The following is a 57,671-nucleotide window of genomic DNA, read 5'->3' as shown; positions in this document are numbered from 1 at the left end:
CATGCTTACCAACAGCGTTATAAAGCGTTTGCTCTAACGCTCTTTTTTTGTGAGTTTTTTAGTGCTTGTAAAATTTTTATTCCCATAATGGATTTTAAAATCGTTTTTATTCCTATTCTAAAAGCCAAGTTAAAAAGAATCTCTAATGCCTATTAACCCTCTCTATCTTTTCCCCAATCTTTTCACCGCTAGCAGTATTTTTTTAGGCATGATGAGTATTTTTTACGCTTCCAGTTACCAATTTGTCATGGCATGCTGGTTAGTGGTAGCGAGTCTTATTTTAGACGGACTTGATGGGCGTGTCGCAAGGCTTACCAACACCACCAGCAAGTTTGGTATTGAATTTGACTCCTTAGCTGATGTAATCGCTTTTGGAGTCGCCCCAAGCCTTATTACTTACTTTTATGTGGGGTATAATTTTGGGCGCATAGGTATGGCAGTGAGCGCGTTGTTTGTGATTTTTGGAGCGATACGATTGGCGCGATTCAATATCAGCACCAACACAAGCGACCCCTATTCTTTCATCGGTATCCCCATTCCTGCGGCGGCGGTATTGGTGGTGCTTTGCGTGTTATTAGATAATAAATACCATTTCTTAGAAGGCAATACCGAAAAGTTATTTTTAGGCTTTATTGTTTTACTAGGGGTGCTTATGGTGAGCAATATCCGCTACCCTAATTTTAAAAAAGTCAAGTGGAATCTCAAGCTTTTCATCTTAGTGTTGATTTTTTTATCGTTAGTGTTTGTGCGCCCTTTAGAGGCTTTGAGCGTGTTTATGGGGCTGTATTTGATTTATGGCATCATTCGGTGGCTATTTTTAATGGTAAAAATTATTTTTAATAAAAATAAAAGCGCATGAAAGAATCTTTTTACATAGAGGGAATGACTTGCACGGCGTGTTCTAGTGGGATTGAACGCTCTTTGGGGCGTAAGAGTTTTGTGAAAAAAATAGAAGTGAGCCTTTTAAATAAGAGTGCTAACATTGAATTTAACGAAAACGAAACCAATTTAGACGAAATTTTTAAACTCATTGAAAAACTGGGCTATAGCCCTAAAAAAACTCTAGCGGAAGAAAAAAAAGAATTTTTTAGCCCTAATGTTAAATTAGCGTTGGCGGTTATTTTTACGCTTTTTGTGGTGTATCTTTCTATGGGGGCGATGCTTAGTCCTAGCCTTTTACCTGAAAGCTTGCTTACGATTAACAACCATAGTAATTTTTTAAACGCTTGCTTACAGCTTATAGGCACGCTCATTGTCATGCATTGGGGGAGGGATTTTTACATTCAAGGGTTTAAAGCCTTATGGCACAGACAACCCAACATGAGCAGCCTTATCGCCATAGGCACAAGCGCTGCCTTAATTTCAAGCCTGTGGCAATTGTATTTGGTCTATGCCAATCATTATACCGATCAGTGGTCTTATGGGCATTATTACTTTGAAAGCGTGTGCGTGATTTTAATGTTTGTGATGGTGGGCAAACGCATTGAAAATGTTTCTAAAGACAAAGCCTTAGACGCTATGCAAGCCTTGATGAAAAACGCCCCAAAAACCGCCCTTAAAATGCACAATAACCAACAGATTGAAGTTTTAGTGGATAGCATTGTGGTTGGGGATATTCTAAAAGTCCTCCCTGGAAGCACGATTGCGGTGGATGGTGAAATCATAGAGGGCGAAGGGGAATTAGATGAGAGCATGTTAAGCGGTGAAGCGTTGCCGGTTTATAAAAAAGTCGGCGATAAAGTCTTTTCAGGGACATTCAATAGCCACACGAGTTTTTTAATGAAAGCCACGCAAAATAACAAAAACAGCACCTTGTCTCAAATTATAGAAATGATCCATAACGCTCAAAGCTCAAAGGCAGAGATTTCTCGCTTAGCGGATAAGGTTTCAAGCGTGTTTGTGCCAAGCGTGATCGCTATCGCTGTTTTAGCGTTTGTGGTGTGGCTCATCATCGCGCCTAAGCCTGATTTTTGGTGGAATTTTGGCACCGCTTTAGAAGTGTTTGTATCGGTTTTAGTGATTTCTTGCCCTTGCGCTTTAGGATTGGCTACGCCTATGAGCATTTTAGTAGCGAATCAAAAAGCGAGTTCTTTAGGCTTATTTTTTAAAGACGCTAAAAGTTTAGAAAAAGCAAGGCTAGTCAATACGATCGTTTTTGATAAAACCGGCACGCTCACTAACGGCAAGCCTGTCGTTAAAAGCGTTCATTCTAAGATAGAATTATTAGAGTTATTGAGTTTAGTGGGCAGTATTGAAAAGAGCAGCGAACATGTCATTGCTAAAGGGATTGTAGAATACGCAAAAGAGAATAACGCCCCCTTAAAAGAAATGAGCGAGGTTAAAGTGAAAACGGGCTTTGGCATCAGCGCTAAAGTAGATTATCAAGGCGCTAAAGAAATCATCAAAGTGGGTAACAGCGAATTTTTTAACCCTATTAACACGCTAGAAATTAAAGAAAACGGGATTTTAGTGTTTGTGGGTAGAGCGATCAATGAAAAAGAAGACGAGCTTTTAGGGGCGTTTGTTTTAGAGGATTTGCCCAAAAAAGGCGTGAAAGAACATATCGCCCAAATCAAAAATTTAGGCATTAACACTTTTCTTTTGAGTGGGGACAATAGGGAAAATGTCCAAAAATGCGCGCTTGAATTAGGGATTGATGGTTATATCAGTAACGCTAAACCACAAGACAAGCTCAACAAGATTAAAGAGCTTAAGGAAAAAGGGCGGATCGTTATGATGGTGGGCGATGGCTTGAATGACGCCCCTAGCCTTGCTATGAGCGATGTGGCGGTGGTGATGGCTAAGGGGAGCGATGTGAGCGTGCAAGCAGCGGATATTGTAAGCTTTAATAACGACATTAAATCGGTTTATAGCGCGATTAAATTAAGCCAAGCGACCATTAAAAATATCAAAGAAAATTTGTTTTGGGCTTTTTGTTATAATAGTGTGTTTATCCCTTTAGCTTGTGGGGTTCTTTATAAGGCTAATATCATGTTAAGCCCGGCGATTGCGGGTTTAGCGATGAGCTTAAGCTCTGTGAGTGTGGTCTTAAACTCCCAAAGGCTAAGGAATTTTAAAATTAAGGATCATTGAATGAAAGTTACTTTTCAGGTGCCAAGCATTACTTGCAACCATTGCGTGGATAAGATTGAAAAATTTGTGGGCGAAATTGAAGGCGTGAGCTTTATTGATGCGAGCGTGGAAAAAAAGAGCGTGGTTGTAGAATTTGACGCTCCAGCGACACAGGATTTGATTAAGGAAGCCTTATTGGATGCGGGGCAAGAAGTGGTGTGATATAGAGTTAGCGGATTAATGTTAAAAGTGGTTTAGTATAAAAATAATCCAAATACCGCAACATGCAAAAGGGTTGTTGTCTTTTAACGCTTGGGTTTGTTTGAGTGTTTTTGCAACCGCTAGAAAAGGGGAGGAGTTTTAGGTAATAACACTCGTAATCTAAAATCAAAAAGAAGCTATCAAATACCAAAGGATAAGCATGGGCATCAAAGAAAAAGAAATTGAGCTTGAAACCTTGAAGCGTGAAATCGCGCAAGCGGAAGCGAGTTTGGAACAGGATTTCATTAAGCACATGGTGGATAAGACTAACGAGAAAGTGGAAGATTTGTTTTTTAGTAACAAGCCGGAGTTTTATCGGTTTGTTTTCACGGAGCAAAACAACTATCTAAGAGAAAAGCTAACGGACAAAGTGGGCAGAGCGATGGATTTAAGCGATGAAATCCAAAGAGACAAAACAGAAAACGAATCTTTAGAAAATGGCGCGAAATTCAAAAAGAGGTTTGTGTTTGAATTGCAAAATGATTTAATATTTTTGAGAACAAAAAGGAATACCTATAGTGCTAAAACCGAGCATGAAAATTTTCAAGAAAGATTGTTAGCGGCTAAAGACACTTTTAGATTGATCAAAGCAAATGATTTTAAAACTAAAATTTACCCCTATCAAATCATCCTACGCTTAAAAACAAAACACACCATTGTTTTTAGATGGTTGAAAAAAGAAATCATCAAACGCTTTGTTAAAAAAGATCTTTTCACCGAGACCCTATCCATAAAAATAACGGATAAAAAAGGGCGAAAATACGCCTTAATCGCAAACTATAACCATGCAAGCGATATTATTGAGCTAATGCTTGATGATAAAACCTACACCACCACCCTCTACTATCAAAAACCGCTTTTTGACCTGATTAAAAATTCTAATTTTAATTTGACAATCAAAGACAACACACTAGAAATAAATCAAGCTAAAAACGCCTATTCGTTTAAAGCGAAAAATACCAAAACCCTTGAATATTAAAAGGCAATGGATTTACCATTCCTACACAAATTTCACTAAGATCATTCCGCTAAACGCGTTGTTTTTATAAAATTCTATGCGATAGATCCTTTCTTGCTTGTCTAATGAAAAGCGTTTTTGAAAATCTTTAAATTTAATCGTATAGCCCGCTTCGTTAGGCTTACTTTCATTAGAAACGCTAAAGCCAATCACATTCGCGCGGATATTGTCCATAGCATGGATATAAAAACTCTCTTTCACTTCAACCACGCTCCCTATTTTAACCATTTGATCCTTATTGTCAATTTGCATTTTCACTTCTTCTAAAGAATGATCAAACTCTATGTAAAAGGGCGATAGTCGTGTCATGAGCTTGTTGCCGTATTTTAAAAACACTTCTTGCTTATTTTTGACTAGCCCCACAATGTAAGCGTTACTCTCTATGGGGATTTGTGGGATTTTAGTGTTGTGGGGTAAGGGGAAATGGTTGAGTTTAGGGCGTAAGTTAAAAAGAGGCATTTTAGGCAGAGAGCCGATTTTTGCCCATAAGTTTTTATCATTGATTAGGGCATGCACGCTGTTAGGGTTAAGCTCAAAATCGCGCTTAAAAGGGATATTAAGCTGGTTGAGTAAGCCCTCAATGGCTTGCAAATGGTAAAACACCCTTGATGCTAAAGGGAGTTCTTTGCTGGCTTCATTGGCAAAAGCGCTCTTTTTTTGATTGATCGCATAAAAAGTCAGGGCTTTTTGCATTTCTGTATCGCCTTGCACGGTGCGCGTGTTTTTTAAATGATACTCTTCAATGGGGTGCAATAAATGGGCGTTGATGCTCTCAATCGTATTGTTTGCAAAAGCAAGCAAGTTAGGGAATTTCGCCCCCTTAACCTCATCTTGATCAATAATAAAGCAATTCCCCCAGCGCTTAGGATTAAGCATTGCATCAATATAAATAGGGCGATAATACCCACCGCCATCATGCAAGTGCAAGACGGCATCTATAGTGGGTTTTGCGATCAAGGATTTGATTTCTTGGATGGTGGGATATTCAGGGTCATTCTTGTCTAAAGCGGCAAATTTGCGGTTCATATCCCCATACAAGCCCCTATGATTTCTTAACATGGAAGGCTTATTCAATACGGGAACCACTTCCACCAAGCCTTTTAAAACGCTATAGTGCATTAAAAACAAATTAGCTGCATTAAACCCTCCAGGCTCATCGCCTTGAATCCCTGCTAAAAGCAACAAATGGGGGGCTTTGTCCCTATCCTCTACATTTGTAGGGGCTTTTTCTATCGTTTCTATCGCATGCAAAAACACCCAAGAATACAAGCCCCACACCAAAAGCCATATTTTTTTCATCCAATCTCTCTACTATTTAAAACTAAAAGATCGCTAATTATACCTAAAAACCTTTTTAAGGGTGTTTTTTGAAGTTTCCATAAAAAAGGAACGAAAAATGCTTGTGATCGTTTAATTCTATTTAAAAGGTTTTTTATGGATATTTTAAAAACTCTTCAAAAGCATTTGGGCGATGTTGAAACAAGCGATTTCAAAACCAATGCGATAGAAAAATCCCAACAAATCGCTAAATTCAGTAGGGACATGAAAAATATAAACGAGAGCGTTGGGGCGTTGCAAATCTTGCAAATCGCTTGCAAAAAACTCCTGAATAAGAGCATGGGTTTGGAAGATAAAGACACTTTGCAAGCTTCTATCATTAAACAGGAATTGCGAGAAATTGTAGAAAATTGCCAGTTTTTAGCCTCCCCTTTGTTTGACACTCAGCTCAACATTGCCATTAACGATGAGGTTTTTTCCATGATTGTGGCTAATCCTTTGGATTTATTGGAAAATGCGGGCGGGTTTCAAGCTTATTTGGAAGAAAAATTAAACGAAATTAAGGAATTATTAGGTTATTTGAGCGAAAGCCTTTCAAACCCTAAAGCTTTCATGCCAAAACAAAGTTTTTCAAATAAAAGCCTTAAAGATTTGTTGAGCGATAATTTGAGGGCTTAAAATCTAGCCCTCTAATTTAGAAAATTTGATTTTCCATAAAAAGAATGAGCCTAAAAACGCTATCACAAATAAGCCCACCAAGTAATAGCCCAAGTCTGTAAATTCCAGGCTTTGTAGGGCGCTTAAAAGGCGGTTTTCAAATTTTAAATGGAGTTTCTCGCTAACGACTTGAAAAAGCTCAATTAACCCGATAAAAAGCGCGATAAACACGCTTAAAGCGGTGATGGAGATGTTGTAGTAGATTTTCCTTAAAGGGGTTTTGAACGCCCAATCATACGCCTTGAGCATGAACGCCCCATCTAAAGTGTCAAACAAACTCATGCCAGCGGCAAAAAGAATGGGTAAAGAGAGCATGCCCACCACACTCACTTTAATCGCGCTGCTAGAGAGGGCCAAAAGCGCGATTTCACTAGCGGTATCAAAGCCTAGCCCAAAAAGAAAGCCCACAGGATAAATATGCCACGACTTGGAAACGAAATTAAATAAGGGTTTAAAAAAGCGATTGAGTAAGCCCCTACTCGTTAAGAGCCGTTCAATCTCTTCGTTTTGTTGCTGGCTCAAGCTTTCATTAGAATGCGATTTTTTGAAGATTTTTAATAGATCTATTAAAATAATCGCATTCAATAGCCCTATAATGAGCAAAAAAAGCCCTGAAACTAAAGTCCCCACTACCCCCCCTATTTCTTCTAGCATCGGCGTATGCTCTTTAGCCCAAGCGATCGCAAACGCGCTGATGATGGTCATTAAAATCACCACGCTTGAATGCCCCATAGAAAAGTAAAACCCCACGCCATAGGCGTTTTTGCCTTGTTGGGTGAGCTTTCTAATGGTGTTGTCTATGCAAGCGATGTGATCCGCATCAAACGCATGCTTTGCCCCGAGCATGTAAGCCATAGACGCCGCCGCATAAAACGAAGCGTTATTGGCCATAAAGAGCAACGCCAAACCTAACGCATGCAAGAACACAATCGCTAAAAAATAAGGAAACCACAATTTCACCGCGCACCTTTTGTAAAAATAGTATTTTTTAAATAATTGTAATATATTTTGTTAAATTAGAAAATCTTAAGTTTTGTTTTTTGTTTATTTTCTGCTAATTGCCCTAGAAAATTTTTAAGGGGAATGAGAGAATTCGAGTTAAAATCAATCGCTTCTTTTAGTTTTTCATATTCTTCTTTGTGTTTTTCCTTTATTTTACCTTTATCATCAATAAGGCATTTTTCTTGCTTCTTGCTATTTGTATCCCAATTGTATTGGAAAAATTTTTCTAGTTCAAACACTTCTAAATAGGCATACAGCATATTTTTTCTTATGTTTTTAATCGGTTCATGATGTTCTTTATTTTTAATGCATTCTAAGTATGATTCAAAACATTTAAGAAATTCATCATGTTTAGCAATTTTTAATAACGGGGTTTCTAAATCACCATCATCTTGATTGTTAGGGAATAAAAAGATTTGTTCTTCTGAAATAGTTTGTTCAGTTTGTTTAGTTTGTTTCGTTTTTGATACGACTTTTAAAATCTCTTTTTTATTACTCTTATAGTTATCCGCATCAAAAATGATAAGTGTTTTATCGTATTTTTCAATTTCAAGCAATCGTTTAGATAGGTTATCTTTTCCTTTTATATTATTGCACCTTAAAATTTTTGATTGGAAAATCTTCTAGAAAATACAGATAAACTTCTAAAAACACCTTATCGCTTGGACCTTCTACAAAAATCAGTATTTCTTTATCTGCCATTGAATGATCCTAATCTTAGTATGATGCTTTAGCCAAAAAGATTCTCTTCATTTTCAAAATAATATTCTAAATTTTCTCCATAATAAGGCTCTGCAACGATTGAACCATTGTATTGTTCTAAGCAAAACAACTTAGTTTGATGCGCAAAATCCTTTTCTCTGATAACTTGATCTAAAATTTCTATAAATTCTTGGTTGTGGGTAGTCATAAACACTTGCAAATTACCATCTTTGTTGTCGTTGATAAAATCAATAACACACCTTAATAATAATTTCATGCGAGAAAAGTGTAAGCCATTCTCCACTTCATCAATATAAATCATTTTTGCGTTATCAGCCATTAAAGCGCTTACAATATACAAATATTTAATCAAACCATCACCAAATACAGATAATGGGATTTTTTCTTTTATACCTTTCACTTTTAATTTGAGTTGGTTGTTGGCACTAAATCTGATGGCTTGAATACTTTTATCAAATTGATTAAGCCTTTCATTTAATTCTTTTTCTAATTGGTTTTCATCAAGAATCTTACGCATTGCTTGAATGATATTAGGATCCATAATATGGATAGCATTAGGGTTCATAATATCTCGCTTTCGTGCAACATCGCTAGGCGTTATGATAGCAGTGCTTTCAAAGGGTAGAAGTTCTTGCAATTGACTGGGTTCAAAATTCTTAAATTGCCTGTTGTAGCCTGACTGATTAGGAATTGGTGGGAAATTATAAGCTTTAGTAATATTTAAATGATCGTTATAGATTTCTTCATTATTTTTTTTAAGAGTGAAATTAAGCTGAGAGAGCATTTGAGTTTGTTCTGCTGTAGGTATTATTTGCGACTCTATTACCTTTTGGTTTTCACTGGCTATGAATTTTATTTGCAAGTCCAAGGTCTGATTGTTGTCTAAAGTTGTAACAATTTGTATTTCTTTCTCGGTGTCTAAACCATAAAACATCAAGTTTTTTGATTCTGTTGTTAAAGGCTCTTTGCGTATATTGTCATAAATTTCCGTTATATTAGCGCATGGGTGCATGGATTTTCCTACTAAACAATACAACGCTTCTAACAAATTAGATTTACCCACATTGTTCCCACCAGTAATAATGTTGAGTTTGGTAAAACCATCAATTTGAGTGTCCTTAAAAGTCTTAAAATTTTTAATGCGAACAGACTGAATCATTGAACCCCTTTATCCAAACAAAAATTGATGCTAAATTTTCACATTATAGCGCATGCGATTACGAAAAAATTTAATAGGAAATAAATAAGAAATCATAAAAATAAAAGCATTATATAAATTATCTTGCTTGGATTAGTTTTTCCCACCCAAAAATTTGACCCATTCGTCTCTATCAATCAAAAGCACTTCATTAGCTTGAGCCAGTTTTTGAGCGGCTTGCGTGAAGTAGCTATTGGTGATCACGCAGGCTTTTTCGCAAGCGTAATAAGCTTTAGAAGAGACCACCTCTTGAATGGCTTTGGGCGAAACTTTGTGCGAGTAGCGTTTGGCTTGAACTGCCCATTTGACGCCGTCTTTTTCTGCAATCAAATCCGCTCCATAATCGCCGCTTTTTTGAGTGATTGTAACTGCAAAACCTTTGGAAGTGAAAAAGATTTTGGAATATTCTTCAAATTCAAAGCCGTTCATGGCGTCTATTTTTTGCAAAATGCGTTTGAGTTGGCGCTCTTTATACGAAGAAATAACGCCTTGAAATAACACTAACATGGAAAAAACGCCAAGAAGCGCTAACAATTTTAAAAGCAAATCGTTAGCCGAAGTTACTAATTTCAATTCTAGAGATTTTTCCAACAAAACATGCCAAGTTAAATAAATCCCTACCGAAAACAAAACAACAAAAATAAAGAATAAAACCTTTTTCATGCCCTAAAGCCACTCGGTATTTTCTATAGCGTTCAAACGCTTTTCTAAACCTTCCATAAGAGAATAGTAAGCCTTATTAAGGGCCTTGATTAAAGCGTTATGATAGGATTTGTCTTCTTGGGGAAAAAGAGAGGGGTTATCGCCCAAACGATTAGCGTAATAAACAGGCACGCTGAGAGCAGTGGGGATTAAAAGGGTGTCAAACGGGCAAGCGGTTTGCGGGACGCATTCTAAAATCAAGCTCGCTTGAAGGTTTAAAAAACGCATGACAGATTTAGGGTCAGTGTTAGGCTCAATAGTCTTTTTAAGCCTTTCTTTAATGGCTTTTAAATCTTTAGGACTCTCTTCAAAAGAAAAAAAAACATTACCCGAAACATTGAAAGTGAGAGCGCTTTTATCTTTTAAAAAATAAGCGATTTGTTGGGTGAGCGCTTTTTTAAATTCTTTTTGGTAAAAGGGCGGCACAAAATGGGCGTTAAAAAAGATTTTAGGGGGGTTTAAAGTGGAAGCGGTTTTTAAAGTGCTGTTTTTGGGGTAATCTTTATATTTTAAGTGGAGCGTTGTTTTGTTGAAAAACTGACACCCTAGTAAAATAAAAACAACACCAACGCTTAAAACCCTTAACATTCTATCAAACGCCCATGCTCTAATTTCACATGCTTAGTGGCTAATTTAAGCGTGCTTGGGTTGTGCGAGATGAGAATGATCAAGCGGTTTTGTTTCAATTCCAAAATGCTTTGCTTAACACTCTCTTCTGTGTGATTGTCTAAAGCGGAAGTGGCTTCATCAAAGATTAAAACTTGAGCGTCTTTATACAAAGCTCTTGCAATGGCGATCCTTTGGCGTTGGCCACCGCTAAGGTTAGCGCCAAATTCATCTAAAACGCTCTCTATCCCATGAGGCATTTTTTCCACAAAATCTAAGGCTTGGGCTTTTTTTAGGCATTCTTTGATTTTTATTTCATCAATTTCTAAGCCATACGCCACATTTTCAGCCACGCTCCCGTTAAAAATAAACACCCTTTGAGTGACAACGCTAATCTTTTCCCTCAAGGATTTTTGAGTGATGCTCTCTATTTTTTGATCATTGATGAAAATTTCGCCCTTGCTTGGCTCATAAAGGCGTAAAATTAAATTCACTAACGAACTTTTACCGCTCCCGCTTTCGCCTTTTAAAGCGATGATTTCATTTTGCTGGAATTTTAAACTAATATCGCTTAAAACATAACGCTCTTGATCTTCTAGCGCATAAGCCAGCCATACTTTTTTAAACTCTATGGTGTGTATGGCGTTATTTAGCGTCAATTCCCCATCAACAATAACCGGCTCTCTTTCTAAAATCTCATGGATCCTGTCGCTAGCGACTAAGGCTTCTTGAAAATTAGAAACGATCCTAGTTAGGCGTTTGATCGGCGTATAGAGCATAAAAAGGGCCGTGATGAAAGAAAAAAACGCCCCCACGCTAATATGCCCCCTAATCACTTCATTCCCCCCTAAATAAATCACTAGCGCTATAGCGATAGAGCCTAAAAACTCCATTAAAGGCGAAGAAATTTCAGCCACGGCGATGTTTTTGATACCGATTTTAAAAAACGCTTCATTTTCTTTCACAAAAGCCTTATGCTCTAACTTTTCGCCATTAGAGATTTTAATCGCTTCCACATTGTTAAAGACTTCACTCAAACGAGCGGTGATTTTGGCGTTACTCTCTTGATGGGATTTAGCGAGTTTTTTAACCTTACGAATGATTTTACTAATAGGAATGGCCGCTAGCGGCATGATCACTAGCCCCACTAACGCTAATTTAGGGCTTTGATAGATCACCACCCCCACTAACCCGACAATCGTTAGCCCCTCTCTTAGGCTCTCTGAAAGATAGTTGGACAAACTCGCTCTGATCAAACCTATATCATTGGTGATCCTTGCGATCAATTCGCCCTTTTTAGTCTTGTTAAAAAAATCCATTTCCATTTTTAGAAGGCTTTCTAACATGGCGTTGCGTATTTTTTTGACAATATCAAGCCCGATAAAGTTGGTGAAATAAGTGCCAACATAGATGCCCCCACTCTTACCCAAATACGCCAAAATCACTAAAAAAGGTAGGATTTTGAGCATGTGAGTGTCTTTATTGATAAAAATTTCATCTAAAGTGGGCTTGACCAAATAAGTCCCCCAAGCCGTGCTTAAAGCCACCACTAAAGAAGAAAATAAAACCACTATAAAACTTTTATAATGTTCTTTAAGGTATTTAGAATAACGCCTGAAAAAGAGTTTCAAATGCTTAACCTTTGGATTTGATTGAACTCTTATTATAGTGTTTTTATTAAGGGATTTTTAACGCTTTAATAAACAGCTTAAAGCGATTGATTAGAATTTGGCGCTAAGGGTTGTCATCAAATGGCTTCTGTCTGAATAAAGCGCTTTAGAGCCGGGCGTGGGCCTGTAACTCCCTACCGTAAAGCCTGAATGCGTCATCACGCCCAAATATTCTAATTTCACGCTCGCTGTCAAACTCTTACTGATCTTATAACCCACATTAACAGCCGCGCTCGCTTCATTGGCTAAAGCACCGCTAGTCCAACGCCATAAAGTCCCCCACAGCCATTTTTTATGCACGCCTCCACCAAAAACCCAGCCAGAGACGGCATCAGCGGTTACCACATGGCTTAAGGCTTGCCCTATATCATAAACGCTATTGGTCCAAAAATCAATGCCTAAAGGGTTTCCTGTCGTGCCTATGTAAGCGTTTGCGTTTTTCCACACTTTATAAAACGCTCCCCCAAAATTAAATTCATTGTAATCAAATCGTTGCCTAATGAGCAGGCTTTGCCCAGCGGTGCCCGCTTTCACAGCGTAACGATAAGTATCCCTTTTAAGGGGGGCATGGACAGGGAGCAAAATATAAGCCTTCGTTTCGGATCTAAAGCCCACGCCATCAAAATTAGGGTTACTATCATAGCCTACAGCCACCCCAGGGCTATAATAAGTCCCGGGGGAAAATTGGAAAAAAGGGCTAACGCTAACCCCTTTCCTTTCATAAGTGTAATCCACTAAATGGATACCATAATTTAGAGTGCGCCCGTTTTTAATCACGGTTCTTGGAGAATAGAAATCATAAATCCACTCCCCATAAGCGAACGCCCTACCCCATGAGCTAAACCACCATAATTTGTGGCTCCCCTCATTTTTATCCTTAACTTTAGCGCTGATTTCAAAGCCTTGCGTGTAACCGCTCATATAAGGAGCATTGGATTGATAACGCCCTCCTTTAGCCACAAAAATATCCTTATAGCGGTATTCTAAAAAAGCGTTATTCATCAAGTAATTACGGCGGATTTTATTAGCCCTAGCGTTCCCGCATGCTATAGAATCAATCACCTTGCCATCAGATCCAAGTGCGCACTCATGGATACTCGTGCCATCAAGCAAGGCTCTTTTACCCCCTAAATAGCCATCCCAATAACCAATGTAGTTATAAATAACCGATCCGCCTTGATTGAATTTCGTGCTGTCATAAGCAATCCCACCGATTGTGCCGCCGACTTTTCCCTCTAAAACATGCCCTTGATCTTTAAGGCTTTTGGATAAAAAATCCGCATAAATATTGCCCTGACCCACAGCGGTTACAAAAGTCTCTGTAGGATAAATCCCCCTAGCTATGTCAATCTTTTTCTTATTAAAGCCAACCTTAGAAAAGGACTCCGCCAAAACTTCAATTTTATAATCAAACGCTTGCACAGAAGCGTTCAAACTCAAAACGTATAACCCACAAAAAACTTTATTCTTTAAAGGCGCGCTATTTTTCATTTTTTCCCTTTTAATAGCCAATACATCTTAAAGACTATACAATTCTTAACTGATCTAAAAAACAAAGAAGCATAATCAAGCTATTTATTTACTTTTAATTAACTCAACTATTTTAGATTATAACGAAATTTTTTTAGTTTCATCATAAAATGAGATAGGGTAAATCAAAATTTAATCAAAGTGGGGTTTTTGCACCGTTTTACAATCAAACCCACTTTTTTAATATGAAAGTTCTTATATTGATTTTAAACAATGCTAAAAGCCTTTTTTAAGTTTTTTAAACTTAATTTATTAATAAAAACTCCAACACCGCCATGCGCATCGCCACGCCATTTTTGACTTGCTCTAAAACTTTAGATCGCTTGTCTTCTAACACTGCGCTTTCTATATCAATATCCCTATGCACCGGGCCTGGGTGTAAAATAATGACCTCTTTATTTTTAGTGTGATCATCTAGGCGTTTTTGGGTGATGCAATAAGCGTTGCCGTAATCTTTCAAGCTCGCAAAAATGGGTGCGTTGTGCCGTTCGGTTTGGGTCCTCAAGCTCATTAAAATGTCAGCAAATCCTATCGCTTCTTCAATGTTATGCGTCGTTTTTAAAGGAGTGATAGGGAGCATGGAGCTTGGAGCGCACAGCATGATCTCAAGCCCTAGCCTTTGGAGTAATTTAATGTTGCTATTAGCCACTCTTGAATTTTTCACATCGCCTATGAAAGCGATTTTCTTCCCTTTTAGATTTTCCAAACTGCCAAAATGCCGATAAAGGGTGAGCAAGTCTAATAAGGCTTGGGTAGGGTGAGCGCTTGTGCCGCTTCCTGCGTTAATCAAGGGGCATTGTGAAAATTCAGCCAATTTAAAAGGCGCGCTTGAAAAAGCATGCCGTGTGATGATAGCGTCAGGCTGCATGGCATGGATATTTTTAAAAGTGTCTATTAAAGTTTCACCCTTTGAAGTGGAGCTTGTTTGCATGTTTAATTTCACTATTTTTGCCCCTAACCTCAAGCTTGCGATTTCAAAACTAGACACCGTTCTGGTGGAATTTTCAAAAAATAAAGCCACGATGATTTTATCTTGCATTTTTTCTTTTGTCTCTAAAGACACGGCGTTAAAATCGTTCGCATAAACGCTCGCTTTGTTCAATAAAAGCTTGATTTCATCCAAGCTTAAATCGCTGGTTTGGAGCAAGTGTCGGCATTTTTTTGGCATAAAACCCCCTTTTAGTTATAATATCGATTTTATTTTAGCTAAAAATGGCATGGGTTTTAGCAAGGAATGAGCTTGAAAAATCTCTCAATACTTCTGGTGTTTTTATTCTTTTGTTTGGGGTGTGTGAGCAATTTCAATGAAGACACCTACACGCTAGACTTAGTTTTAGAAAAAAAGATCCAAGCCAGCAGGAAAGGCGAAATCACCAAAGATAATGTGCCTATCATCACGGCTATCGCTACGCATTTAAACGATGTGGATAGCGGCACTTACTATGATCATGAGTATTTTTTAGTGGAGATTTTCACGCAAAATAACGACTGGATAGATGATGGCTATATTTCTTATGAACTTTTTGGCACAAAACCTATAGGCTCAGAGCCTTTATGGGTGCGAGAAATCACAAGAGATGAATTTGATGGCATTTTAGAAACCACGAACCGGTGGAGCCGAGCTTTTCTACTCGCTTTTAACAAATTGGATTATTTAGCGGTACAAGAAGCCAAACTAGAGCTTGATGCCTATAGTTTAGGCAAAATTGTTTTTAATTTCGCTTATCAAGTCCCCTTGCCTCAATTTTAATGCGCCTAGATTACGCCCTATTCAACCAGCATTTAGCAAATAGCAGAGAAAAAGCTAAAGCGTTGGTTTTAAAAAATCAGGTTTTAGTCAATAAAGTAGTCATCTCTAAACCCTCTTTTATCGTTAAAGAGGGTGATCAAATTGAACTCATCGCTCCCAATCTATTCGTTAGCAGGGCTGGGGAAAAATTAGGGGCTTTTTTAGAAGATCATTTTATAGATTTTAAAGAAAAGGTTGTTTTAGACGTGGGAGCGAGTAAGGGAGGCTTTAGTCAAGTGGCTCTTTTAAAAGGGGCTAAAAAGGTGCTTTGCGTGGATGTGGGGAAAATGCAATTAGATGAAAGTTTGAAAAACGACCAGCGCATAGAATGTTACGAAGAATGCGATATTAGAGGGTTTAAAACGCCAGAAAAAATTGATTTAGTGCTTTGTGATGTGAGCTTTATTTCTTTATATTGTATTTTAGAAGCGATTTTGCCTTTAAGCGGTGAATTTTTAGCGCTTTTCAAACCGCAATTTGAAGTGGGCAAAGCAGTAAAACGCAATAAAAAGGGGGTGGTAATGGATAAAGAAGCCATTTTGAACGCTTTAGAAAACTTTAAAAACCATTTAAAAACAAAGGATTTTCAAATCTTAACGATCCAAGAAAGCTTAGTGAAAGGGAAAAACGGGAATGTTGAATTTTTTATCCATTTCAAGCGAGCCTGAGATTAAAAGCCTAGCTATCGGTAAATTTGATGGCTTGCATTTAGGGCATCAAGCCCTTTTTAAGGAATTAAAAGATCCCAAAGCCCTTTTAATCATAGAAAAAAAGCATTACACTAAAGGCTATTTAACCCCCCTAAAATACCGCGCCAAACTCGTTAAGATGCCTTTATTTTTTGTGTATTTAGAAGAAATTTCACAATTAAACGCCCTAGATTTTTTAGAGCTTTTAAAAAAGAAATTCCCCAACTTAGAACGCCTGGTCGTAGGCTATGATTTCAGGTTTGGGCATGGGAGGCAAAATGACGCTTTATTTTTAAAAGAGCGTTTTGAAAAAACCATTATTGTGCCTGAAGTGAAAGTCCAAAACATTAGCGTGCATTCTAAGATGATCAAACTAGCCCTAAGTCATGGCGACTTGCTTTTAGCTAACAAGCTTTTAGGCAGGCCTTATGAAGTGTGCGGGGAAGTCATTAGTGATCAAGGTTTAGGGCATAAAGAATTAGCGCCCACTTTAAATATCAAAACCAAAGATTTTATCCTCCCTAGTTTTGGGGTGTATGCGAGTTTAGTGAAAATAAAAGATCAGATTTATCAAAAAAGCGTGAGTTTTATAGGCAATCGCTTAAGCACCGATCACAATTTCGCCATAGAATGCCATGTTCTTGATACTATCATAGAAAACCCGCCCAAAGAAATCGCTTTGCGTTGGGTTCAAAAAATACGAGACAACATGCGTTTTAATTCTTTAAAAGAGCTTAAAAATCAGATCCAACAAGACATCTTAATGGCCAAAGAGATTTTGAGATAATTTGTGTTAAAATGGCTCTTAAAAACCTTAAAAATGGAAAAATTTGATGCGATTGAGTAACGCTGACTTAGAACGATTAAAAAGCATGGCGAACACGCTTCGTTTTTTATGCGCGGACATGATAGATAAGGCTAATAGCGGGCATCCGGGCGTGTGCTTGGGATTAGCTGATGTGATGGTGGTTTTAAGCTTGCACCTTAATATAAACCCCACTAACCCTAAATGGCTCAATAGGGACAGGTTGGTTTTTAGTGGGGGGCATGCGAGCGCGTTAGCGTATAGTTTGTTGCATTTGTGGGGCTTTGATTTGAGTTTAGACGATCTAAAGCGTTTCAGGCAATTACACTCTAAAACCCCAGGACACCCCGAATTGCACCACACCGAAGGCATTGAAATCACCACAGGCCCTTTGGGGCAAGGTTTTGCTAACGCTGTGGGCTTTAGCATGGCGAGTCAATACGCTCAAACCCTTTTAGATAAAGAAGTGATTTCTCATAAAGTCTATTGCTTGTGTGGGGATGGGGATTTGCAAGAAGGCATTAGCTATGAGAGCGCTTCTTTGGCCGGGCACCTTCGCCTTGATAACCTCATTGTGATTTATGATAGTAATCAGATAAGCATTGAAGGCGCTATTAATATTAGTTTTAGCGAACAGGTTAAAACGCGTTTTTTAGCGCAAAATTGGGAAGTGCTAGAATGCGATGGGCATGACTATCAAGCGATTCACAATGCTTTAGAAGAAGCCAAAAAATCCACCAAACCCACGCTTTTAATCGCTCATACGATTATTGGTAAGGGGGCTATTGGTTTAGAGGGGAGTGAAAAAACGCATGGCTCGCCTTTAAATAAAGAAGTGTTAAAACAATCCAAAGAAAACGCTCAAATCAACCCTGATGAAAGCTTTATCATTGGCCCAAAAAACAAAATGCATTTTGAAGAAGTGAAAGTTAGGGGCGTTAGCTTAGAAGCCTTATGGGAAAAGTCCTTAAGCCCTAAAACAAAAGAAAAGATCCATGCGTTAAAGAATTTTGATTTTAACGCCATCCATTACCCCACCTTTAAAAAAGGCGAATCTCTAGCCACGAGAGTGAGTAACGGCATGATTTTAAACGCTATCGCCAAAGAATGCGAGGGCTTTTTAGGGGGAAGTGCGGATTTAGCCCCCTCTAATAACACGCATTTAAAACATTCTGGCGATTTCCCTTTAGGGCAAAACTTGCATTTTGGGATCAGAGAGCATGCCATGGGGGCTATCACTAACGCTTTAGCGGCGTATGGCTTGTTTTTGCCTTTTTGTGCGACCTTTTTTGTGTTTAGCGATTATTTAATGCCCAGCATTCGTTTGAGCGCTTTAATGAAATTAAAAGCCCTTTTTATCTTCACGCATGACAGCATTGGCGTGGGCGAAGACGGAGCGACGCACCAGCCCATAGAACAATTGAGCCATTTACGCGCTTTGCCACACTTCTATGCTTTCAGGCCTAGCGATGCTTTTGAAAATACGGCTTGCATGCAAGTAGCGTTAAGTTTGAACGCTCCTAGCGCTCTTATTTTATCGCGCCAGAATTTGCCCGTGCTTGATGAGGTTTCTAAAGAGCAGGTTTTAAAAGGGGCGTATGTTAAACACCACTCTAAAGATCCCATTATCACGCTTGTTGCGAGTGGGAGCGAAGTCTCTTTAGCTTTAGAGAGCGCTAAGATTTTAGAGCGAGAAAATATCCCCACTCAAGTGGTGAGCGCGCCATGTTTTGACTTGTTGGTAGAGCAAGATGAAAGCTATTTTAAAGAACTCTTTAAGGGCAAAGTCTTAATCGTTGAAGCGAGCCGCGCGATAGAGTGGTATCGTTTTGCGGATAAAATCATTGGCATGGATTCTTTTGGGAGTTCGGCAAAGGGCGATAAACTCTTTGAAAAATTTGGCTTTAGCGTTGAAAATGTTACCGCTCAAGCGAAAAGGTTACTCAGTGCATGAATTTAGAAAAACTTTTTTTAGAAAAATCCCCCTTGTTTGTTTTTAGCTCCACTAGGCGTTTAAAACATTTCTATTTAGAGCAAGGCGAAGGGTTTTTGCCTAGCGCGATGAGCATGGAGAGTTTTTTTGAACAGGCTTTTTACATCCCTAATCAAAAGAAAATCCCTAACAACGCGCGCCAAATCTTAATGATAGACACCATTAAAGCCATCGCTAAGGAAAAAAAATCCGTGCTTGAAGGGCTTTTGCTTTTTGAAAACAGCTTTTTAGGGTATTTGGAAAGCACTTCTTTTTTGTTTGATTTGTTTGATGAGTTAAGCTCCGCTTGTATCAAACTCAATGAACTTTCTTTTAAAGACATTTACTTGGATTATGAAAAGCATTTAGAAGTCTTAGAAATGATTTATGATCGCTATGTTAAAAAGCTAGAAGAATTAGGCTTTTATGACAAAATCATGCAAAAAAAACCCGCAATTTTAAAAGAATTTTTTGAGCATTTTTCCTCCATTGAATGGCATTTAGACGGCTTTATGAGCGTTTTTGAAAGGCAATGCTTATTAGAAGTGGCTGAGTTAGTGCCTATCACTTTACACTTATCTTGCGACAAATACAACCAAAAATTCTTGGAATTTTTGAATCTCAAGTTAGAGACAGATTGCGATTATTCCATTGATTTTAAAACCCAAAAGATCCTTTCTCAAACTTTCAATGATCAAAAAATAGAGCCAAAGCTCTACGCCAACTCCAGTTATTTAAAACAAAGCGCTTTAGTTTTACAAACCACAGAAGAATATTTGCAAAAAGATAACGACCCTAATAAAATGGCGATCATCACGCCTAATGCGGATTTTTTACCTTTTTTAAAACTTTTAGACCAAAACAACAATTTGAATTTTGCGATGGGTTTAGGGGCTAAAAACAGCCCTTATTATACAGAGCTTGTCAAAATCTTAGAAGATTTAGAAACAAGCGGTTTTGATTTGAGTGCATCGCCTTTATTGGATTTGGAAAATCTCACACTCCCGCTTTTAGAACAACAAAGCTCTAAAGAAAAAGCACCGTTAAAAGAAGCGCATTCTCAAATCATGCATCAGTATCATCTTTTAAAAGACACGCTTAAAAACTACAGCCTTAGAGATTTATTGCATTTGTATTTGCAAGAATTTGAAGCCAATTTCCGCTTAGACGATTCTAGTGGGGGCAAAATACGAGTCATGGACACTTTAGAGACAAGGGGCATGCAATTTGATAAAATCGTTATTGTGGATTTTAATGAAACCTGTGTGCCAAGCCTTAAAGATTGCGATTTGTTTTTAAATTCTGCCTTAAGAAAATCGCTCAACCTCCCCACTTTATTGGATAAGAAAAATTTGCAAAAACACTATTACTACCAGCTCTTTAAAAACTCTAAAGAAATAACACTTTCTTATATAGAGAGCGAAACTTCAAAAGCCTCTAACATGCTTTTAGAGTTGGATTTGCATATAGAGCCTATTAAAGACGCTTACACGCTTTTTGAAACAAGCCCTATTAAAGAGTATCAAGAAGAAGAAATCAAAGCCGCTATCCCTAAAGATTTTAGCTTTAGTGCTAGCTCATTAAACGCTTTTTTAACTTGCAAACGCCGTTTTTATTACCACTACATGAAGCGCTTCAAAGAAACCCCTAAAGATGAAAGTAATAGCACTGTGGGCAGTTTGATCCATGAACTTTTAAAAGAAGCTTATGAAAAAGATAAAACCCCCCATTCATTAGAAGAAAGGCTCATTTGGCTGTTAGAAACAAGAGAAAACGTTACCCCTAAAGAGCGTTTAGACACTCTTGTAGCGCTCAAAAAAATCCAAGCTTTTTATCTTAAAGAAAAAGAACGCTTTAACGCAAAAATCAAAATCCTTGATCTTGAAAAAAGCTTTGAAACGATTATTCAAGGCGTTATTTTTAAAGGGCGCATAGACAGGATTGACAAAACGGCTGACAATGAGATCGTTCTATTAGATTACAAATTCAAAAACGATTTGAAATTAGACAACATGAGTAAAACACAAAGAGGAGGCTTAAGCCCCATAGAAATCGCTCAAATCAGCACCGATTATCAAATGGCCATCTATGCGTTTGCCCTTAAAAATCTGGGTTACAAAGAGCCTATAAAAGCCTTTTTTTATGATTTAAGAAAGGGCGAGTTACTAGAAGAAGACGAGCTTACTTTGCAGGCTAAAATGGATCATTTGGAATTTTCTCTTATCCCCAAGCTCAAACAAGAAATTGTTTTTGAAAAAACTTTAGAGGCTAAAGATTGTGAATATTGCTCTTTTAAAGACATGTGCAACCGATGAAATCTAAAAAACTTTATTTAGCTTTAATCATAGGGGTTTTATTAGCGTTTTTAACCCTATCTTCATGGCTAGGCAATAGCGGTTTAGTGGGGCGTTTTGGGGTGTGGTTTGCCGCAATCAATAAAAAATATTTTGGGTATCTTTCATTGATTAATTTACCCTATTTAGCGTGGGTTTTATTCCTTTTATACAAGACTAAAAACCCTTTTACAGAAATCGTTTTAGAAAAAACTTTAGGGCATCTATTAGGCATTTTATCTTTGCTCTTTTTGCAATCTAGCCTATTGAATCAAGGGGAAATCGGCAACAGCGCGCGTTTGTTTTTACGCCCTTTTATAGGGGACTTTGGGCTTTATGCACTGATAATGCTTATGGTAGTTATTTCTTATTTGATTTTATTCAAACTGCCCCCTAAAAGCGTTTTTTATCCTTATATAAACAAAACGCAAAACCTTTTAAAAGAGATTTATCAACAATGCTTACAAGCCTTTAGCCCTAATTTTAGCCCAAAAAAAGAGGGTTTTGAAAACACCCCATCAGATTCTCAAAAAAAAGAAACCAACAACGACAAAAAAAAAGAAAACCTCAAAGAAAACCTTATTGATGAAAACCACAAAACCCCTAACGAAGAATCGTTTTTAGCGATCCCTACCCCCTATAACACGACTTTAAACGATCTAGAGCCGCAAGAAGGCTTAGTCCAAATTTCCTCCCACCCCCCTACCCATTACACCATTTACCCTAAAAAAAACCGATTTGATGACTTATCCAACCCCACTAACCCCACTTTAAAAGAAACTAAACAAGAAACTAAAGAAAGAGAACCCACGCCCACAAAAGAAACTCTTACGCCCACCACGCCCAAACCTGCCACACTCAAACCTATCATGTCAGCACCCGTCATGCCCGCATCTGCACCCAACACAGAAAATGACAACAAAACAGAAAACCAAAAAACCCCCAACCACCCTAAAAAAGAAGAAAGCCCACAAGAAAACGTGCAAGAAGAAATGATAAAAGAAAATATAGAAGAAAAAGAAAATCTCAAAGAAGAAGAAAAAGAAACACAAAACGCTCCAAGCTTTAGCCCACTAACCCCCACAAGCACTAAAAAACCCGTTATGGTTAAAGAATTGAGCGAAAATAAAGAGATATTAGACGGGTTAGATTATGGCGAAGTGCAAAAACCCAAAGATTATGAGCTTCCCACCACGCAATTATTGAATGCGGTTTGTTTGAAAGACACTTCTTTAGACGAAAACGAGATTGACCAAAAAATCCAGGATTTATTGAGCAAACTGCGCACCTTTAAAATTGATGGCGATATTATCCGCACTTATTCAGGCCCTATTGTAACCACTTTTGAATTCCGCCCAGCCCCTAGCGTTAAGGTGAGCCGTATTTTAGGCTTGAGCGATGATTTAGCGATGACTTTATGCGCTGAATCCATTCGCATTCAAGCCCCTATTAAAGGTAAAGATGTCGTTGGCATTGAAATCCCTAACAGCCAAAGCCAAATTATTTATTTAAGAGAAATTTTAGAGAGCGAATTGTTTCAAAAATCCAGCTCGCCCTTAACCCTAGCTTTAGGCAAAGACATTGTGGGTAACCCTTTCATCACGGATTTAAAAAAGCTCCCCCACTTGCTCATCGCCGGCACGACAGGAAGCGGTAAGAGCGTGGGCGTGAATGCGATGATTTTATCCTTACTTTATAAAAACCCCCCTGATCAACTCAAATTAGTGATGATCGATCCTAAAATGGTGGAATTTAGCATTTATGCGGACATCCCCCATTTACTCACGCCCATTATCACCGACCCTAAAAAAGCTATCGGGGCTTTACAAAGCGTGGCTAAAGAAATGGAACGCCGATACTCTTTAATGAGCGAATACAAGGTTAAAACCATTGATTCTTACAATGAACAAGCTAAAAACAATGGCTTTGAAGCGTTTCCTTATTTGATTGTGGTGATTGATGAATTAGCGGATTTGATGATGACAGGAGGCAAAGAAGCGGAGTTTCCTATCGCTAGAATCGCTCAAATGGGGCGAGCGAGCGGCTTGCACCTCATTGTAGCGACCCAACGCCCGAGCGTGGATGTCGTAACCGGCTTGATTAAAACCAATTTGCCTTCAAGGGTGAGTTTTAGGGTAGGCACTAAGATTGATTCTAAAGTGATTTTAGACACCGATGGGGCGCAAAGCTTGCTAGGAAGGGGCGATATGCTCTTTACCCCCCCAGGAACAAACGGGTTAGTGCGCTTGCATGCCCCCTTTGCCACTGAAGATGAAATCAAAAAAATCGTGGATTTTATTAAAGCCCAAAAAGAGGTGGAATATGATAAAGATTTCTTGCTAGAAGAATCGCGCATGCCTTTAGACACCCCTAACTATCAAGGCGATGACATTCTAGAAAGGGCTAAAGCGGTGATTTTAGAAAAAAAGATCACTTCTACGAGTTTTTTACAACGCCAATTAAAAATCGGCTACAACCAAGCCGCCACCATTACTGACGAATTAGAAGCTCAAGGCTTTCTATCCCCAAGAAACGCTAAAGGCAACAGAGAGATTTTGCAAAATTTTTAGGTTTTGTTTCCATTGAATGTTGGTAATAAAAATATTGTTTTTAATTTTTAGAATTTTTTGAACTTTATTTAATAGTTTTATTTTAAAATTCATTTTCTTAAGGGGATAGGGGCTATTTTGAAATCATTCTCCCCTAAAAACCCCAACTAAATCCCCCAAAAGACCGCTTTAAAAAGTTACCGCCCGCTTTTCGCAAGCCCTTTATTATTGGATTGTAAAAAATGCCTTTGCACATTTTTTAGATTTTATCACCAACGCTTCATTAAAAACAAAAACTTTTCTCAATAACACAAACACCATAATCCTTTCATTTATTAATCAAATATTATCTGTGTATTCCCTAACTCCTAGTAAAATCACCTAAAAATTTCATGTTCAAGGATAACCATGGACCCCCAGATCCAACCAACCACTAAAAAACCCTTAAAATCCCTTTTAGCCGCTAGTTCAGGTAATTTAGTGGAATGGTATGATTTTTACGCTTATGCGTTCCTTGCCCCTTATTTCGCTAAGGAATTTACCCACACTAACGACCCCACTCTAGCGCTCATCTCAGCTTTTTTGGTTTTCATGCTAGGGTTTTTCATGCGTCCTTTGGGGAGTTTGTTTTTTGGTAAATTGGGGGATAAAAAGGGGCGTAAAACTTCCATGGTGTATTCCATTATCCTTATGGCGCTAGGCTCTTTCATGCTCGCATTGCTCCCCACTAAAGAAATCGTAGGGGAATGGGCGTTTTTGTTTTTATTGTTAGCCAGGCTTTTACAGGGCTTTAGCGTGGGAGGCGAATATGGCGTGGTCGCCACTTACCTCTCTGAATTAGGCAAGAATGGCAAAAAAGGTTTTTATGGCTCTTTCCAATATGTAACTTTAGTTGGAGGGCAACTCTTAGCTATTTTTTCGCTCTTTATCGTTGAAAACATTTACACGCATGAGCAAATCAGCGCGTTTGCTTGGCGTTATTTATTCGCTTTAGGGGGTATATTAGCCCTACTCTCGCTCTTTTTGAGAAATATCATGGAAGAAACCATGGATAATGAAGCGACTCCCCAAAAAGAGACTAATGTAAAAGAAACCCGTATCAAAGAAACCCAAAGAGGCAGTTTAAAGGAATTACTCAACCATAAAAAAGCCTTAATGATAGTCTTTGGGCTAACTATGGGAGGGAGTTTGTGTTTTTATACTTTTACGGTGTATTTAAAAATCTTTTTAACCAACAGCTCATCATTCAGCTCTAAAGAAAGCAGTTTTATCATGCTTTTAGCGCTCTCTTATTTTATCTTGTTTCAACCCTTGTGCGGGATGTTGGCTGATAAAATCAAGCGCACCCAAATGCTGATGGTTTTTGCTATCGCAGGGCTTATTGTAACGCCCGTTGTCTTTTATGGCATCAAGCATGCTAGTGGCGTGTATGAAGCCCTATTTTATGAAATGCTTGCATTGAGCGCGATGAGTTTTTACACTTGCATTGCTGGGGTCGTTAAAGCGGAATTATTCCCTGAACATGTGCGAGCGCTTGGCGTGGGTTTAGCCTATGCGATTGCAAATGCGCTTTTTGGAGGGAGTGCGAGTTATGTAGCGTTGCAATTCAAACAACATGGTTTTGAATGGGGGTTTGTGGGCTATGTCATGTTTAGTATTGTTATCTTTATGGTTATGGTTATCATATTCCCTAAAAAAACCTACTTGGAATAAATCCTGGTTTTTATTTAATTTTTGCTATAATTTTTCCTTTTAAAAGGATTCTTGCATGCAAAATGGGTATTATGCAGCCACGGGAGCTATGGCGACACAATTTAACCGCTTGGATTTAACCTCTAATAATTTAGCTAATTTAAACACCAACGGCTTTAAAAGAGACGATGCGATTACAGGCGATTTTTTAAGGCTTTACCAACAATACCGAGAGCAACTGCCCTTAGAAGATCAAACCAAAGCGAGCGCGAAGTATTTAAACCGCAACCTCAATCGTGTGCCTATTCTATCAGAAATCTATACGGATAGGAGTCTTGGCGCGTTTGAAGAAACGCATAACCCCCTAGATTTTGCCCTAACAAGCCCTAACCTCTATTTTGCGATACAAACTGATGAGGGCGTCGCCTATACCAGAGATGGGCATTTTAGCGTGGATAAAGACGGCTTTTTGGTAACTCTTAATGGCTTTAGGGTGCTTTCTCGTTCGGGCTTGAACGAAAAAGGAGGGATCATGCTCATGCCTAACGCTGAAATTGAAGTGGATCAAAATGGTGGAATCACTTTTAGGGATAATGAAGCCCAAATTCAAGCGGGCGCGTTGGCTTTAGTGAGTTTTAGCGAACCTAAAAATCTTAAAAAAATAGGGCAAAACCTTTATACTTATCAGGGCGAAGGCGTCCATCAAGTCTCTGACTCTGGCGCGTTAAGACAATCCATGCTAGAAAAAAGCAATATCAATGCGGTGCGTGAGATGAGCGCTTTGATTGAAATCAACCGCTTTTTGGACATGTATTCTAAAGTGCTAAAAACCCATCAAGATGACATGAACGCTGAAGCGATCAACAAACTCGCCACAAAAGCTTAAAAGCGAATGGTTTAGGATTGTTTTTGGCTTGCGAGTCTTCAAAAATTTCTTTTGCCTCTTTAACTTGTGAAAAATTTCCATGCATGCGTGTGTTTGCATGTTTATTTTTTCTTTTTTATTGTTCAGTTCGTTGTGGCTTTTGTGTTTTAAACTCGTTTGTGATAGGATCTAATCCCATTAAGGTTTGAGACGCTATTGCCGTCTCTGTAATGGTTAGGGAGTGTCCCAATGGTCTCTAACTCCCTTAATGTTTTTATCGCCCCGTTAAAATCAAGCTTTTTTATTATCCACTTGATTATCAACGCTCATTTTAGAATAGAGCCATTCCAAAAGCTTGTAAAAATTTTCTTTCTTTTTCCACTAAGTTAGAGTTTAAGGGCAAGTCATTTTTTAAAGCGCTTGTATAGGCGGTGTGTGAACGAGAGCTTTTGTTTTTAAAGTCCAATTTGATTTTGTCTTTTTAACATAACCAACACTATATGATTAAAGAGATCTTTTTTCTTGTTTGTGAATGTAATTTTATACTTTTACTCCAACGCCAAGTCAATCAAAATTTGCCAATTCTCTTTATAGTGTTGGAGTTGCGACAAGCTCTTTGTGTTGTCCCATTCTTGTGTGTCTTCAATAGGGATAATATAGCATTCGCTCGTGCGAGTGTCTATCCCTAAAATCAAATCGCAATCTTTTTTGGTGTATTTGTAAGTGCGTTTAGGGGCATTCCTATCAATTTGAACCCCACTCCTATAGCCCCCTGTAAAATTCAAAGTTATTTTATTTGCCCTATTAAGTGGTATTCTAAAATGCTTTTTTGCTTTCTCTCGCATGCCTTAAACTCTAAATGTTTTAAGGGGTTAGCAATGGATAAAAGATAGGGTTTTTCACTTAAATTCAGCACAACTACAAGCACATAATCATGGCTATAAGTTTGCGCTTGATCGTATTCTTTTTGGGTCAATCTCAATGCCCCTTGCTTTTCTCTAATCCCCTTAACTTCCACTAAAAACGCCTGCTTGTTGGTTTGAATGTAGAAGTCATACCCATCACCAAAAAGACGCATGTCTTTTAAACTCCCACAAGAAAACACTTCTATATTTTTATAGTGGTTTAAAAAATACAATTCGGCTTCTAAGCCTGTTTCTTGCATGCTTTTATAACGAGTTTTAAGGTAAGCGTTAGGGGTAACGCCTAAATCTTTGATTCCGTATTGTTCTTGCAAAAACCATTTCACAATATGGCTAAAACCCTTAACGCTTTCATTTCCAAACAAACTATCAATCCATAATTTTCTATGGATATAGGCATCGCCTTTTTGCCACCAGCCTTTGCGTTTATTAAGAAAAAAATAATCAAATAAATCCATGCGATTTTTGATAACGCCAGTCGTTTTAGCCAAGCCGATTTGGACGCAATATTCAAAAAAAGCATTTTTAGTAGAAAAACCAAATTCTTTAATAAAGTCATTATCAAATTTTGCCAAAGCATAGCCTATGAGATTTAAAATTTCATAGTTCTTGTGTTTTGCCATAGAAGTTAAATCGCCTAATCAATCTTTAATATCGCTAAAAACGCTTCTTGGGGAAGTTCCACCTTACCGATAGCCTTCATGCGTTTCTTACCCTCTTTTTGCTTTTCTAAGAGTTTTCTTTTTCGTGTAATATCGCCCCCATAGCACTTAGCCGTTACATTCTTACCGACAGATTTAATCGTCTCCCTGGCGATGATTTTATTCCCCACGCTCGCTTGGATAGCGACTTCAAAAAGCTGTCTTGGGATAAGCTCTTTCATCGCTTCCACTAAAGCGCGCCCTTTTTCATACGCCTTATTCTTATCTATAATGATAGAAAGCGCATCCACCACATCGCCTGCCACCCTCACGTCTAATTTCACCAAGTTAGCCTCTCTGTTTTCTATAGGCTCATAATCAAAGCTCGCATACCCTTTCGTGCAAGATTTGAGCTTGTCATAAAAATCCATCACAATTTCATTACTCGGCAAGGAATAAGTGAGCATGACACGAGACTGGTTTAAATATTCCATTTTTTCTTGAATGCCTCTTTTATTGTTCAATAACTGCATTAAATTACCCAAAAATTCACTCGGCGTGATGATCGTCGCCCTCACAAAAGGCTCTTTGATGCAAGCGATATGGTTTTCAGGGGGCAATTCGCTAGGGTTTTGGACGTATTTGATGCTATTATCGGTTAAATGCACTTCATACACCACCGTGGGAGCGGTAGCGATTAAGTTAAGGCCAAATTCCCTTTCCAGCCTTTCTTTGATCACTTCCATGTGCAATAGCCCTAAAAAGCCCACCCTAAAGCCAAAACCAAGCGCCACGGAGCTTTCAGGCTCAAAATTTAAAGCGCAATCGTTAAGCTGGAGTTTTAATAGCGCTTCTCTTAAATCTTCAAACCGGTCCGTTTCTATAGGGTAAAGCCCCGCAAAAACAAAGGGTTTGGCCGGCATAAAGCCCTCAATGGGTTTAGGGGTAGGGTTTTTAGCGTCTGTGAGCGTATCGCCCACCGCAATATCAGTAACGCTCTTTAGCCCCAAACTCACAATGCCAATCTCGCCGCATTCTAAACTCTTGGTGGGGATTTTTTTCAAAGGGTTAGGGTAGTATAGCCCTAAAACGCCATGTTTTTTACCCGTCCCCATCACTAAAATTTCCTGCTCTGTGTTGATGCTCCCATCCATGATACGCACCAACGCTAACGCCCCTAAATAATTGTCAAACCATGAATCATAAATGAGTGCTTTTAAAGGAGCGTTAGGATCACCGCCAGGGGCAGGAATGGTCGTAATGATCTTTTCTAACAAATCTTTAATGCCAAGCTTAGCTTTAGCACTCACTTCATTAGCGCTAGAGCAATCAATCCCTATCGTGTCTTCTATATCCTGTTTGACTTCTAAAACATTCGCATTAGGCAAATCAATTTTATTGATCACCGGTAAAATTTCTAAATTGTTATCTAAAGCGATGTAAGTGTTGGCGATGGTTTGCGCTTCCACGCCTTGAGTGGCATCCACCACTAATAACGCCCCTTCACACGAACACAAAGAGCGAGACACTTCATAGCTAAAATCCACATGCCCTGGGGTGTCAATGAGGTTTAAAACATAATCCTCCCCCTTAAAAGTGTAATTTAAGCGCACGCTTTGAGCCTTAATCGTAATGCCCCTTTCTTTTTCAATATCCATAGTGTCCATCACTTGGCTAGTCATTTCTCTGTTGCTGATAGCGTTGCATTCAGCGATCAAACAATCCGCTAAGGTGCTTTTACCATGGTCAATGTGAGCGATAATGGAAAAATTGCGGATATTCTTCATTGGCACTTTTGATTTCATCTCTCTTGTCCTAAATCTTTTAAAATAGCGTCAGTCAAACTCTCTGTGTCTAAGCCTAAGGATTTTTCCACTAAAGCGGTGTTCCCATGCATGATAAATTCATCAGTGATTTCAAAGCTTTTAACAGGCTTCAAAATATTTTGTTCGCTCAAAAACTCTAAAATCGCGCTAGCCACCCCCCCAAGCTTGTAATTATCGCTAAAAACATAGAGCTTTTGATAAGGGGCAATAATCGCGCTTAAATTGTGATCTAAGGGCTTTAAAAACCTGAGATCCAAAAGCGCGCACTCTATATTTTTTTCTTTTAAAGCCAGTTGGACCAAATGCGCCCGCCCCACGCCATTACCATAGCCTATGAGTAAAATTTCGCCCTCTTTTTTCAACAATTCGCTTCGCCCTAAAACAAAACCGCTAGGCTCAAAAACCCCCTCTTTTAACGCAAACGACCCCCTAGGGTAGCGGAACGCGCAAGGGCTTGAATCATGCTCATTGGCAAAATACACGGCGTTTTTTAAAGTCTCATTGTCTCGTGGGGCAAAAATGACCATGTTAGGGATAGAGCGCAAATACGACACGTCTAAAAGCCCTTGGTGCGTCTCGCCATCTTCGCCCACAATCCCAGCCCTATCAATAGCTAATTTAATCGGTAAGCTAGAAATGCAAGCGTCATGCACAATAGAATCATAAGCCCTCTGCAAAAAAGTAGAATAAATACTCACAAAAGGCTTAAACCCCTCTTTAGCCATAGCGCTGCTAGAAGTTAGGGCGTGTTGTTCGGCGATAGCGACATCAAAAAAGCGCAAAGGGTAAGCGTCAATAAGTTTGTCTAACCCTGTGCCGCTAGGCATCGCCGCAGTTATGCCTACGATTTTTTCATCTTTTTTGGCTAATTCTAAAAGGGTGTTAGAATACGCTTCAGTGGGCGATAAAGTCGCGCTTTTGGATTTTTTAGACAAGCCGGTATCCAAATCAAAAGGCCCTACCCCATGCCATTTTTCATAGCGCCCTTCAGCGATCTTATAACCCTTGCCCTTTAAGGTTTGCGCATGGATTAGCACCGGTTCTTTAAGCTCTTTGGCTAATTTCAAGGTTTCAATAATCGCGCCTAAATCATGCCCATTAATAGGCCCTATATAATTAATGCCCAATTCTTCAAAAAACACGCCCGGGGTGATGAGTTTAAAAGATTCTTCAAAACGGCTCGCTAAGTAATTCACGCTTTCAGGTAAGGTGCTTAAGATCTTTTTAACTTTAGAGCGGAAAGACTGATAAAACGGGCCTTTCATCAGCTGGCTAAGGGCTTTGGATAAAGCGCCAATAGGCGTGCTGATACTCATTTCATTATCGTTCAAAATCATGATCATGGGGTATTTCCTATCGCCCAGTTCGTTTAAGGCTTCATAAAAAATCCCTGCGCTAATACTGCCATCGCCTAATAAAGCTATAGGCATGCCTAGCGTTTGTTTCAAACGAAAGGCTTTAGCCACCCCCACGCCTATAGACACAGAGGTGGAGCTATGTCCGGCGATGAAATAATCGTATGCGCTCTCGCTGGGTTTAGTAAAGCCGCTCAAACCTTGAAACTGCCTCAAAGTGCTAAAGCTTTCAAAGCGCCCGGTTAAGAGTTTGTGGGCGTAAGCTTGGTGCGAAGTGTCAAAAATAAAAGGGTTTTTTTGGCAATCAAATAAGGCATGCATGCCCACAATCAGCTCCACAGCCCCTAAAGAAGAGCTTAAATGCCCCCCATTAGCACTCACCACTTCTAAAATACGATTCCGCAGCGTTTGACACACCAACTCCAAGCCTGCAATATCATTAGGGTTTAAATCAAAAGTTTTATTTTGCAAAATCACACCTTAAAATTATCCAACACGCTTTCTTTGAGCGTTTTAAAGCGCTCCATTAAATTCCCATCAAGGCTCCCGTTAGAGCTAGTGATCATAACGCCTCCTTTAGAAATAGCCTCATTGCTCTCCAATTTGATTTTGGAAGCGTTTTGCAAACGCTCGTTTAAATAAGGGTAATCCAAGGGATTGACTTTTAAATGAATATCCGTTGCGTCTAAAACATTTTTTAAAAGCTCTTCAGCTAAAGCGAGGGCCACTTTCTGGCTGTTGTCTTCCACTTCCTTAAGGATCACTTCTTTAGCTATATCTATCGCAATCGCGCTCAATTCCTTTTCTAAAGCCATTAAATGATTTTCTGAGCTTTTCATTTTTTCATCTAAAGCGGTGATCGCATGCAAAAGCTGGTTTTTTTCTTCATTCACGCTGTGAGTGAGTTCGTTACGCATTTTTTCTTCGCCCTCTTTAAAGCCGATTTTATAGCCATCGTTTTTAGCGTTTTCAATCAAAACTTTGCTCTCTTCTTGGGCTTTTTCAAATTGCATTTGCAATTTCACTAAATGGCTTGAAAGCTCGTCGGTTTTTTTCAACAAGCAATCAATCAAATCGTTTTCTATCGCTTTTTTTTCCAAAGGCTCTTCTAGGTTAGGCGTTTCTAAAGACGCGCCATTAGGATTAGTTTTAGGGGGTAAATTTGCCATGCTCTTAAATTCATATTTTTGAATGTCATGCTTATTCAAATGGTCTTTTTGGATCAAGTTTTTACGGCTATTCAATGACATCTTCCTCTTCACCGGTTTGGATCACGCCTTTTTCTTGCAAGCTCTGCACGATTTCAATGATCTTTCTTTGGGCCACATCCACGTCTTTGATTTTGACCGCCCCTAAATACTGCATTTCTTCTACAAATTGCTCTGCAGCCCTACTGCTCATGTTGTTTAAGAATTTATCGGTTAAATCTTGGGTAGAAGTTTTTAAGGCTAAAGACAAATCTTTTTTATCCGCCACTTTTAAAATCTCTCTGATAGCGAAATTGTCTAGTTTGGCTATATCTTCAAAAGTGAACATCATTTCTTTAATCGCGCCGGCGAGTTTGTTATCCACGCTTTCAATGCGAGCGAGCGTGGTTTTAGCGCTCTTTTGGCCCAAGCGGTTAAAGATTTCAGCCACCGCTCTCAAACCGCCCACTTCAATTTTATAGCTGGTGAGCGATTCTAGTTTGTTTTCTAACACCGTGGAAACCCTTTTAACCACTTGGGGCGATATTTCGCCTAAATTCGCCATTCTAATGGAGATTTCCGCTTTCATTTCATCAGGGAAATAGCTCAAAGTTTCAGCCGCATTAGGGGCTTCCATGTGGGCCAAAATCAAGGCGATGGTTTGAGGGTGTTCGTTAATGATGAAATCAGCGAGTTGTTGGGGCTTGATTTTGCCTAAATAAGCGAAGTTTTTTTGCGTTTGCAAGCTTTTAGTGAGCTTGTCCATCACTTTTCTGGCTTCTTCACTCCCCAAAGTCCTGGTTAAAAGCTCTCTAGCGTATTCCAAACCGCCGGTATTGATGTATTGGTTAGATTGAAAGATCGCAAAAAATTCCTCTAAAACCGCCGCGCCGATTTGCTTGTCCGTGCCGTTTAATTGCACGATTTGCTTAGAAATCTCTGTAATGGAGTCAATGTCTAAATGCCTTAAAATCTCGCCCGTGGTGTCTTCGCCCACTTGAATGAGTAAAATGGCGATTTTTTCACTCATGGAGAGTTCATCTAATTGAGCCTTTTGTTTGGGGGTGAGCTTGGTTGCCATTTTTAACCTTTTTTAACCTTTCGCACTGTCTGAAGAGATTTCATCTTTGATTAAGAGTTTAAAAAGCGTGGCGATTTCATCAGGGCGCTCTTTAAGGGTTCCTCTAATCTTTTCTAAAATAATTTCATATCTTACTTCTTCTTCGCTAAAGCTTGCATTAAGCCCTAATTGATCTTCTACTTTTTTCCTCAAATCGCCGAGTTTGTTCAACTCATCTTCTTCTTCATCCATTTCTTCAAACATGGATTTCACTTCCTTATCTTCATCAGGCACCACTTCCAGCATGCGTTCGCTGAAAGGCACGATCACTTTTTTATAGAAAATAAATAGCACTATAAACACCAAAATATACTTGATTAAAGGCGTGAATGAGCCTAAGATTTTTTGAGTTTTATGCATGATTTTTTCGCTCAAAGTGGCGTTGTCAATCATAGGCGCCATAGGGTTAAACTCAAAATTACTCACCGCCACATCATCGCCTCTATTTTGATTATAACCAATGGCTTGTTTGACTAAAGCGTTGATTTTTTTAAGCGATTCATCGCTCAAAGGCTCGTATTCTAAAGTATTTGCCCCGTCTTTGAGCGCGATTTTATACTTGCCATCCACCACAACCGCCGCATTCAAACGCACTAAAGTACCAAACTCGCCCTTGATCTCGCTAATGGTTTTACCCACTTCATAATTGGTCGTGTTTTGAGACTTTTCGTATTTTTCTGGCTCTTTATTGTCCTTCAATCCTTGCACAGGCCCGATATTGCTCACAACTCCCGGCACACCGCCAACTTGTTTTTTAGGAGCGCCTTCTTTTTTTTCTTCTAAATTTTGCTCGCTCCTTACGACATTATTGGGATCAAAAGTCTCTTTGGTGCTTTTCTTTTGGCTGAAATCAAACTCCGCATTGACCCTTGCGACCACCTTGTTTTTACCCCCCACAATAGGGGCTAAAATATTGACGATCTTATTTTCTAAAATGTTTTCAAAATTTTGTTTGTAGCGCAATTGCTCTAGGGCTAATTCTTTGGAGTTTTCTAATATATCGCCCTCGCCTATTGATTCGCCGTTTTCATTCACGATTTTCACGTTTTCTATCGTGAGTTTAGGCACAGCTGCAGCGATTAAATTTTTAATCCCTAAAATTTGAGTGGGTGAAAGCTTCATGTCAGGCTTAAGCTTGAGCATCACCGAAGCGCTAGGAGGGACTTCTTTAGCCACAAACACGCTGTCTTTAGGGATTGCAATATGCACATTGGCTTTAAGAATGGGGTTTAAACTTTCAATCGTGCGCGACAATTCGCCCTCAATGGCGCGAATGAGTTTGATGTTTTGATCAAAATCAGTCGCCCCAAAGTCTTTAGTGTCAAAGATTTCAAAGCCCACTTTACTCGTTTTAGGGATCCCTTGAGAAGCCAGAGTGATCCTTTCTTCATACACTTTATCTTTAGGGATGAGAATGGTGTCGTCTTTTAAGACTTTATAAGGGATTTGGTTTTGCTGGAGGTGCTGTAAGATTAGAGCGTTATCGCTAGAATCCAATCTTTCAAATAAAACCCCATAACCCCCTTGCGCGTAGTCTTTTTCTTTAAAAGGATAGAGCAACAAAAACACAAGCAAAGCAGTGATCAAAACCCCCGCTGCGATCAGGGCGATTTTTTGCTTTTTATTGAGCTTGATGAAAAAATCAACAATCCGTTGCAATAATACCTTTAAATCCAATATTAAAACCTTGATAAAATTTTCATTCTTTTAAGCCGTTCGCTTAGATCTTTTGGAACACGCTCAAGTAAATCCCTATGGAAAAACAAGCCCCTAACGCCCCTAAACAAACCCCTCCTAAAATACTGCTAAAAGACACCCCTAAAACAATGAGTGCTAAGCCTATTAAAAGAATCAAACCAAGCAAACTATAAGAGAGGATGTTTTGAAATATTTGATGCGCGATGAAATGGGGTATCAATAAGATAAGCAACCCGTAAAATAGCGTCAAAGAGAGCGCAATAGCGCTAGGGAAATTAGCGCTGTGCGAAAGCCATTGAAAAGAATGCAAAAAAAGGTGCTTTAAAGATTTTAAAAGGGCTTCAAATAAGATCACGCTTAGCACAAACCACACCCCAAGCGCTAAATTTCTGCGATACAGGCTTAAAAACACCCCCACCAACAAGCTCAAAGGTAACACGAATTGAGAAGAACCTAAAAAAACAACGCGTTGGAGCGTTTGATCTAAAATAGGGTTAGAAGAATTTGAACGCATCAAGCTAAAAATGGCGTTATCCATTGAATTAGCGTAATCAAAAAGAACCAAGCCAAAAATAAGGATAAAAAACGCGCTAAAAACGCCCCCTAAAAGAAACAGGGTTTTAACTTGCAGTAAGAAAAATGGTTTGGGTTGTGTGGAAACATTTTTGAAAGAATTTTCAGCCATTATTTAAAACCCTTTTTTTAGTAGTTCATTCAAAATTGATATTATACGCCAACGAATTTTAAAATTGCTCTTAAAAGTTTTAAGACAATGAAGTTTAAACACATAAAAGCTTTTCATTTTAATCAAACCTAGCTAATAAGAAACTGAAATTGTTTTTTTTTTTTTTTTGAAATCGCTTTAATTTTTGCCCTTTTTTAAAGCTTTTTAACCCTTTTTAGACTACAATTTTAAGAAGTAAAAATCAAAGGAACGCAATAACTTATGGATAGAGCCAAATTTATATTCGTTACAGGGGGCGTGTTAAGCTCTCTAGGGAAAGGGATTTCATCTTCTTCAATCGCTACGCTTTTACAGCATTGCAATTATCAGGTTTCCATTTTGAAGATTGATCCTTATATTAATATTGATCCAGGCACCATGAGCCCTTTAGAGCATGGGGAAGTGTTTGTAACTAGCGATGGTGCTGAAACGGATTTAGACATAGGGCATTATGAACGCTTTTTGAACAGGAATTTAACGAGGTTGAATAATTTCACTACCGGGCAGATTTTTTCAAGCGTGATAGAAAACGAAAGGAAAGGGGAATATTTAGGCAAGACCATTCAAATCGTCCCCCATGTAACCGATGAAATCAAAAGGCGCATTAAAAGCGCGGCTAAGGGGTTGGATTTTTTAATCGTGGAAGTGGGCGGAACCGTGGGCGATATGGAGGGCATGTTTTATTTGGAAGCGATCCGCCAGCTTAAACTGGAATTAGGGAATGAAAAAGTCATCAATGTGCATGTAACCTTGATCCCCTATATCCAAACCACTAACGAACTAAAAACCAAACCCACGCAACACTCTGTCCAGGAATTACGGCGTCTTGGTGTAACCCCTCAAATCATTTTGGCGCGATCGCCTAAGCCTTTGGATAAAGAATTGAAAAAGAAAATCGCTTTGAGTTGCGATGTGGAGCAAGACAGCGTGATTGTCGCCACAGACACTAAAAGCATTTACGCATGCCCCATTCTTTTCTTGCAAGAAGGCATTTTAACCCCCATTGCCAGACGCTTTAATTTGAATAAATTACACCCCAAAATGGCGGCTTGGAACACTTTAGTAGAAAAGATTATCACTCCTAAACACAAAGTCAAAATTGGTTTTGTGGGCAAGTATTTAAGCTTAAAAGAATCTTATAAATCCTTGATTGAAGCCCTAATCCATGCGGGCGCGCATTTGGATGTGCAAGTCAATATTGAATGGTTGGATAGCGAGAATTTTAATGAAAAGACGGATTTAGAGGGCGTTGATGCGATTTTAGTGCCGGGGGGCTTTGGAGAAAGGGGGATTGAGGGCAAAATTTGCGCCATTCAAAGGGCTAGGTTAGAAAAACTCCCCTTTTTAGGGATTTGTTTGGGCATGCAATTAGCGATCGTTGAATTTTGCAGGAATGTTTTAGGCTTAAAAGGGGCTAACTCTACGGAGTTTAACCAACGCTGCGAATACCCTGTGGTGTATTTGATTGAAGATTTTATGGATCAAAACCACCAAAAACAGGTGCGCACCTATAATTCGCCATTGGGTGGCACCATGCGATTAGGCGAATACGAATGCGAAATCATGCCTAACAGTTTGCTAGAAAAAGCCTATAAAAAGCCTAATATTAAAGAAAGGCACCGCCATCGTTATGAAATCAACCCCAAATACCGCCAAGAGTGGGAAAATAAAGGCTTGAAAGTGGTGGGTTTTGGGGCGAACCATTTGATTGAAGCGATTGAATTAGAAGATCACCCGTTCTTTGTGGGGGTGCAATTCCACCCAGAATTCACTTCCAGGTTGCAAAGCCCTAACCCTATCATTTTGGATTTCATTAAGAGTGCTCTTCATAAATCCTAATCTAAAGAATGAAACAAAAGCTTAAAGCTCAAATCAAAGAGCGAGTGGCTTCTATCGCCTATAATGAAAAAGGGTTTCCTAGCCCCTTTTTGTTTAAAGACTTGAAAAAAGCCGCGCTCAAAATCATAGAAGCCATGCGTGCAAACACAGAAATTTTAGTGGTGGGCGATTATGACGCTGACGGCGTGATTAGCTCTGCTATCATGGCAAAATTTTTTGAAAGTTTAAACTACAAGCATGTCCGCATTGCAATCCCTAATCGCTTCATGGATGGCTATGGGATTTCTAAAAAATTTTTAGAAAAACACCACACCCCTTTGATCATCACGGTGGATAACGGGATCAACGCCTTTGAGGCCGCTCAATTTTGCAAGGAAAAAAATTACACCCTAATCATTACCGATCACCATTGCTTACACCATGATAAAATTCCAGACGCTTATGCGGTGATCAACCCCAAGCGACCGGATTGTGATTTTATCCAAAAGGAAGTGTGCGGGGCGTTGGTGGCGTTTTATTTGTGCTATGGAATCCACCAACTTTTAGGAAAAGAAAAAAGCCATTCTAGTGAATTGTTGTGTTTAGCGGGCGTGGCGACTATTGCTGACATGATGCCTTTGACTTTTTTTAACCGCTTTTTGGTTTCTAAAGCCTTGTATTTTTTGCAAAAAGAATCCTTAGGGGCGATGGGGTTTTTACGCCAAAGAGAAGTTTTTAGAAAACGCTCTTTAAAAGCGAGCGATATTTCTTTTAATATCGCCCCTTTAATCAACTCCGCAGGGCGCATGCAAGACGCTAAAATAGCCCTGGATTTTTTAAGCGCGAATAATTTTCAAGATGGCTATTCTTTGTATGAACGCTTGAAAGCATGCAATACGAAACGCAAAATGATCCAACAGCAGGTTTTTGAAGAAGCCTTTAAGCATGCGATGGTTGGAGAAAAAATCATCATCGCTTTTAAGGATAATTGGCATGAAGGCGTGCTTGGGATTGTGGCTTCAAAATTAGTGGAAGCCACCCAAAAGCCAAGCCTGGTTTTTACTTTTAAAGAAGGGGTGTATAAAGGGAGCGGACGCAGTTCTCCAAATATTGACTTGATTGACGCTTTGAATGGGGTTTCTTCTTTATTACTCGGCTATGGAGGGCATAGGCAAGCTTGCGGTTTGAGCGTTGGAAAAAACAATATCGTCTCGCTCTTTGAAACTTTAGAAAATTTTGATTTTAAAGTCTTGCCTTTTTGTGAAAAAGAACCCCCTTTAACGCTCAAATTAAAAGACATTGACAGAGAGCTTTTAGAGATTATAGAAGCGGGCGAACCTTATGGGCAAGAAAACCCTGAACCCCTATTCCAAGCAAGAAATTTAGAAGTCATAGAAGAAAAAATCATTAAAGAAAGCCACCAGATTTTGCGTTTTAAGGATAAAGAATGCGTCAAAGAGGCTATTTATTTTAACGCTGAGCGGTTTTTGAAAGCGGGTGAAAAGGTGAGCGTGCTTTTTAGCGTGGAATTAGATGAGTGTTCTAATGAGCCTAAAATGTTTGTTAAAAGTTTATTATAGTGCCTTTTGTTGAAGAAGAATTTGAAATTTTAAAACCCACCAAAGCCTTGTTTTTGGTGCGCGATGTTTTAAAATGCTCTCTAAAAGAAGCCCAACGGCACCTTGACAAGCAACGCTTAAAACAAAACCAACAAGCCGTGCGTAAATCTCAAATCATTCAAGGGGTCGTTCGTTTGATTTATTTCAAGCCTAATGAAAAACAAGAAAAGCTTGTTTTTGAGACTAAGGATTTTGGCGTGTTTGACAAACCCGCTCAAGTCTATACCCACCCTAAAGGCTATTTTTACCATGAAAGCTTATTAGATTGTATCCAATCGCATTTGGGTAAAAACGCCCACCCAGCCCACAGATTGGACTATGAAACGAGCGGGTTAGTTTTAGCGGGTAAAACCTTACAAAGCACCAAAGATTTAAAAGCGCTTTTCATGCAAAAAAAAGTGAAAAAAACTTATTTAGCGCTAGCGCATGGGTTGGTGGATAAAAGTATCATCATAGACAAACCCATTCTAACGCCACAAAACATTCAAAAAGATTTGCGCATTCGATCTCAAATTTCTCCTTTAGGCAAGCCTTCAATTACCCTTGTTGAGCCTTTAAGCTACAACCCTTTTTTGGATATAAGCTTGCTTAAAATAACCCCACTCACCGGGCGCACGCACCAGATCCGCTTGCATTTAAGCAGCGTGGATCACAGGATCGTGGGCGAGGGGCTTTATGGGGTGGCAGATGAAAACGCCAGAGAATACCTTCAATTGAAGCGTGAAAATAACGCCCCAACCCTCATGCTCCATGCTGCTAGTTTAGAGTTTGAATTTAAAGGGGCGATCTACAAAATCGCTTCCCCAATGCCTGAACGCTTCATGCCTTTTTTAAAAGATTGACCCCCATTTTTTATTGATTATCCCCTGATTATTTTTATTGATTATTTTTATTGGGGGGTTTTTTGATTAAGGTTTTCTGCGCCCTTTAAATAAACCCTCTTGAATGTTTTCTTCGGTCAATAAGCTAAAGCGCTCCACACTCTTTCAATCCCCCTTATCCTTTCTAGCTTTCAATTCCTCTTGTTTTTTAAGAATCATTTCTTCGGTAATACTAGAAAGCTTGTCTTTATGGTTTTCATCATTAGAATCTTCTTTGTGGTGGGACTCTTCTTGTTTTTTTGAAATGATTTCTTCGGCGATGCTAGAGAGTTTTTCCGCATTTTTGGTGTCTTTGTAGTTGGAGCGGTTTTTTAAATTCTCTCTGATTTGCCTTTTTCTTTGAATGAGCGCAAACATTTTTTGGCTGAATTGGTAGCATTTGCGCGCGCTTATGACAATCACGCCCCACTTGATTAGTAAAGCGATTAAAAGCCAAATAAAAGAGCTAGAAGTGTCCAATAAAAACTGGCGCACATCGCTATAAACCCAAATATCCACTAAAATAACCAACAGAGTGATCAAAATAGAAAATACAATGCTTTTAAACCTAAAAAGCCACGCCACTATCACAAACCCTCTCGTGTGCCTGTGGGCTAACAGCCAACGCTCATTCTTTTCGCTAAAAAAATTCATCAAACCAGAAATTACGCTATTTTTCTTGTTCATTGTCGCCCTTTTCCCAAACTTCTTTAAAATGCTTGGTGGTTTTTTCTTGTTTTTCTTTCAATTCTTTAGCGTGGATTTGCTCTAACAACCTTTTTTCTTCAGCTTCAAACATGATTTTTAATTCTTCTTCATTAAAATCGCTCAGTTGCATATTCTCTTTTATCAAGCGTTTTTCCACGATTTTAACCGCTTGCTCCCTGATTTTTTGAGATTTTTCTTTAAAAAGCACTCGTTTGGTTTTTTGAAACGCTTCATTAGAATTTTTGTGGATCGTTTGTTTGCAAAAATCTAAAAAATCCTTGACTTGATGCATAATTTTCATGGTTATCCGTTTTTAAAGAGTTTTTAAGACTAATGACCCTTAAAAGGATACCAAAAAAAGATTAAAACTCCCTAGTAAATGTCTTCTTAAAAGAATAGGTGGCATTTTGGCGATGCTCTTAACCCCCTAAAATAGGGCTTTTGCGGGATAGTTTCTAGGTGAGGCTATCGCATGTTTTTTGTCCCTTATTTCAATTCTTTGAGTATCTCGCATGCCTTTTGACTTCCTAATTTGCAGGCTTTAGAGTAAAATTGAGCGGCTTTTGTTAAGTTTTTTTCCACCCCTTGACCATATTCATACAGCATTCCTAAAGCACCACACCCAAAACTATTATTTAACTCACAACCTTTAGAGTAAAATTGAGCGGCTTTTATTGAGTCCTGTTTCACCCCATCCCCACTTCTATATAGATCCCCTAAAAAACTACACCCCCAACCATTATTCAAATCGCATGCTTTAGAATAAAGATAAGCGGCTTTTATTAAGTCTTTTTCTACGCCTTCCCCATAATAATATAACGCCCCTAAATCCTTACACCCCAAACCATTATTCAAATCGCATGCTTTAGAGTAAAATTGAGCGGCTTTTGTTAAGTTTTTTTCTACGACTTGATCATTTTCATACAGCATCCCTAAAGAACCACACCCCCTACCATCTTTCAAATCGCATGCTTTAGAGTAAAATTGAGCGGCTTTTGTTAAGTTTTTTTCCACCCCTTGACCATATTCATACAGCATTCCTAAACTACCACACCCCCCACTATTATTCAAATCGCATGCTTTCTCAAACAGAGCAAGAGCTTTTTTAAAGTCTTTTTCTACTCCTTCTCCATAATAATATAGACGCCCTAAATTAAAACACCCATCACCATCTTTTAACCCACACGCTTTAGTGTAAAGTTGAGCGGCTTTTATTAAGTTTTTTTCTACGCCTTTTCCATCATCATATAGATCCCCTAAAGCACCACACCCCCCACCATAGTTTAAATTACAAGCTTTTTCAAAGTATTTTTTAGCTTGAGTAAAATCTTTCGCTTCACTACTCTTTACACCCAAATCAAAAAGCTCTTCAGGGTTTGGCTCTGCCATTAACCCCCCCCCCCCAATAAACACACAACACAAGCATAAAACCCTGCAAATAGCCTTTTTGAAACTTTCTAACATGACGCTCTCCCTTTTATTAAAAAATTTAGACTTTATTATAATCAAATATTGATGACTAAAACCTTTTAATTTTCATAAATGGGGTTTTAGTTGTTTTGTTTTACAATAAAAATCATAAGGAGATAGGAATATTTTGCGTTTAATCCCCCTAACCCAAAAAGAGTGCTTGTAAAAAATACCTTTGAGCATTTTTTATATTAGAACTTTATCCCTAATGATTTTTTAAAACCTGCTGGCAATAGCGCTCTAAAATCCTACAAGCGCTCAAAGAGTCTAACCGGCCGTCTTTGGTAGCGAGCCGCTTATTTTTCTTACCCAAATGCTCTAAATTATCATAAGCTTCTATACTAGAGTTATCTTCATTGATAAAAACGATTTCGCCCTTAAAATCTACAAGCTTGATAAAATGCTCAATGCGGGCGTGGGTGTCCGCATAGCTTTCATTGGGTTTGCCCACCACTAGCACTTGAATGTTTTTTTCCCTCAATAAATCGCTCAAATCCCTAGAGGCCTGATTCCTGTTGTGGCGTAAAATCGCTTCTAAAGGCAAGACAACGCCGTTTAAAAGCGCAGCGATTCCAATGCGTTTTAGCCCCACATCGCACGCTAAAATCACGCTAACACCACAATGTGATTGATGCGCTTGATCTTACCCAACAGCTCGTATTCTAAAAGCTTATCCCCAAATTTGAGATACGCTTCTTCATAGCTAGGGTTTTTCGCACAATATTCTAAAAATTCATCTTTCATTTCAGGCATTTCTTTTAAATGGTGGTCTTTTAAAAGGGTGTTTATAAAATTTTGAATATTAAATATCCCTTGAGCCTGCCCTTTTTCTAAAAGCTCATTAGTGCCGTCGCTCTCATTCAGGCGTTGGGGTAAAACAAACAAGGGTTTTTGGTATTTCTGGGCTAATCTCGCGCTGCTCATAGAGCCGCTTTTTAAATCCGCTTGGGGGATAATGACCGCATCGCTTAAAGCGATCACCAGGCGGTTTCTCGCTAAAAAAGAGCCTTTAATGGGCATGAAATCCTTTTCATATTCGCTTAAAATCAAGCCGTTTTGCGCGATTTCTTGGATCACTTTATGGTTGTTCGTAGGATAAATGAAATCCAAACTGCAAGGCGAAAGCATGATCGTTTTTGGCAAGGCGTTTTCTTGAGCGATAATATCCACGCCTAACGCTCCCCCGCTCACAATAACCGCGCCATTTTTAGCAAGCTCTCTGGCTAGAGTGATCGTGTGTTGCTTGCTGTAAGGGGTGGGTCTTCTTGTGCCTATGATCGCCACTTTTAAAGGCGTTTCTAAAAGCTTGGTATCGCCCACACAATAGAGTTTTTTAGGGGGGTCTTTGAGAATGTCAAAGGCTTTAGGGATATCCTCTAGCGTGCTGTATTGGAAATGGCTTTTCATTTTAAACTATTTAGGCAATATAATTTCTACTTCAATCGTTTCCACGCTCTGGTTGCTATCAAGGGTTTTGAAATGGATGTCTGAAGATTTAGTGTATTTTTGAATGACGGCAATGATTTCTTTACGCATCTCTTCCATGTAGGGTAAATTTAAGGTGCGCTCTTTGGCTAGAATCAATTTTAATCGGTCTGTTGCGGTAGCCGCGCTCCCTTTGTTTTTAAAAAAATCAAACAAACTCATGAAAATATCCCTTTTAACGCGCTAAAAAAACCTTTTTTAGCCTTAAATTCCACATATTCCACTTCTTCGCCTAAAATCCGTCTGGTGATGCGTTGGTAAGCCTTCGCGCTCTCGCAGTCCGTGCGAATCACCGGCTCGCCCTTGTTGGTCGCTGAAATGATATGGCTGTCTTCAGGAATGATCCCAATTAAAGGCAAGCACAAAATCTTAAGCACTTCTTCTATAGAAATCATCTCGCCATTTGCCACTAATTCAGGTTTTAAGCGATTGATTATTAAATGCTTATGCACTTCTTCGCCCCTTTTGGCCCGATTAGACTTCGCGTCAATAATGCCAATCACCCTATCGCTATCCCTTAAGGAACTCACTTCCGGCGTTACCACCACTAACGCCATGTCCGCATGCAAAATCGCATGCTCAAAACCGCTTTCAATCCCAGCCGGTGAGTCAATCAAAATATAGTCAAAATCCGCCCTTAAAGCGTTGATCAAAATCGCTACTTTTTCCTTATCTAAAATATTTTTATCCTTACTTTGTGAGGCCGCTAAAAAAGAAAGGTTTTTAGTCTTTTTATCCGTGATCAAAGCCTGCGAAAGGTTGCAATTTTTTTCCATCACATCCACCACATCATAAACAATGCGATTTTCTAAGCCTAAAATCATGTCCAAATTCCTAAGGCCTATGTCAAAATCAACCGCTACGACTTTTTTACCGCTCTCAGCAAGTCCGATCGCTAAATTAGCCGTCGTGGTGCTTTTGCCCACGCCCCCCTTGCCTGAAGTGATAGTAACTACTATTGCCATATTTATTCCTTTTATTTTAATGATTTATTTTTTATGGTTGAATGGGGCGCGTAAAATTTCCCCAATTTGTTCTATTTTCGTCTCTTTAAGGGCTTTCCTCTCTGTGTTTAACCTGGGGTAATTCAAGCTCTTTTCTAGTAAAAAATCCTTAGCGAACGAGCCGTTTTGAATCTTTTTTAAAATTTTTTGCATGCGTTTTTCTAGCAGATTTCCCATAGGTTCTCTAGCTTTAATCGCCCCGAATTCAGCGGTGTTAGAAATGTGTTTCCTTAAGCCCTCTACCCCCTTATAATGCAATAAATCCGCCACTAATTTCACTTCATGCACGCATTCAAAATAGGCTAATTCTTCAGGGTATCCTGCCTTAATTAAAGTTTCAAACCCCATCCTCACAATCGCTTCTAACCCCCCGCACAAAACCGCTTGCTCGCCGAATAAATCGCTCTCGCATTCTTCTTTAAAGCTCGTTTCTAAAACCCCCATTCTCCCTCCGCCCATCGCTTTGGCATAACTTAAAGCCACCGCTTTAGCGTTATTTTTTGAACTTTCTTGCTCTATGGCGATCAAATGGTATAAGCCCCTATTTTTAAGGTATTCTTCTCTTAAAGCGCTCCCTGGCCCTTTTGGCGCGACTAAAATCGCGCCCACGCCTTTTGGAATAATGACTTGATTGAAATGCACGCTAAAACCATGAGCAAAGCCTACAATCTGCCCCTCTTTTAAAAAAGGGATCACTTCTTTTTCTAACACTTCCTTATGCAATTCATCCGGAAGTAACGCCATGATCACATCCGATTGTTGGACTAATTCCTTGACTCCTAGCACCTCAAAACCCTCTGCCTTTGCTTTTGAAACGCTCAAACTCCCTTGATACAAGCCAATACGCGCCTTTACTTTAGAGTCCCTCAAATTGAGTGCTTGGGCTTCTCCTTGTGCGCCATAACCAATAATGCCCACTTGTAAGGATTGGATAACGCCTAAATCAATGTCTTTATCATAATAAATGGGTAATGCCAAAATCAAATCTCCTAGCGTGTTTAAGCAAGTATTTATTTTACCATAATGGGAGCGATAATGTTTAAAAACATGCAGAATGTTAAAAAATGGTGTGCTCGGAGGGATTCAAACCCCCGACCTACAGGACCGCAACCTGTTGCTCTATTCAGCTGAGCTACGAGCACTTTTAAAGGAGTGAAACGATAATTATAGCAAGAAAAACTAATTTTTCACTTAAGCAGTGCGTTTTTTCTATTATAATTTAAGGCATGCAAAAAGATTACCAAAAACTCATCGTTTATTTATGCGATTTTTTAGAAAAAGAAACGCAAAAACGCGGCTTTAAAAAAGTCGTTTACGGGCTGAGCGGGGGGCTAGATAGCGCGGTCGTTGGGGTGCTGTGCCAAAAGGTTTTTAAAGAAAACGCCCATGCCCTTTTAATGCCCTCTTCAGTTTCCATGCCAGAAAGTAAAACAGACGCCCTAGATTTGTGCGAAACATTTTCTATCCCCTATACAGAATATTCTATCGCTCCCTATGATGCCATCTTTGACTCTCATTTCAAAGACGCAAGCCTTACTAGAAAGGGGAATTTTTGCGCAAGATTACGCATGGCTTTTTTATACGATTATTCTTTAAAAAGCGATTCTTTAGTCATCGGCACGAGCAATAAAAGCGAAAGGATGCTAGGCTATGGCACTTTATTTGGGGATTTGGCGTGCGCGATTAACCCGATTGGGGAATTATTTAAAACCGAAGTTTATGAACTCGCTTGCCATTTGAATATCCCTAAAAAGATTTTAAATAAGCCCCCTAGCGCGGATTTATTTGTAGGGCAAAGCGATGAAAAGGATTTGGGCTATCCTTATAGCGTGATCGATCCTTTATTAAAAGATATTGAAGCGTTATTCCAAACAAAGCCCATCCATTTAGAAGCGCTCACTCAATTGGGTTATGATGAAATTTTAGTGAAAAGCATCATAAGCCGTGTCCAAAAAAACGCTTTCAAATTGGAATTACCCACTATCGCCAGACGATTTAACCCTAAATGAAAAGCGATAAACCCTTTTTAGAACGCTATTTTTATGACCCCACTCTTTTACAAAAGGGGTTGATTTTTGCGCTCTATCCTTTTTCTTTAATTTATCAATGCATTGCCACAATTAAACGAAAAACCGCTAAAAAGCATGATTTTAAAATCCCCATTATCAGCATAGGCAACTTGATCGCTGGGGGAAGCGGTAAAACGCCCTTTATTTTAGAAATCGCTCCAAGATACCAAGAAGTGGCGGTTGTTTCTAGGGGGTATCAACGGGATTCTAAAGGCTTGGTGGTGGTGAGCGTTAAAGGAAATATTTTAGTTTCTCAAAAAACAGCGGGCGATGAAGCCTATCTTTTAGCCTTAAATTTAAAACAAGCGAGCGTGATTGTGAGCGAAAAAAGGGAGCTAGGCGTTTTAAAAGCCCTTGAATTAGGATCAAAAATCGTGTTTTTAGACGATGGTTTTAGGTTTAATTTTAACCAATTCAATGCGCTTTTAAAACCCAAAGTCCCCCCCTACTACCCCTTTTGTTTGCCTAGCGGGTTGTATAGAGAAAGTATTAATAGCTATAAAGAAGCCCATTTAGTCGTTACAGAAGATAAGGATTATAAAAGAATCACCTCTATCGCCCACCCCACCAAACGCATGCTTTTAGTAACGGCTATCGCTAATCCTAGCAGGCTTGATGCGTTTTTACCCAAAGAAGTGGTTAAAAAATTGTATTTTAGAGACCATGCCCCTTTTGATTTGAATCTTTTAGAAAAAGAGTTTTATCAAAATAACGCCACTTCCTTATTGGTTACTTCAAAAGATCGCGTCAAATTACAAGATTGTAAATTGCCTTTAAGCGTGCTGGATTTAAAACTAGAAATTTGCCCTAAAGTTTTAGAAGAGATTGATCACTATATCCTTTCTTATCCTTGTAATACAAAAGAACGTCTATAAATTCCTTATCTTTAGAGATAAAGCCTTTCAAACGCCCCTCTAACTCATAATGGTTTTTCTCATAAAAAGCGATCGCTTTATGATTAGTCTCCATCACTTCTAAGTGCAAAGAATTTAATTGAAACTCTTCAAAAGCGATGCGTTCTAAGGTTTTTAAAATAGTCCCCCCCTTATTTTTCAAAAAAGGGTTTTTATAAATCCCCAAATACCCATGCTTATGAAAAAAATTGATTTTAGTGATAGAGCCAACCCCTAAATAAACGCCCTCTTCTTTAAACAAAAAATAGCGGTGGCTAGGCGAATTTTTTAAATCTTCTATGAATTGCAAATGCGTTTTTAAAGAAATAAAAGCGCTATACATCCATAAGGCAGTGTTTGGGTGGTTGCGAAACTCTAAAACCAACAATTTTTCTTCATCGTTTAAACGCACAAAATCAATCGCTTGGATATTTTTATAAGAATAATTTTTTTTCAAATTTCTAAAAACTCCCTTAATGCGCCCTCTAATTCACCCCCAAAGGCTAGGGTTTTTGCCCAAGCTTGATCTTTTTGAATTTGTAAATTTTCAAAATCTTTAGCCAGAGTTTTTAAACTCGTTTGTTTGAAGATGCCTGAATTCTCAAATTCTTGGCTTTGAACGATCTGATTAGAAGCGATGGGAAGGATAAGAGAGGGCGTTTGAGAAAGGGCCAATTCATAGAGAGTTTGGCCCGCAGCGCTAATAGCGCAAGCGCAAAATTTCATCAAAGAACTGAACTCTAAAGGGCTTAAAGGGCTGTAATAGCGCGTGTTTTTGGGAGGGTTTTTAGGCGTATAAGGTGAAATGATATGCAAATGCATGCCCTTATTTTCTAAAATTTTGACTATCTCTTCAAGCGTTTTTTGCTCGCTCCCCCCTAGAGTGATCAACACTTCTTTATTTTCTGTATTGATAGGGCGCTCATAAACAAAACGAATATCAACAGGGTAAAATTCCGCCCCCAAATAATACTGATAATCTTTTGATAAATAATGGTAGTGTTTTAAAGCGTTCAGCGTGAAATTCATGATCTTAGTATTTTTGGGGTAAAACCCCTTAGCATGCTCTTTATCTTCTATGACCATAAGGCTTTTGGCTTTTTCTTTTAAAAGATAAAAATCCTTTGAATTTAAACAATAGCTGTCTGTAATCAAAAAATCATCATTGCCAACACCCTCTAAAAAAGCGCTTATATTATTGCACTTATATAGATAAAGATCCGCTTTGACCCCTAATTTTTCTATACAAGAAAGGATTTTTTCACAACGCCTCACATGCCCTAAACCGCTTGTTAAAAAATAATCGCACAAAATTTTTACTGGCATGCGTTTTTCAAACGGCTGTATTTGAGCTTGGCTAATTCTAAATCTTCTAAAGTGTCAATATCTTGGACTTCTAAGGGCGATAATTCTAAAGCGATAGAATTTGGGCTAAAAATAGGCCGCATTTCTTTAAAGGCTTGAGCCTTCCCCATATAAAACAATCCTGCGTCATGATAGAGCGTTTTTAAATCTTGCGTGCGCGTGTTTAAATGCTCTTTAAACGCCATTTGAACGCCGTTTTCAAGGCTAAAAGAACGATAGGGCGAAGCGCTAAAGGGAGAGCATGTGAAAACATAATCCGTATTTTGATTGTGTTTTAAAGTTTCAAAAGCGTTTCTTAAATGCTTTTCTTGTAAAAATACTGAAGTGCCATACAAATAACACGCAATATCTTCATCTTTTAACTTTAATTCTTTCATGTGGTAGGCCATCACTTCTAAAGTCGTAGCCCTGTCGTCCGCTAAAACTTTAGGGCGTAAATTCAAAAAACTCGCCCCATAATTTTTAGCTAAATGAACATACTCCATGCTATCGCTAGAGATAAACACCTTTTCAAAGAGCTTGGAATTTAGCGCCGCTTCAATGGGGTAAGCGAGCATGGGTTTATTGAAAAAATCAATAATGTTTTTATTTTTGATCCTTTTACTGGAACTTCTGGCTAAAACAATAGCGATCGCTCTCATGCTAGGCTTTGCTCTTTTTAATAAGGCATTTGGGTTTCCATCGCATCAGCAGCGAATTTCTTTTTATTGGAATCGCTCAAATGCCCTAAATTCGTGTATTCAATCTTAGCGTCGGCTAAAAACTTGGATTGGATGGTGTTATTCCTTTCAATATCATAAGGGCGGATCACCCCACTCACCTTAAGGATTTGCTTTTCCCCATCCACTAACACTTCCTTATTCCCATAGATGAAATAATTCCCGTTTTCTAGCACTTTAATGATTCGAGCGCTCAATACAATCTCTAAATCTTCGCTCTTTTTTTGCGAGCCACCGCCTTTAAAATTCGTGTTATTGCTGGATTTGGTGAAATTGTAATTATTTTTATCGTCTAAATACTGCGCTTCTTTTTTCTTTCTTTCATCTAGCCCGTTATAAGTGAGCCTTGGAGGCGTGGAATTACCCCCTGAAGCGCTTTTATAATCTTTAGAGCTAGAATAATTCGCGCTCGCTTTTTCAGAGACAATGATTGTGATCAAATCGTTAGGCTTCATCGCCCTCCTGTCCGCAAATAAAGGGCGCTCACCCTGCCCAAACAAACTCCCTAACTTGTTCAATTCAGGGATAAATTCTTTAGAGGGGGTTTCTTCTACATAATTAGGAGGGTTAAAATCAATTTCTGGCTCATTGGCTGATGCCATGCTGAATATAACGCCAAACGCAACAGCCCCTAAATAAAGCACTTTTTTCATCCACTAGCCTTACTTTTGAGTTATTTTAAGCCCTAAATTATACTCTCTTATAAAGAATAAATGCTTAATTTTGAGTAAGTTGTTGTAAAATTTAGATCTCTATAATAAAATAAAACTTACTTGCAGGAGATAAAATTTGAGAACCTTGTTAAAAATGTTGGTTGGTGTGAGCTTACTAACACACGCTTTAATGGCTACAGAAGAAAGCGCTGCCCCTTCTTGGACAAAAAATTTGTATATGGGATTCAATTACCAAACAGGTTCTATCAATTTAATGACTGATATTCACGAAGTTAGAGAAGTTACTAGCTATCAAACCGGTTACACCAATGTAATGACTAGCATTAATAGCGTTAAAAAACTCACTAACATGGGTTCTAATGGGATTGGCTTAGTCATGGGCTATAACCACTTTTTCCATCCGGATAAAGTCTTGGGTTTGCGCTATTTTGCTTTTTTAGATTGGCAAGGCTATGGCATGAGATACCCTAAAGGCTATTATGGGGGCAATAACATGATCACTTATGGCGTGGGCGTGGATGCGATATGGAATTTCTTCCAAGGGAGTTTTTATCAAGATGATATTGGCGTGGATATTGGCGTTTTTGGGGGGATTGCGATTGCTGGGAATAGCTGGTATATTGGTAATAAAGGGCAGGAATTATTAGGCATCACCAATAGTAGTAGGGTTGATAACACCTCTTTTCAATTCCTCTTTAACTTTGGTTTTAAAGCTTTATTCGTAGATGAACATGAATTTGAAATCGGGTTTAAATTCCCCACTCTTAACAACAAATACTACACCACCGACGCGCTTAGGGTTCAAATGCGTAGGGTTTTTGCCTTTTATGTGGGGTATAATTACCACTTCTAAAGGGTTTTTAAAACCCAACGCAGCCTTCTAGCATCTTTTGATAATAACTCTTGGCTTTGAGAATCGTCTCTGTGTCATCGGTTTTTAGAAGCACTTCATAATTGTTTTCAAAAGCGTTTTTGCTCCAATTCGCTGAGCCTAAAAACACGATCTTATCATCAATGATCGCCACTTTTTGGTGCATGATGCCGTAATAATTCCCGTTTTTAGCCTTAAGCCCTTTTAATAAGCACACTTTCGTGTTAGGGTATTTGTCTAAATAGCCAATAGTGGATTGCTTGTTATTGTGATTGCTTTCATAATCATAAATGATTTGCACCTTAATCCCCCTACTCGCTACGCTTTTAATGGCTCTTGCAATATCTCTGTGCGTGAAACTATAAATAGCGATTTTCACGCTCTCTCTAGCGCTGCTAATCCCAGAAATTAAAGAATTGAGAGCGTCTCTTTGCTCATAAGGTAAGACAAATAAGCTGTTTTTAGCTTGCAAAACTCCTAAACAGCTCACTAACACACCCACGCCAACGATTTTTTTAAACTTGTTTAACATCAAATGATCCTTATCAATAATGCGATAAAAATAACCAACCCAGTGGATTTTTGACTGTATTTTTGATTATAATAAAAAATTTAAAAAAAGCGATGAAAATTGATAGGCTGAAAAAGCGTTTCTTGTAAATTAAGGAGTCCCTAAAATGAAAATGATTCTATTCAACCAAAACCCCATGATTGAAAAGCTGCTTGAGAGTGTTTCTAAGAAATTAGAATTATCTATAGAAAATTTTAACCACTATCAAGAGTTATCCGCATACCTTAAAGAAGATCCAGAATGGCTTTTGATAGCCGATGATGAATGTTTGGAAAAACTAGATCAAGTGGATTGGCTAGAGTTAAAAGAAACCATCTCTCAAAATAAAAACAGCGTGTGCATGTATAAAAAGGGTAATGAAACGCAGCCCTTTTTAGAGGGCTTTGAGATGAAAATCAAAAAGCCTTTTTTACCCACTGAAATGTTGAAAGTCTTTCAAAAAAAGCTTGGCTCTAACGCAAGCGAGCTAGAGCCTAGCCAGAATTCAGACCCAACTCAAGAAATTTTAGAAACCAATTGGGATGAGTTGGAAAATCTAGGCGATTTAGAAGCCCTAGCCAAAGAAGAGCCTAACAACGAAGAGCAATTGCTCCCCACTTTAAACGAGCAAGAAGGAGAAACTCTTAAAGAAGAAACGCAAGAAGAGGTTAAAAAAGAAGAAGTTAAAGAAATGCAAGAAGAAATTAAAGAAAAAGAAAAACAAGAAGTTGCAGAAAACCCCCAAGATGAAGAAAAGCCCAAAGATGATGAAACGCAAGGGAGCGTTGAAACCCCCAAAGATGAAGAAGTTTCTAAAGAATTAGAAACGCAAGAACAAGTAGAAACCCCTAGAGAAGAAATACAAGAACAAGAGCCAATCAAAGAAGAAACGCAAGAAATTAAGGAGGAAAAACAAGAGAAAACACAAGATTCCCCAAGCGCGCAAGAATTAGAAGCCATGCAAGAATTAGTCAAAGAAATCCAAGAAAATTCTAACGACCAAGAGAATAAAAAGGAAAACCAAGAAAACCAAGAAAACCAAGAAACCCAAGAAAACACAGAAACACCGCAAGATATAGAAACGCAGGAATTAGAAATTCCTAAAGAAGAAACACAAGAAGTTGCAGAAAAAACACAAGCGCAAGGATTAGAAAAAGAAGAGATTGCAGAAATCTCCCAAGAAAAAGAAACACAAGAAACCCCACAAGCCCAAGATGAAACACCCCAAGAATTAGAAGTCCAAGATGAAAAACCCCAAGAAAACGAAACCCCCAAAGATGAAAACATGCAAGAAAGTGCGCAAAATTTACAAGAAAAAGAAACCCAAGAAAAAGAAACGCCACAAACCCAAGATGAAACGCCCCAAGAAGACCATTACAAAAGCATTGAAGACATTCCTGAGCCGGTGATGGCTAAAGCGATGGGGGAAGAATTGCCCTTTTTGAATGAAGCCGTTGCAAAAACCCCTAATAATGAGAACGACACACAAACCCCTAAAGAGAGCGTTACAGAAACCTCCAAGAATGAAAACGCCACACAAACCCCGCAAGAAAAAGAAGAAAGCGATAAAACTTCCAGCCCCCTAGAATTGTGCTTGAATTTGCAAGACTTATTAAAAAGCCTGAATCAAGAGTCCTTAAAAAGCCTTTTAGAAAACAAAACCTTAAGCATTAAAATCACTTTAGAGGATAAAAAACCTAATGCATAATGATTTTAATTTACTCATCCTTTCAGGCCCTAGCGGAGCGGGTAAAAGCACCCTTACAAAGTATTTGCAAGAAAAAATCCCAAAAACCCATTTTTCCCTTTCTACCACCACACGAAAACCCAGAGAGGGCGAAGTTGATGGCTTGCATTACAATTTTGTCAGCGAAGAAGAGTTCAAACAAGGCATAGAAAAAGGGCAGTTTTTAGAATGGGCGATCGTGCATAACCACTACTATGGCACTTCCAAAATCCCTGTAGAAAAAGCCTTAAAAGAGGGCAAAATCGTCATTTTTGATATTGACGTGCAAGGGCATGAGATCCTTAAAAAGCATTACCCCAACGCATGCTCTGTGTTTATTAGCACCAAAAACCAAGAGATTTTAAAAGAGCGCTTGCTTTTAAGGGGGACGGATTCTAAAGAGACGATAGAAAAACGCTTGATCAACGCTTATAAGGAAATGCAGTGCTTGGAGAGCTTTGATTACCTCATCATCAATGAAGATTTGGAAAAATCCAAAGAAATCATCTTAAGCATCGCAAAAACTTTAGTCCATCGCTTAAAAGCGTTTAATTTTGAAAAAATATGCAAGGCTTGGAAAAACGAATCCTTATAAAACCTATCAATTGTTTTTTAAAAAAGCTATAATTCAAAGAAAACCAACCAATAGTTTAAGGAGTAAAATATGGGTGGATTCACAAGCGTATGGCATTGGGTCATTGTTTTATTAGTGATTGTGTTGTTATTTGGGGCTAAAAAGATCCCAGAGTTGGCTAAGGGTTTAGGCAGTGGGATTAAAAATTTCAAAAAAGCCGTGAAAGACGATGAAGAAGAGGCTAAAAACGAGCCAAAAACCCTAGACGCTCAAGCAGCACAAGCCAAGGTGCATGAAACTAGCGAGATTAAAAGCAAACAAGAAAGTTAAACATGCACACTCTCATTAAGGGCGTTTTAGAAGAGATTTTAGAAGAAGAAGTCATTATTGAATACCCTAAAGACAGAGAGCATGGGCATTACGCTACGCCCATTGCTTTCAATCTCGCCAAAGTTTTTAAAAAATCGCCCTTAGTTATCGCTGAAGAGTTAGCCCTTAAAATCAGCACGCATGAAAAAACTCAAGGGCTTTTTGACAGCGTAGTGGCTTGTAAGGGCTATATCAATTTCACGCTTTCTTTAGATTTTTTAGAGCGTTTCACCCAAAAGGCTTTGGAATTGAAAGAACAATTTGGCTCTCAAGTTAAAAGCGAATGTTCTCAAAAAATCTTTTTAGAATTTGTGAGCGCTAACCCTACAGGGCCTTTACACATAGGGCATGCTAGAGGGGCGGTGTTTGGCGATAGTTTGGCTAAAATCGCTCGCTTTTTGGGGCATGAAGTTTTGTGCGAATATTATGTTAATGACATGGGATCTCAAATCCGCTTGTTAGGGCTTTCTGTATGGCTCGCTTACAGAGAGCATGTTTTAAAAGAAAGCGTAACTTACCCAGAAGTCTTTTACAAGGGCGAATACATCATTGAAATCGCTAAAAAGGCGAACAACGATTTAGAACCAAGCCTTTTTAAAGAAAACGAAGAGACTATTATTGAAGTTTTAAGCGACTACGCTAAGGATTTAATGCTTTTAGAAATTAAAGATAATTTAGACGCTTTAGGCATTCATTTTGATTCCTATGCGAGCGAAAGACAAATTTTTAAACATAAAGATGCGGTGTTTGAACGATTAGAAAAAGCGAACGCCCTTTATGAAAAGGATTCTAAAATCTGGCTCAAATCTTCACTCTATCAGGATGAAAGCGATCGGGTGCTCATTAAAGAAGATAAGAGCTACACTTATTTAGCCGGCGATATTGTCTATCATGATGAAAAATTCAAGCAAAACTACACCAAGTATATCAACATTTGGGGGGCAGACCACCACGGCTATATCGCTAGAGTGAAAGCCAGCCTTGAGTTTTTGGGCTATGATTCCAACAAGCTTGAAGTCTTGCTCGCTCAAATGGTGCGCTTACTCAAAGATAACGAGCCTTACAAAATGAGTAAAAGAGCGGGTAATTTCATTTTGATTAAAGATGTGATTGATGATGTGGGCAAAGACGCTTTAAGATTTATTTTTTTAAGCAAACGGCTTGACACGCATTTAGAATTTGATGTCAATACTTTAAAAAAGCAAGACAGCTCAAACCCTATTTACTATATCCATTACGCTAATTCACGCATCCACACCATGCTAGAAAAATCGCCTTTCTCTAAAGAAGAGATCTTGCAAACCCCTTTAAAAAATTTAAACGCCGAAGAAAAATACCTGCTTTTTAGCGCTTTAAGCTTGCCTAAGGCGGTTGAATCTTCTTTTGAAGAATGCGGCTTGCAAAAAATGTGCGAATACGCAAAAACCCTCGCTTCAGAATTCCACCGCTTCTATAACGCCGGTAAGATCTTAGACACCCCTAAAGCGAAAGAGCTTTTAAAAATTTGTTTAATGGTGAGCTTGAGTTTAACTAACGCCTTTAAACTTTTAGGTATAGAAATCAAAACCAAAATTTCCGCTAAAGATTGAATCCAGCCCTGTTTTAATGGAATTTAAAAAATGCTTTAAGTATTTTTTACAATTAAAATTATAAAGGGGCTTGATTTTAATCAAGTGATAGTTTCTTAAAAAGGCGGTCTTCTTGGGTTAGGGGGTTTTTTAAGGGGGTTAAAGGGGATATTATCGCAAAATGCCCCCTATCCCCTTAAGGAAAATTTTAAAATAAAGCGGTCAAAAGATTAAGCTCAAAATTAGTTTTTTTGATTACAATACTCTCATTATTTTTAAAAAATAAGGAGAATATTTTGCTTAATCGTATTATAGAACACATGAACGCTAATCATGTAGAAGACATGAAAGGCTTGTTGAAAAAATTCGGGCAAGTCCATCACGCTGAAAATGTCGCCTTTAAAAGCGTGGATCCTCAAGGCATTGTGATTGGTTATAACAACAATCAAACTTTAAGGATTGAATTTAACCACGAAGTTAAAGACCCCAAAGACTACAAAAACGCTATCATTGAATTGTGTCAAAGCGTGGAAAAAACCCATGATCTAAAAGGCGTGGAAGAAGAAGTTAAAGCCTTTAGAAAAGACTTTGATTCTGTTTGTTTAGCGACCTTGCACCCTAATGGGCATGTGGTATGCTCTTATGCGCCTTTAATGACAGATGGCAAACAATACTACATTTATGTGAGCGAAGTGGCTGAACATTTTGCGGGTCTTAAAAACAACCCCCACAATGTGGAAGTGATGTTTTTAGAAGACGAGAGCAAGGCTAAATCAGCTATTTTGAGAAAGCGCTTGCGTTATAAAACCAACGCTCGTTTTATTGAAAGAGGGGCAGAGTTTGACAAAGCGTTTGATTCTTTCATTGAAAAAACCGGCGGTGCTGGGGGCATTAAAACCATTCGCACCATGCAAGATTTCCATTTGATCGCATTGGATTTCAAAGAAGGGCGTTTTGTGAAAGGCTTTGGTCAAGCTTATGACATTTTAGGCGACAAAATCGCTTATGTTGGGGATAAAGGCAACCCACACAATTTCGCTCATAAGAAATAAATTTTCATTTAAAGCCATTTAGGAAGATTTCCCAAGTGCCTTGGCACTTGGGATAAATGGTGTCATAAAAATCTGATTAACGCTCTTTATTTTCTACCACTCTTTGATGTTGTAGGGTTAGCTTTTTTATAATGAAAGCAAAAAATTTACTTTATTGATTCAACCAAAACACTTACTTGCAAAGCTCTTATTTTCTATTTCTAGTAAGGTTTTCCTAATCGATCGCTTCTCTTTGAAAAAGCGTTGGAGTTTTATATGCTAAAACACCCATAAACCAATAGCGGGCAAAAAACGAGAGGATATTTAGGGTTTTGATAATGAAAAATCAAAAA

55 protein-coding genes, 1 tRNA gene and 1 pseudogene (1 of these 57 running past the window's edge) are annotated in these 57,671 nt (G+C 38.6%); 25 read left to right on the top strand and 32 right to left on the bottom strand.

The annotated features are described in order from the left end of the window. From H7O61_RS01280 to H7O61_RS01260, 5 genes are all read left to right on the top strand, one after another. Positions 1–156: the 3' portion of a hypothetical protein gene (locus H7O61_RS01280; protein WP_000881890.1), read on the top strand. The gene continues 99 nt to the left of window position 1, outside the view; only the last 156 of its 255 coding nucleotides appear in the window; the start codon falls outside the window, past its left edge; it ends in the stop codon at positions 154–156. Next, the gene (gene pssA, locus H7O61_RS01275) at positions 146–859 is read left to right on the top strand and encodes a CDP-diacylglycerol--serine O-phosphatidyltransferase (RefSeq protein WP_001122188.1); all 714 of its coding nucleotides are present in this window, start codon (positions 146–148) and stop codon (positions 857–859) included. Before H7O61_RS01280 ends, pssA begins: the two co-directional genes overlap by 11 nt. Next, positions 856–3,093, top strand: coding sequence for a copper-translocating P-type ATPase CopA (gene copA, locus H7O61_RS01270; RefSeq protein WP_187874905.1), 2,238 nt, complete (start codon positions 856–858; stop codon positions 3,091–3,093). The genes pssA and copA overlap by 4 nt, the downstream gene beginning before the upstream one ends. Beyond that, on the top strand, positions 3,094–3,294 hold the full coding sequence (copP, locus tag H7O61_RS01265; protein ID WP_000869069.1) for a copper-binding metallochaperone CopP: 201 nt from the start codon (positions 3,094–3,096) through the stop codon (positions 3,292–3,294). A gap of 199 nt (positions 3,295–3,493) precedes the next feature. Next, the gene (locus tag H7O61_RS01260) at positions 3,494–4,312 is read left to right on the top strand and encodes a hypothetical protein (protein ID WP_079295146.1); all 819 of its coding nucleotides are present in this window, start codon (positions 3,494–3,496) and stop codon (positions 4,310–4,312) included. Between the two features lie 21 nt (positions 4,313–4,333). On the opposite strand, the gene csd4 is transcribed toward H7O61_RS01260, so the two are convergent. Continuing rightward, on the bottom strand, positions 4,334–5,650 hold the full coding sequence (gene csd4, locus H7O61_RS01255; protein WP_187874904.1) for a DL-carboxypeptidase Csd4: 1,317 nt from the start codon (positions 5,648–5,650) through the stop codon (positions 4,334–4,336). Between the two features lie 135 nt (positions 5,651–5,785). On the opposite strand from csd4, the gene H7O61_RS01250 reads away from it, so the two are divergent. Further along, positions 5,786–6,307 (top strand): flagellar FLiS export co-chaperone, encoded by a 522-nt coding sequence (locus H7O61_RS01250; RefSeq protein WP_079295148.1) that lies wholly within the window; start codon positions 5,786–5,788, stop codon positions 6,305–6,307. Positions 6,308–6,310: 3 nt separating this feature from the next. Here H7O61_RS01250 and H7O61_RS01245 read toward each other — a convergent pair whose 3' ends face one another. From H7O61_RS01245 to pyrB, 8 genes and pseudogenes are all read right to left on the bottom strand, one after another. Beyond that, positions 6,311–7,306: a HoxN/HupN/NixA family nickel/cobalt transporter gene (locus H7O61_RS01245; protein WP_000780400.1), complete on the bottom strand. Its 996-nt coding sequence runs from the start codon at positions 7,304–7,306 to the stop codon at positions 6,311–6,313. 56 nt (positions 7,307–7,362) lie between these two features. Then, a pseudogene (locus H7O61_RS01240) lies at positions 7,363–8,050 on the bottom strand (DUF3226 domain-containing protein). 28 nt (positions 8,051–8,078) lie between these two features. Beyond that, a complete protein-coding gene (locus tag H7O61_RS01235; protein WP_079295150.1) occupies positions 8,079–9,230 on the bottom strand; it encodes an AAA family ATPase in 1,152 nt (383 codons plus the stop codon). Between the two features lie 132 nt (positions 9,231–9,362). Continuing rightward, positions 9,363–9,932, bottom strand: a complete 570-nt coding sequence (locus H7O61_RS01230; RefSeq protein WP_079339394.1) for a restriction endonuclease — start codon at positions 9,930–9,932, stop codon at positions 9,363–9,365. 3 nt (positions 9,933–9,935) lie between these two features. Further along, positions 9,936–10,559, bottom strand: coding sequence for a hypothetical protein (locus H7O61_RS01225; protein WP_001930309.1), 624 nt, complete (start codon positions 10,557–10,559; stop codon positions 9,936–9,938). Further along, on the bottom strand, positions 10,553–12,208 hold the full coding sequence (locus tag H7O61_RS01220) for an ABC transporter ATP-binding protein (protein WP_187874903.1): 1,656 nt from the start codon (positions 12,206–12,208) through the stop codon (positions 10,553–10,555). Before H7O61_RS01220 ends, H7O61_RS01225 begins: the two co-directional genes overlap by 7 nt. A gap of 90 nt (positions 12,209–12,298) precedes the next feature. Then, the gene (gene hofB, locus H7O61_RS01215) at positions 12,299–13,738 is read right to left on the bottom strand and encodes an outer membrane beta-barrel protein HofB (protein WP_187874902.1); all 1,440 of its coding nucleotides are present in this window, start codon (positions 13,736–13,738) and stop codon (positions 12,299–12,301) included. 283 nt (positions 13,739–14,021) lie between these two features. Then, positions 14,022–14,945 carry an aspartate carbamoyltransferase gene (gene pyrB / locus H7O61_RS01210; RefSeq protein ID WP_187874901.1) on the bottom strand — a complete coding sequence of 308 codons (924 nt, stop codon included), beginning with the start codon at positions 14,943–14,945 and terminating at the stop codon, positions 14,022–14,024. A 66-nt stretch (positions 14,946–15,011) separates the two neighbouring features. Here pyrB and H7O61_RS01205 point away from each other — a divergent pair, with 66 nt between their 5' ends. From H7O61_RS01205 to H7O61_RS01170, 8 genes are all read left to right on the top strand, one after another. Continuing rightward, positions 15,012–15,527, top strand: coding sequence for a hypothetical protein (locus H7O61_RS01205; RefSeq protein WP_187874900.1), 516 nt, complete (start codon positions 15,012–15,014; stop codon positions 15,525–15,527). Further along, positions 15,527–16,234, top strand: coding sequence for a 23S rRNA (cytidine-2'-O)-methyltransferase TlyA (gene tlyA, locus H7O61_RS01200; protein WP_187874899.1), 708 nt, complete (start codon positions 15,527–15,529; stop codon positions 16,232–16,234). The genes H7O61_RS01205 and tlyA overlap by 1 nt, the downstream gene beginning before the upstream one ends. Next, the gene (locus tag H7O61_RS01195; RefSeq protein ID WP_187874898.1) at positions 16,200–17,042 is read left to right on the top strand and encodes a bifunctional riboflavin kinase/FAD synthetase; all 843 of its coding nucleotides are present in this window, start codon (positions 16,200–16,202) and stop codon (positions 17,040–17,042) included. Before tlyA ends, H7O61_RS01195 begins: the two co-directional genes overlap by 35 nt. 46 nt (positions 17,043–17,088) lie before the next feature. Beyond that, positions 17,089–19,014 (top strand): transketolase, encoded by a 1,926-nt coding sequence (tkt, locus tag H7O61_RS01190; RefSeq protein ID WP_187874897.1) that lies wholly within the window; start codon positions 17,089–17,091, stop codon positions 19,012–19,014. Beyond that, positions 19,011–21,347: an ATP-dependent deoxyribonuclease AddB gene (addB, locus tag H7O61_RS01185; RefSeq protein WP_187874896.1), complete on the top strand. Its 2,337-nt coding sequence runs from the start codon at positions 19,011–19,013 to the stop codon at positions 21,345–21,347. Before tkt ends, addB begins: the two co-directional genes overlap by 4 nt. Beyond that, on the top strand, positions 21,344–23,935 hold the full coding sequence (locus H7O61_RS01180) for a DNA translocase FtsK (RefSeq protein WP_187874895.1): 2,592 nt from the start codon (positions 21,344–21,346) through the stop codon (positions 23,933–23,935). The genes addB and H7O61_RS01180 overlap by 4 nt, the downstream gene beginning before the upstream one ends. Before the next feature lie 387 nt (positions 23,936–24,322). Beyond that, the gene (locus H7O61_RS01175) at positions 24,323–25,627 is read left to right on the top strand and encodes an MFS transporter (RefSeq protein ID WP_187874894.1); all 1,305 of its coding nucleotides are present in this window, start codon (positions 24,323–24,325) and stop codon (positions 25,625–25,627) included. A gap of 55 nt (positions 25,628–25,682) precedes the next feature. Beyond that, complete coding sequence (locus tag H7O61_RS01170; protein ID WP_187874893.1) at positions 25,683–26,492, top strand: flagellar hook-basal body protein; 810 nt, start codon at positions 25,683–25,685, stop codon at positions 26,490–26,492. 310 nt (positions 26,493–26,802) lie between these two features. Here the strand turns inward: H7O61_RS01170 and H7O61_RS07955 are convergent, their stop codons facing one another. The 9 genes from H7O61_RS07955 to H7O61_RS01130 all read right to left on the bottom strand — a co-directional run bounded on the left by H7O61_RS07955 (position 26,803) and on the right by H7O61_RS01130 (position 35,906). After that, positions 26,803–26,937, bottom strand: coding sequence for a hypothetical protein (locus H7O61_RS07955; RefSeq protein WP_001930296.1), 135 nt, complete (start codon positions 26,935–26,937; stop codon positions 26,803–26,805). A gap of 82 nt (positions 26,938–27,019) precedes the next feature. Next, positions 27,020–27,256 (bottom strand): hypothetical protein, encoded by a 237-nt coding sequence (locus H7O61_RS01165; protein ID WP_120862043.1) that lies wholly within the window; start codon positions 27,254–27,256, stop codon positions 27,020–27,022. Between the two features lie 2 nt (positions 27,257–27,258). Further along, positions 27,259–28,017 (bottom strand): protein NO VEIN domain-containing protein, encoded by a 759-nt coding sequence (locus H7O61_RS01160; protein WP_187874892.1) that lies wholly within the window; start codon positions 28,015–28,017, stop codon positions 27,259–27,261. A gap of 14 nt (positions 28,018–28,031) precedes the next feature. Continuing rightward, positions 28,032–29,822: a translation elongation factor 4 gene (gene lepA, locus H7O61_RS01155; RefSeq protein WP_165508594.1), complete on the bottom strand. Its 1,791-nt coding sequence runs from the start codon at positions 29,820–29,822 to the stop codon at positions 28,032–28,034. A 14-nt stretch (positions 29,823–29,836) separates the two neighbouring features. Beyond that, positions 29,837–31,687, bottom strand: a complete 1,851-nt coding sequence (gene dxs, locus H7O61_RS01150; protein ID WP_187874891.1) for a 1-deoxy-D-xylulose-5-phosphate synthase — start codon at positions 31,685–31,687, stop codon at positions 29,837–29,839. A gap of 2 nt (positions 31,688–31,689) precedes the next feature. After that, the gene (fliH, locus tag H7O61_RS01145; RefSeq protein ID WP_079339367.1) at positions 31,690–32,466 is read right to left on the bottom strand and encodes a flagellar assembly protein FliH; all 777 of its coding nucleotides are present in this window, start codon (positions 32,464–32,466) and stop codon (positions 31,690–31,692) included. Beyond that, positions 32,453–33,484 (bottom strand): flagellar motor switch protein FliG, encoded by a 1,032-nt coding sequence (gene fliG / locus H7O61_RS01140; protein WP_000201859.1) that lies wholly within the window; start codon positions 33,482–33,484, stop codon positions 32,453–32,455. The genes fliH and fliG overlap by 14 nt, the downstream gene beginning before the upstream one ends. Positions 33,485–33,496: 12 nt before the next feature. Next, entirely contained in the window at positions 33,497–35,200 is a 1,704-nt protein-coding gene (fliF, locus tag H7O61_RS01135) for a flagellar basal-body MS-ring/collar protein FliF (RefSeq protein WP_000364721.1), read from the bottom strand. A gap of 43 nt (positions 35,201–35,243) precedes the next feature. Then, positions 35,244–35,906 carry a phosphatase PAP2 family protein gene (locus H7O61_RS01130; protein WP_187874890.1) on the bottom strand — a complete coding sequence of 221 codons (663 nt, stop codon included), beginning with the start codon at positions 35,904–35,906 and terminating at the stop codon, positions 35,244–35,246. Positions 35,907–36,167: 261 nt separating this feature from the next. Between H7O61_RS01130 and pyrG the strand changes: the two genes are divergently transcribed. From pyrG to H7O61_RS01115, 3 genes are read left to right on the top strand one after another with little or no spacing between them, the layout of a single operon-like run. Beyond that, positions 36,168–37,784, top strand: a complete 1,617-nt coding sequence (gene pyrG, locus H7O61_RS01125) for a glutamine hydrolyzing CTP synthase (RefSeq protein WP_187874889.1) — start codon at positions 36,168–36,170, stop codon at positions 37,782–37,784. Positions 37,785–37,792: 8 nt separating this feature from the next. Beyond that, positions 37,793–39,343 (top strand): single-stranded-DNA-specific exonuclease RecJ, encoded by a 1,551-nt coding sequence (gene recJ, locus H7O61_RS01120; RefSeq protein WP_187874888.1) that lies wholly within the window; start codon positions 37,793–37,795, stop codon positions 39,341–39,343. Continuing rightward, entirely contained in the window at positions 39,343–40,224 is an 882-nt protein-coding gene (locus tag H7O61_RS01115) for an RluA family pseudouridine synthase (RefSeq protein WP_079363052.1), read from the top strand. The genes recJ and H7O61_RS01115 overlap by 1 nt, the downstream gene beginning before the upstream one ends. 144 nt (positions 40,225–40,368) lie before the next feature. On the opposite strand, the gene H7O61_RS01110 is transcribed toward H7O61_RS01115, so the two are convergent. From H7O61_RS01110 to H7O61_RS01070, 9 genes are all read right to left on the bottom strand, one after another. Then, positions 40,369–40,929: a hypothetical protein gene (locus tag H7O61_RS01110; protein ID WP_187874887.1), complete on the bottom strand. Its 561-nt coding sequence runs from the start codon at positions 40,927–40,929 to the stop codon at positions 40,369–40,371. Continuing rightward, on the bottom strand, positions 40,913–41,251 hold the full coding sequence (locus H7O61_RS01105; RefSeq protein ID WP_079354951.1) for a hypothetical protein: 339 nt from the start codon (positions 41,249–41,251) through the stop codon (positions 40,913–40,915). The genes H7O61_RS01110 and H7O61_RS01105 overlap by 17 nt, the downstream gene beginning before the upstream one ends. Positions 41,252–41,436: 185 nt before the next feature. Continuing rightward, complete coding sequence (locus tag H7O61_RS01100) at positions 41,437–42,339, bottom strand: SEL1-like repeat protein (RefSeq protein WP_079340575.1); 903 nt, start codon at positions 42,337–42,339, stop codon at positions 41,437–41,439. Between the two features lie 286 nt (positions 42,340–42,625). Then, positions 42,626–43,030 (bottom strand): Holliday junction resolvase RuvX, encoded by a 405-nt coding sequence (gene ruvX, locus H7O61_RS01095; RefSeq protein WP_079295303.1) that lies wholly within the window; start codon positions 43,028–43,030, stop codon positions 42,626–42,628. Further along, a complete protein-coding gene (gene dprA, locus H7O61_RS01090) occupies positions 43,027–43,827 on the bottom strand; it encodes a DNA-processing protein DprA (protein WP_187874885.1) in 801 nt (266 codons plus the stop codon). The genes ruvX and dprA overlap by 4 nt, the downstream gene beginning before the upstream one ends. A gap of 6 nt (positions 43,828–43,833) precedes the next feature. Continuing rightward, entirely contained in the window at positions 43,834–44,067 is a 234-nt protein-coding gene (minE, locus tag H7O61_RS01085) for a cell division topological specificity factor MinE (RefSeq protein ID WP_000051414.1), read from the bottom strand. Beyond that, a complete protein-coding gene (minD, locus tag H7O61_RS01080) occupies positions 44,064–44,870 on the bottom strand; it encodes a septum site-determining protein MinD (RefSeq protein ID WP_001019055.1) in 807 nt (268 codons plus the stop codon). Before minD ends, minE begins: the two co-directional genes overlap by 4 nt. 24 nt (positions 44,871–44,894) lie before the next feature. Further along, entirely contained in the window at positions 44,895–45,887 is a 993-nt protein-coding gene (gene ilvC / locus H7O61_RS01075; protein ID WP_187874884.1) for a ketol-acid reductoisomerase, read from the bottom strand. Positions 45,888–45,974: 87 nt separating this feature from the next. Continuing rightward, a tRNA-Arg gene (locus H7O61_RS01070) sits at positions 45,975–46,051 on the bottom strand. A gap of 84 nt (positions 46,052–46,135) precedes the next feature. Here H7O61_RS01070 and H7O61_RS01065 point away from each other — a divergent pair. Together H7O61_RS01065 and H7O61_RS01060 are read left to right on the top strand one after the other, a co-directional pair. Then, positions 46,136–46,918 carry an NAD+ synthase gene (locus tag H7O61_RS01065; RefSeq protein WP_187874883.1) on the top strand — a complete coding sequence of 261 codons (783 nt, stop codon included), beginning with the start codon at positions 46,136–46,138 and terminating at the stop codon, positions 46,916–46,918. Next, on the top strand, positions 46,915–47,853 hold the full coding sequence (locus tag H7O61_RS01060; RefSeq protein ID WP_187874882.1) for a tetraacyldisaccharide 4'-kinase: 939 nt from the start codon (positions 46,915–46,917) through the stop codon (positions 47,851–47,853). Before H7O61_RS01065 ends, H7O61_RS01060 begins: the two co-directional genes overlap by 4 nt. Here the strand turns inward: H7O61_RS01060 and pseH are convergent. The 4 genes from pseH to flgH are packed head-to-tail and all read right to left on the bottom strand — an operon-like array spanning position 47,786 to position 50,608. Next, positions 47,786–48,328: a UDP-4-amino-4,6-dideoxy-N-acetyl-beta-L-altrosamine N-acetyltransferase gene (gene pseH, locus H7O61_RS01055; RefSeq protein WP_187874881.1), complete on the bottom strand. Its 543-nt coding sequence runs from the start codon at positions 48,326–48,328 to the stop codon at positions 47,786–47,788. The two genes, H7O61_RS01060 and pseH, sit on opposite strands and share 68 nt — an antisense overlap. Continuing rightward, the gene (locus tag H7O61_RS07950; RefSeq protein WP_231623813.1) at positions 48,325–49,197 is read right to left on the bottom strand and encodes a CMP-N-acetylneuraminic acid synthetase; all 873 of its coding nucleotides are present in this window, start codon (positions 49,195–49,197) and stop codon (positions 48,325–48,327) included. Before H7O61_RS07950 ends, pseH begins: the two co-directional genes overlap by 4 nt. Beyond that, positions 49,188–49,877 (bottom strand): pseudaminic acid cytidylyltransferase, encoded by a 690-nt coding sequence (gene pseF / locus H7O61_RS07945; protein WP_187874880.1) that lies wholly within the window; start codon positions 49,875–49,877, stop codon positions 49,188–49,190. The genes H7O61_RS07950 and pseF overlap by 10 nt, the downstream gene beginning before the upstream one ends. 17 nt (positions 49,878–49,894) lie before the next feature. Next, entirely contained in the window at positions 49,895–50,608 is a 714-nt protein-coding gene (flgH, locus tag H7O61_RS01040; protein ID WP_187874879.1) for a flagellar basal body L-ring protein FlgH, read from the bottom strand. Between the two features lie 136 nt (positions 50,609–50,744). On the opposite strand from flgH, the gene H7O61_RS01035 reads away from it, so the two are divergent. Continuing rightward, positions 50,745–51,482, top strand: coding sequence for an outer membrane protein (locus H7O61_RS01035; protein ID WP_001259609.1), 738 nt, complete (start codon positions 50,745–50,747; stop codon positions 51,480–51,482). Positions 51,483–51,489: 7 nt separating this feature from the next. Here H7O61_RS01035 and H7O61_RS01030 read toward each other — a convergent pair whose 3' ends face one another. Continuing rightward, positions 51,490–52,032, bottom strand: a complete 543-nt coding sequence (locus H7O61_RS01030; RefSeq protein WP_000932510.1) for a phospholipase D-like domain-containing protein — start codon at positions 52,030–52,032, stop codon at positions 51,490–51,492. Between the two features lie 145 nt (positions 52,033–52,177). On the opposite strand from H7O61_RS01030, the gene chePep reads away from it, so the two are divergent. From chePep to H7O61_RS01005, 5 genes are all read left to right on the top strand, one after another. Further along, complete coding sequence (gene chePep / locus H7O61_RS01025) at positions 52,178–53,758, top strand: chemotaxis regulatory protein ChePep (protein ID WP_187874878.1); 1,581 nt, start codon at positions 52,178–52,180, stop codon at positions 53,756–53,758. Next, entirely contained in the window at positions 53,751–54,371 is a 621-nt protein-coding gene (gene gmk / locus H7O61_RS01020) for a guanylate kinase (RefSeq protein ID WP_000551229.1), read from the top strand. Before chePep ends, gmk begins: the two co-directional genes overlap by 8 nt. Before the next feature lie 69 nt (positions 54,372–54,440). Next, complete coding sequence (gene tatA / locus H7O61_RS01015) at positions 54,441–54,680, top strand: twin-arginine translocase TatA/TatE family subunit (protein WP_187874877.1); 240 nt, start codon at positions 54,441–54,443, stop codon at positions 54,678–54,680. Positions 54,681–54,682: 2 nt separating this feature from the next. Continuing rightward, positions 54,683–56,308: an arginine--tRNA ligase gene (gene argS, locus H7O61_RS01010; protein ID WP_187874876.1), complete on the top strand. Its 1,626-nt coding sequence runs from the start codon at positions 54,683–54,685 to the stop codon at positions 56,306–56,308. Between the two features lie 275 nt (positions 56,309–56,583). Continuing rightward, a complete protein-coding gene (locus H7O61_RS01005; RefSeq protein ID WP_000934618.1) occupies positions 56,584–57,339 on the top strand; it encodes a HugZ family heme oxygenase in 756 nt (251 codons plus the stop codon). The last annotated feature ends 332 nt before the right edge of the window (positions 57,340–57,671 follow it).

The sequence above is a fragment of the Helicobacter pylori genome, assembly GCF_014496965.1.
In the GTDB taxonomy this organism is placed as follows: Bacteria; Campylobacterota; Campylobacteria; order Campylobacterales; family Helicobacteraceae; genus Helicobacter; species Helicobacter pylori_CZ.
The sequence above is the reverse complement of the archived record's forward strand: the minus strand, read 5'-3'. Positions and strand labels throughout refer to the sequence as shown.

Excerpts from the sequence above, each read along its gene's own strand:
- H7O61_RS01105 (WP_079354951.1), bottom strand. The coding sequence starts at position 41,251 with ATGAAAATTATGCATCAAGTCAAGGATTTTTTAGATTTTTGCAAACAA.
- H7O61_RS01130 (WP_187874890.1), bottom strand. The coding sequence starts at position 35,906 with ATGGCTGAAAATTCTTTCAAAAATGTTTCCACACAACCCAAACCATTT.
- H7O61_RS01225 (WP_001930309.1), bottom strand. The coding sequence starts at position 10,559 with ATGTTAAGGGTTTTAAGCGTTGGTGTTGTTTTTATTTTACTAGGGTGT.
- H7O61_RS01065 (WP_187874883.1), top strand. The coding sequence starts at position 46,136 with ATGCAAAAAGATTACCAAAAACTCATCGTTTATTTATGCGATTTTTTA.
- fliH (WP_079339367.1), bottom strand. The coding sequence starts at position 32,466 with ATGTCATTGAATAGCCGTAAAAACTTGATCCAAAAAGACCATTTGAAT.
- pyrB (WP_187874901.1), bottom strand. The coding sequence starts at position 14,945 with ATGCCAAAAAAATGCCGACACTTGCTCCAAACCAGCGATTTAAGCTTG.
- pssA (WP_001122188.1), top strand. The coding sequence starts at position 146 with ATGCCTATTAACCCTCTCTATCTTTTCCCCAATCTTTTCACCGCTAGC.
- pseF (WP_187874880.1), bottom strand. The coding sequence starts at position 49,877 with ATGAGAGCGATCGCTATTGTTTTAGCCAGAAGTTCCAGTAAAAGGATC.
- chePep (WP_187874878.1), top strand. The coding sequence starts at position 52,178 with ATGAAAATGATTCTATTCAACCAAAACCCCATGATTGAAAAGCTGCTT.
- H7O61_RS01160 (WP_187874892.1), bottom strand. The coding sequence starts at position 28,017 with ATGGCAAAACACAAGAACTATGAAATTTTAAATCTCATAGGCTATGCT.
- minD (WP_001019055.1), bottom strand. The coding sequence starts at position 44,870 with ATGGCAATAGTAGTTACTATCACTTCAGGCAAGGGGGGCGTGGGCAAA.
- gmk (WP_000551229.1), top strand. The coding sequence starts at position 53,751 with ATGCATAATGATTTTAATTTACTCATCCTTTCAGGCCCTAGCGGAGCG.
- tlyA (WP_187874899.1), top strand. The coding sequence starts at position 15,527 with ATGCGCCTAGATTACGCCCTATTCAACCAGCATTTAGCAAATAGCAGA.
- tatA (WP_187874877.1), top strand. The coding sequence starts at position 54,441 with ATGGGTGGATTCACAAGCGTATGGCATTGGGTCATTGTTTTATTAGTG.
- H7O61_RS01170 (WP_187874893.1), top strand. The coding sequence starts at position 25,683 with ATGCAAAATGGGTATTATGCAGCCACGGGAGCTATGGCGACACAATTT.
- H7O61_RS01060 (WP_187874882.1), top strand. The coding sequence starts at position 46,915 with ATGAAAAGCGATAAACCCTTTTTAGAACGCTATTTTTATGACCCCACT.
- H7O61_RS01235 (WP_079295150.1), bottom strand. The coding sequence starts at position 9,230 with ATGATTCAGTCTGTTCGCATTAAAAATTTTAAGACTTTTAAGGACACT.
- H7O61_RS01230 (WP_079339394.1), bottom strand. The coding sequence starts at position 9,932 with ATGAAAAAGGTTTTATTCTTTATTTTTGTTGTTTTGTTTTCGGTAGGG.
- H7O61_RS01260 (WP_079295146.1), top strand. The coding sequence starts at position 3,494 with ATGGGCATCAAAGAAAAAGAAATTGAGCTTGAAACCTTGAAGCGTGAA.
- lepA (WP_165508594.1), bottom strand. The coding sequence starts at position 29,822 with ATGAAGAATATCCGCAATTTTTCCATTATCGCTCACATTGACCATGGT.
- fliG (WP_000201859.1), bottom strand. The coding sequence starts at position 33,484 with ATGGCAACCAAGCTCACCCCCAAACAAAAGGCTCAATTAGATGAACTC.
- argS (WP_187874876.1), top strand. The coding sequence starts at position 54,683 with ATGCACACTCTCATTAAGGGCGTTTTAGAAGAGATTTTAGAAGAAGAA.
- H7O61_RS01175 (WP_187874894.1), top strand. The coding sequence starts at position 24,323 with ATGGACCCCCAGATCCAACCAACCACTAAAAAACCCTTAAAATCCCTT.
- copA (WP_187874905.1), top strand. The coding sequence starts at position 856 with ATGAAAGAATCTTTTTACATAGAGGGAATGACTTGCACGGCGTGTTCT.
- H7O61_RS01110 (WP_187874887.1), bottom strand. The coding sequence starts at position 40,929 with ATGAACAAGAAAAATAGCGTAATTTCTGGTTTGATGAATTTTTTTAGC.
- H7O61_RS07950 (WP_231623813.1), bottom strand. The coding sequence starts at position 49,197 with ATGCCAGTAAAAATTTTGTGCGATTATTTTTTAACAAGCGGTTTAGGG.
- H7O61_RS01195 (WP_187874898.1), top strand. The coding sequence starts at position 16,200 with ATGTTGAATTTTTTATCCATTTCAAGCGAGCCTGAGATTAAAAGCCTA.
- H7O61_RS01250 (WP_079295148.1), top strand. The coding sequence starts at position 5,786 with ATGGATATTTTAAAAACTCTTCAAAAGCATTTGGGCGATGTTGAAACA.
- csd4 (WP_187874904.1), bottom strand. The coding sequence starts at position 5,650 with ATGAAAAAAATATGGCTTTTGGTGTGGGGCTTGTATTCTTGGGTGTTT.
- recJ (WP_187874888.1), top strand. The coding sequence starts at position 37,793 with ATGAAACAAAAGCTTAAAGCTCAAATCAAAGAGCGAGTGGCTTCTATC.
- H7O61_RS01100 (WP_079340575.1), bottom strand. The coding sequence starts at position 42,339 with ATGGCAGAGCCAAACCCTGAAGAGCTTTTTGATTTGGGTGTAAAGAGT.
- pyrG (WP_187874889.1), top strand. The coding sequence starts at position 36,168 with ATGGATAGAGCCAAATTTATATTCGTTACAGGGGGCGTGTTAAGCTCT.
- H7O61_RS01180 (WP_187874895.1), top strand. The coding sequence starts at position 21,344 with ATGAAATCTAAAAAACTTTATTTAGCTTTAATCATAGGGGTTTTATTA.
- copP (WP_000869069.1), top strand. The coding sequence starts at position 3,094 with ATGAAAGTTACTTTTCAGGTGCCAAGCATTACTTGCAACCATTGCGTG.
- H7O61_RS01030 (WP_000932510.1), bottom strand. The coding sequence starts at position 52,032 with ATGTTAAACAAGTTTAAAAAAATCGTTGGCGTGGGTGTGTTAGTGAGC.
- H7O61_RS01205 (WP_187874900.1), top strand. The coding sequence starts at position 15,012 with ATGAGCTTGAAAAATCTCTCAATACTTCTGGTGTTTTTATTCTTTTGT.
- minE (WP_000051414.1), bottom strand. The coding sequence starts at position 44,067 with ATGAGTTTGTTTGATTTTTTTAAAAACAAAGGGAGCGCGGCTACCGCA.
- flgH (WP_187874879.1), bottom strand. The coding sequence starts at position 50,608 with ATGAAAAAAGTGCTTTATTTAGGGGCTGTTGCGTTTGGCGTTATATTC.
- dprA (WP_187874885.1), bottom strand. The coding sequence starts at position 43,827 with ATGAAAAGCCATTTCCAATACAGCACGCTAGAGGATATCCCTAAAGCC.
- hofB (WP_187874902.1), bottom strand. The coding sequence starts at position 13,738 with ATGAAAAATAGCGCGCCTTTAAAGAATAAAGTTTTTTGTGGGTTATAC.
- tkt (WP_187874897.1), top strand. The coding sequence starts at position 17,089 with ATGCGATTGAGTAACGCTGACTTAGAACGATTAAAAAGCATGGCGAAC.
- addB (WP_187874896.1), top strand. The coding sequence starts at position 19,011 with ATGAATTTAGAAAAACTTTTTTTAGAAAAATCCCCCTTGTTTGTTTTT.